Origin of the sequence: Pseudomonas sp. ME-P-057 (assembly GCF_030208975.1) — a bacterium.
Classification (GTDB): domain Bacteria; phylum Pseudomonadota; class Gammaproteobacteria; order Pseudomonadales; family Pseudomonadaceae; genus Aquipseudomonas; species Aquipseudomonas lutea.
Genome location: NZ_JARVSX010000040.1, coordinates 113,515 through 159,759, shown reverse-complemented (window position 1 = coordinate 159,759; position 46,245 = coordinate 113,515). Strand labels below are relative to the sequence as shown.

Genomic DNA, 46,245 nt, shown 5'->3' with positions numbered 1-46,245 from the left:
GATCAAACGACCGAGTTTGTCCCAGCGATAGCGCAGGGTCTGTTCGGCGGCGTCGATGCGTTCGGCGATGAAGCCGGCGGTGGTGTAACGCCAGGTGGTGCAGCGTTCGAGACCATCGGAGTGGGCGAGCAGGCGACCTTCGGCGTCGCGGCTGAAACGCTCCTCCATTTTATCCGGGTGCTTGGTCAGCACCAACTGGCCTGATGCGTAGGAATACTCGGTTTTATGTCCGGCAGCGTCGGTAAAGCAGACCATCTGCCCGCGTTCGTCGTATTCCCACGCACTTACCTTCCCGGAGCAGTCGGTGTAGCTGACGATTTGTCCGGCGTCGTTGTAGGTCAACGCTTTTGTGTTGCCGTTGGCGTCCTTGATCGACGTAGGAAGCCCGAACGGGTTGTAGGCGTACTCGGTGGTGTTCTCCAGCGGATCAACCGCTTCGACCAGATCGCCCTTGTCGTCGTAGTCGCGCCGCCACAGCCCACCCTCGCCATCGCTGATTTTGATCAGCTGACTTTTGTCGTCGTAGGCGTAGTTCATCACGCTGTGATCAGCGCGGGTGTGTTCGGTCAGATTGCTGAGGCGGTCGTAGCGATAGCGGTCGGTCGTGCCGTTGGTATGGACGTGGCGAATGATGTTCTTGGCGTCGTCCCGAAAGAACCACTCCGAGCGCCTGTCGGCATGGCGGATTCGGTAGGTGTAGCCAAGGCTGTCGTAGAAGTGCTGGGTCTCTTGGCCGAGAGCATCGGTGACGACAGTCAGGCGGATGTTTTTGTCCCAAAACAGCCGCGTGTCAAAACTGCCGTCGTCCGCCCATTCGCGCACAGCCTTGGCATCGGCCCCCGAACCTTGCCACTGCAGATTCATGCCGCGATGGGTGCGGTCGGTATAACGGGTGATCAGGTGATTTTCGTACTGATATCGCCACGCCGAACCGTTCTCGTCCTGCGCGAGTACCAGATCGCCTTCAGCGTCATATTCGTACGCACACAGCTGCCGTTTCACCTCACCGTCGCGGATTTCCCAAAGGCCCGTCAGGTGGCCGTGATCGTCAGTCTGAGTGCCGAGGCGCAGATGGACCTTGGTCAGATCGTTCTCCGAGTACGTCACCACCTCGGAAAGCACCGACTGTTCCCCATGCCGATGCTCGTAATGCAGCATCGCCCCGGCGCCATTGCGCAAAACGATGTTGGTGAGGACAAAGCGCTCACCCCGACGGACATAGGTTTCCCGGCGCTCAAACCCTCGGCACAACACCAGCGTGTCGTTGCTGACGCGGATCAGCGTGAGGTTTTCGATGGCGTTGTAGTGAGCCAGCTTGACCTTGGGCAGGGTGAACTCATGGCTGCGCCCGTCAGCGTCATGGAACAGCAAGCCATCGTCCACGCAGTCAAAGCGTGTGGTAAACGGCGTTATCCAGCGTGCGCCGATGACGTCCTGATCGTAGGCATCCAGACTCGAGCAGTAAGTCCGCGTCCACTCAACAGGAAACGGCCCCGGCAGACTGAAATCGGTGTGCGCGACCGACTCCGAACCCATCGCAAAGTTGATGCTGCGAATCGTCGAGTCGCAGACGCAGTTTTTCTTCGGGTTGGGTCGCCCCTTGGCAGCGGCTTCATGCTGGACAACCCCCAGCTTGCCTTCACCCCCACGACGCTTGGCCTGACTGACCAGCCCCGGTTTGATATTGACTGACTGACCATGTCCATTACGCGACCGCCAACTGGCAACGGCGCCAGCCAGGGTCATCAGCAACGAGCCGATGGAATGCTCAGCCGCAGGATCCGCCAAGCCGGCGATCTGGCCCCGAAGCTCTGCACCCATGGCCCGCAAAGATGCAGCCTGCCTGAGCACTTCTTCTTTCAGCGCCGTGGGCACCAGATGGTCCACAACGCTATTAACCGCGCCCTTGCCCGCCGCGATGTACACGTCCGCGGCCGCCACAAAAATGTTGCCGATCGCCGCCGCGGGGTCGTAAGCCCACTGATCGCCAGCCGCCTGGACCAACTGCTCCGCTTCCAGCAAATTAGCCTGGGCATCGAGCTCGCCGTTGACCAGCGTCTCCAGACCCTGGGCGATCTGGCACAGCATTTCTTCGCCGAGTTTACCTGCCTCATCCAGAATGCCGGGCAGCCTGGCCTGCGCCTGGGCCACGAAGTCATCCAGCGTGCCGACGATGTCGGCATTCAGATGCCCGATCAGCACTTCAACCAGCCCGTCGCCCAGCACCAGCTTTCCGGCCTGGCGCATCTCCTGACGCACCAGAAACAGCGTCGGCCGCAGGGTCATGCGTGCCGCCGCCATGGTCGGCGGGAACGGCAGCACCCCGATCAGATTGATGCCGAGACTGACCCAATCCAGCGGGTCGCGCTGTTCACTGCTCGACAGCCTGACGATGTCGTTTAGCGCATCCACCAGCGCCATGATATTGCCCACAACAGGCAACGCGCCTGCAGCGGTCTTCATCCTGTCCAGCGTCACGACGCCGCCGCTGATCTCCTGCAGCCAGGCATCGACATTCGCCGCGCCCAGCCCGACGTCTTCCAGCTGGATCTGATCAAGGGGAACGATGGCGACTTGAGGGGGACGTGTTTCGCCCGTAGCAGGCTGGGGTGCGGGGGTGGCCAAGGATGCTCTCCGTGCTCGAAAACCGATCCGGCAGGCGTGAATGCCTGCCGGGGGGCGACGGAGATATCAAGGGGTGTGCCAGAAAGAATTTATTAGCTGTAAATCAATGGCTTAGAGCAAAATTTAGGGCGTGTCAGCGAACATCAAGACGGGGTCATAAACAAAGTGAGCAGCACCTTGCACACATTCGCGCAGCTATTGACGAGTCCATGCTCAACCCGGCAAACACGCCACCTCCAAGCCAGTCTGTACCAGAGCAAAGCATCACGGTGTGCAGCTTCTTACGCACCATCCCAACGTCGCTGATATCCCGCTCCCCGGAACGGACCAGACATTCAACACACACCTGCGACATCCGGCACCTCAAAAAACAGGCATAAAAAAGCCCCGACGAATCGGGGCTTCCTGAAACCAGGAACGTCAGGCTTCAGCCAGCTGTTCTTCATATTCTTTCTGATACTCAATGGCGAGAGACTGCTTCTGCTTGTCGTCCAGCAGTTTCCCGGCCGCCTGAAAAAACTTTTGTTCTTCTTCCTTGAGATGGTGATGAACCTTCTCCGACAGCTTCTTGGCCGTCGCCAGCCATGACGGGCTGGACATCTCGGTTTCGTCGAGCTCTTCCATCATCTCGTCCATTTCATGGTGCTCCGAAATGGCATGGCGGCTGAGATCGACGCCGTTGTCGTGCTGCATCAAGGGAATATAGAAAAAGCGCTCTTCAGCGGTTTCATGGGCCTGGAGCTCGGCTTTCAGCTGCTTGTAAGCCTCGACACGCTCCTCGCTCGCACCGTGGGTCTGGATCAGGGCGTCGGCATAGCCGCGTTGCCGTTCATGGCTCTCTCTCAGCGCTTCAAAAATGTTCACGGTAATTCCTCGGTTCGGCTACGCACAGTTGTGCTCCTCCCTAGACCTGCCGCCGCTTCAGCCGTTCCGTTGTGCGCCGGGAATAAGCATAGAGCTATACGTTTCTTTCATAACCTGCAAAGGTTTTTATAATGAAAGCGAATCACTCAGCCTGGGCTTATGCCTTTCAGCGCTGAGCACCGCCGTCCCGCACCTTAAGGATCGTCATGTCCCTGCGAAACGTCATCGCGGCCGCCGCGTTAATGCTGGCCACTGTCACCGCCCACGCCGAGCAAGTCATCAACATCGGGTATCAACGGTCTTCCACGCTGTGGATCCTGCTCAAGAATGATGGCCAGCTGGAGGAGCGGCTAAAGCCTCTGGGCTTTACGGTCAGCTGGCATGAGTTCAGCAGCGGTCTGTTGAGCGCGATGAATGCCGGCAGCGTGGACTTGCATGCCGACGTTGCCGACGCGTTCGCCTTGTTCACGCAAGCGGCAAATGCGCCGCTGACCTATTACGCCCGTGAGAATCCTTCCCCGACCGCGCAGGCCATTATCGTCGCCGACAGCTCACCGATTCGCAGCGTGGCCGAACTCAAGGGCAAAACCGTCGCCGTCTCGAAAGGCTCGGGCAGCCATTTTCTGTTGATATCGGCGCTGAAAAAAGCCGGACTGACGCTCAAGGACATCACCCCGGTTTATCTGGAGGCACCAGACGGTGTGGCGGCGTTTGCCAGCGGCAAAGTCGACGCCTGGGCGATATGGGACCCGTTCCTGGCAACTCAGCAGCGTGAACACCATGTTCGGGTGCTGACCGACGGCACCGGCGGCATCGCCAATTACAACCGCTTCTATGTGGCCAATACGAGCTTCGCCAAAGCGCACCCCGAGGTCCTGCAGGTGGTGTTCGACACTCTGCATCAGGCCGGGCAATGGGTGAAAGGTCATCCGCAAGAAGCGGCGGCGAACCTGGCGCCGCTGTGGGGCAACATCCCGACGCAAACCGTTGAACTGGCCAACAGCCGGCGCAGCTACGACATCGTGCCGGTCCACGTGGATGAGTTGGCAGAACAGCAGCGCATTGCCGACTTTTATTACGAAGCCGGCATGATCCCAAAACCCCTCCATGTGTCCGACATCTCCGTCTGGACGCCGCAGGCCCATTGAATCAGGAGCGCGATATGAGTCGTCACATTCATCTGTCGGCGTTTCTGCTGACCGGGCCGGTCGTTCACAGCCATGCCGTCTGGCGCCACCCCGAAACAGTGGGCAATTACCTTGATCCCGAGTACTACGCCCGCACGGCGCGCGTGGTGGAGGAGGGGTTATTCGACTTTCTGTTCTTTGCCGATCGTCTGGCCGTCGGCGATCAGATGGGCGGCTCACGCGACCTCGCACTGCGTTATGGCGCGCAGGACGCCACGCGCCTGGACCCGTTGCCGATTCTGTCGTATCTGGTCGGCCAGACCCGCAAGCTGGGCCTGGGCGCGACCCGGTCGACCACCTACTACGAGCCGGCGCACATCGCCCGCGAGTTCGCGACTCTGGATCATCTGTCCAGAGGTCGCGCTGCCTGGAACATCGTCACGTCAATGAACGACAGCGAAGGGCGATTGTTCGGTAAAGACAAGCATCTTGAGCATGACCTGCGCTATGACCGCGCCGACGAGTTCGTCGAAGTGGCCCTCAAGTTGTGGCGCAGTTGGGCGCCGGATGCGTTGAAGCTGGACCGGGAAAGCGGTGTGCTGGCCGACCCTTCAAAGATCACCTCGGTGCAGCATCACGGCGAGTGGTTCAAAGTCGAAGGCCCCTTGAACATCCCGCGCACGCCCCAGGGCCGCCCGGTGCTGATTCAGGCGGGCTCATCGGGTCGTGGGCGGCGTTTCGGCGCGCGTTGGGCGGAGGCAATTTTCACCATTCACCCACATCTCAAGGCGATGCAGGCGTTCCGCGAGGACGTACGGAATCAAGTGGTGCAGCAAGGCCGCGCCGCCGACAGCTGCAAAGTGTTGACGGCAGTGATGCCGTTCATTGGTGGCAGCGAAGCCGAAGCCCGCGCCAAGCGCGACCGGCACAACGCCTTGGCGCGTCCGGAATTGGGGCTGGTCACCCTGGCCTCGCAGCTGAATGTGGATCTGTCGCCGTTTCCCCTGTCAGCGACGCTGGCAGAGATCGCCCGCTCGCCGTTGATTCCGCCAGCCGCAGCCGAGAAGTTGTTGATGCAGGGGCCTGACACCACCCTTGAAGCGCTGGGAAGGATTTTCGCCAGCAGTGTGCGTGTGCCGCAATTGGTCGGCACCGGCGCGCAGATTGCCGATCAGTTGGCAGAGATGTTTACTCTGGGCGGTTGCGACGGTTTTGTGATTTCACCGGCGTATCTGCCAGGGTCTTTCAGTGAGTTTGTTGAAAGCGTGATCCCGCATCTGCAACGCAAAGGGCTGTTTCGCACCGCGTATGAAGGCTCGACCTTGCGAGAGCATTTAGGGCTGGAGGCGTTGGCGCCGTGATCGCGGCACACTACTGAAGGTGAGTGCTCGCGATGGTGGAGTGTCAGCCAATCGATACGTTGCAGGTGGAATGCAATCGCGGGCAAGCGCGCTCCTACAGTGGATATCGGTGTCAGGAGACATGTGCGGCATTCACAAAATCTGTAGGCGCCGGCCTGCTGGCGAAGGCGTCGGACCATTCGATGCCGATGCAGGGAACGCAATCGCGGGCAAGCGCGCTTCTGCAATGGATATCGGTGTCAGCTCAGATGTGCGGCACTCACAAAAATCCGTAGGAGCCGGCTTGCTGGCGAAGGCGTCGGTACGGCTGGCATCAATGCCGCTGACCTCCTCAAGAATTTCACCTGCTGTACAGCCCGCCGACAGCTTTGCCCGATCATTGACGGGCTGACATTCGCGACATGCTGCGTATGATGGGGCCGACGTTTTTCGCAAAAAGGCTCGCCCCCATGATGAAGTTTTTCGCCGCACTGTTGTGCATGTTTACCGGCCTGGCCCATGCAGAGCCGGCACTGCTCACCGACCTTGCGCTGCCCTACCTGGCGGCGGCGCCCGCTGAAACCAGAAACAAGCCTCTGGTGATCTTTCTGCACGGCTATGGCAGCGACGAGCGTGATCTGCTCGACATCAAGAACGACCTCTCGCCGGACTACACCTACTTGTCAGTGCGCGCCCCTCAAGAAGTCGACGGTGGCGGTTACAAGTGGTTCACCCAGGACACCGATCAAGCCGAGTACGAAGGCGTGACCAGCGATGTCGACAAAAGCACCGATCTGCTGCGCACGTTCATCCAGCAAGCGACCGAGAAGTACCGCACTCAGCCCGACAAAGTGGTGCTGGTCGGCTTCAGCCAAGGCGCGATGATGACCTACCAGATCGGACTGCAATACCCGGAACTGGTGCATGGCATCGCGCCGCTGAGCGGCAAAATCCTCGCGGCGCTCCATTCACGGCTTAAGCCCGACGAGCGCCTGAAGCCGTTGAAGGTGTTCATCGGTCACGGGTCGGCTGATACGCGTGTTGCCTACTCAGGTGCGACCGACGCGCGGGCGGTGCTTGAGAATCTGCTGATCGTCCCGGAGTTTCATTCCTACGCCGGGGCAGGGCATACCATTACGACGACTGAGGTTGCGGATTTGAAACGCTGGCTGGAAGGTCAACTGCAAACGAAGCAGTGAGGGATTCGACGCCAGAGAGATTGGGTTGGCTATAGCCCCCGACTGGCACGAATCAACTCATAGGCCCGGCGCGTCAGTGGGTTCACCGTATTAGGGCGAATCCACAAGTGATAAGTGACGTCGGGCAATCGTGGCAAGCCGTCGGCTTCCCCCAGCACGCGCATGTCCGGGCCAAGCATTTCCATGCTGCGCGCCGTGACGCCAAGGCCGGCGCGCGTGGCGGCTTTGATGCCGATCAGGTTTGACGCCAGATAGGCCTGACGCCAGGCGATGTCGGCGCGCTCCAGTGCTTCGATGGCGTAGCGCCGATAAATGCTGGGCTCGTCCACAAGAATGAGCGGGATCGGTTCGCCGGGGACGTGCAGGTACTGCGCCGAGCAAATCCACCAGACCGGTGAAGTGCGCAGGGCAAACCCTTCAAGGGCCGAATCTTCGCGGGTGGAAATCACCATGTCGACTTTGCCGCGGTGCAAATCCTCCATCAGAAACGGGCTGCGGCCTACATCGATCTCCAGCCTGAGTTTTGGCGCTGAGCGGGCGATGTGGCTGAGGATCGGCGGCAAAATGGTGTCGGCGATGTCGTGAGGCGAGCCAATGCGCAGCACGCCGCTCAGGCTGCTTTCGTGCAGGGAACCCAGTGCCTCGTCATTGAGCGAGAGCATCTGTCGGGCATGCCGTAACAGCTGGCGGCCCGCCTCGGTAAGATGCTTCTGGCGACCCTGCTTCTGGAAAAGACTGACGCCGGCCTGCTGCTCCAGGCGCTGCATGTGCTGGGTCACTGACGACTGGGTTCGGGAAAGCTGCGCGCCAGCGCCGGCGAAGCTGTGGTGATCGACAACGGCGACGAAGGTGCGCAGCAGTTCGAGGTCAAGAGTGGCAGACATCGCAAGTTTCCCCGTTGGAAGAGAGGCTGATTGCACCGACCGCGGTCCGTGTGTGCTTCGAGAGCATGCAAATTACATCAGCGCTTGGGTTTGATGCATCAGAAATCGTTATGCATCACTCGCGCGCCTGTCGAGCAAACGCTAGAGATACCGAGCGGATTCGGGATCTAACGAACCAAGAGACGACTGAAAAAACCGGAAAGTTATAACCATATTTGATATTTGAATTTCCGCTGCAAGCGTGGCGACCCTAGGATGCAGGTCACATAGGGCGCTTTTTGAAAGCGCCGATCCGATGAACATCCAAGGGGAAATCCATGCCATACACGCGCTCGCCAGTTGCTCGCTGCCTGCCGTTGTTCGTCGCTGCGCTGACCATGCTCGGAGGCAGCGTGGCCGCTCAGGCCGACGCTACGCTGGACAAGATCCAGCAGCGACACCGCGTGGTGGTCGGTGTGTTGCTCTCCGGCGGCCCGTTTGGCTCCATCGATCCGATGACGCAGAAACCCAAGGGCCTGAACGTCGACTTGGCCGAAGACGTCGCTCGCCAGCTGGGTGCCGAGGTTGAGCTGGTGCCGGTGCTGCCGGCCAACCGCGTGCAGTTTCTGCAACAGGGCAAGGTCGACCTGTTGATCGCGAACATGGAGTGGACCGTCGAGCGCGGCGAGCAACTGGGGTTTGTGCCAACGCCGTTTTATCGCGTCGGCGGCACGGCGGCCGTACTCAAAGACAGCGCCATCACGCGCTGGGAAGACCTCAAAGACCAGCCCGTCTGCACCTCTCAGGGCAGCAGCTACATCAAGCCACTGACCGGGTTTGGGGCCGACATCAAAGCGTTCAAAAGCTCGTCGGAGTCGTTGCTTGCTCTGCGCGGCAACAACTGCGTGGCCGCGGTTCACGACGCCACGCTAATCAATCCTCTGGTGGCTGAAGGCCCGGAATGGCAGAACTACCGCGCCATCAGCCCCGAACTCAATCCTGCGCCGTCGGTGATCTGGACGCGTCCCGGCGAGACCGACACTCAGGCCAGGCTCGACTCAATCGTCAAGGGCTGGCACCGCACGGGCTGGCTGATCGACGCTGAAAAGCGCCATCACATCAGTCCGCCTTCTCCTGCGCTGGTTGAACTGCACGACAAATTTCAGGCTGCAGGGGCATGACTTTGGGCTTTAAAGGTGGGACGTGGGCATGACTCACCTGCTCGAGCTTTTGGTGCAGACAGCCGCCAGGTTCGGCTTGAACTACGGCTTCCTGCTGGACGCTTACCAACGCGCTTCATTGGTCAACGGTGCCCTGACATCCATTGCGTTGTGCGCCGTCACCATCGTCGGCAGCCTGGCAGCCGGCCTCCTGCTGGCTTCGATGCTCACCAGTGGCAGGGTCTGGATCGCAAGGCCCGCGCGGGTGTTCATCGAAGTCACGCGAAATACGCCGACGCTGGTCCAGCTGTACTGCGCGTTTTTGGTGTTGAACATGCTCCTGACCCAGGCCATTGGCACTGCCAACCCGCTGACCCCATTTGCCTGGGTGGTCATCGTGATCTCGCTGCACAAGGGCGCGTTCCATGCCGAGGCCCTGCGCGCCGGCATCGAAGCGGTGCCGGCCGTGACCCTGGAGGCCGCGAGTTCGCTGGCCTTCAACAGCCGACAGTTGCTATGGAACGTGCAGCTACCGCTGGCCTTGCGCTTCGCCTTGCCCTCGTTGATCAACAACCTGATCGACCTGGTGAAAATGACCGCCGTGGCGTCCGCAATTGCAGTGGGCGACATCACCTATGCCTCGATCATGATCTGGACTCAGAGCGACAACGTGCTGGAGCTGATGATTTTACTGCTGGCGTTTTTTGGTCTGCTCAGTTTCATCGTCAACTGCGCGGGCCGTGCCCTGGAAGCCCGCTTGAGGATGCCCGGTTATGGCCACTGATTATCCCGCCGCCGCTTCGATCTCCTGGCCTCGTCGTCATCCTGGCAAGCTTCTGTTGGCAGTAATAGTGGTGCTCTGGATGGCGTTTGGCGCGCCCGTTAATCCGGCCTTCGTCGCGTTACTGGAGTGGTCGCCAGCGCTGGCCTCAGGGTTCGGGCAAAACATCGTGATCAGTCTGCTGGCAATTGCCTTGGGCTCGGTGGCCGGGCTGATGATAGGTGCGTTGTCGGCGTCACCCTTCCGGGTCGCACGCTTGCCGGCACGCATCTGGGTGCAGGTGTTTCGCAATGCACCCTGGCTGGTGCTGATCTACTTCACCACCTACGTGTTTCCCTTTGAATTGCACATCGGCACCACCTGGATCGCGTTTCCCGACTGGGTAAAAGTCACCCTGGGCCTGGCCTTGCCCGCCAGCGCCAATGTTGCGGAAGTCTTTCGCGGCGCCATGGCGTCGATACCCGATACGCAATGGGAAGCCTCGCGCTCACTGGCCTTTACACGCGGGCAGATTGTACGGTCGATCATCTTGCCGCAGTGCTTCAAGCGCATGTTGCCGCCGTGGATGAATCTGTACGCGGTCATCACCATGGGCACCGCGCTGGCGTCACTGGTGGGTGTGCATGACCTGATCGACATCGCGCAGATCGCCAGCAATACGGTTAACCGCACCGGGTTCACGGTGCTGATTTATTTCAGCGTGCTGGGGCTGTTCTTTGCCTGGTGCTACCCGATTTCACGCCTTACTCAACGCCTGGAGCGCCGCTATGCCTTCTCCTGAAACGGACGCGGGACAACCCCTGATCAGCCTGCGCGATGTTCACCTGTCGTTCGGCAGCAACCGCGTGCTTCAGGGTATCGATCTGCAGGTGCAGCGTGGCCAGGCGGTTTCGATCATCGGCCCGTCGGGCTCGGGGAAGTCGACCATCCTGCGTTGCATCACCGGGCTACTGGCGGCCGAACGCGGCAGCATTCGCGTGGGTGACACCGATGTCCACGCGCTTAAGCACGAAGCACAGCGCATCGAACTGCGCAAACGTGTGGGCTTCGTGTTTCAGCAGTTCAATCTCTTCCCGCATCTGTCGGTGCTTGAAAACCTGGTCATTGCGCCGCGCAAGGTGCTGGGCGAAACCCATGCGAACGCCGAGAAGCACGCCCGGGCGCTGCTCGCCAAGGTACGCATGGAACACAAAGCCGATGCTTATCCCGGCCAATTGTCCGGCGGCCAGCAGCAGCGCGTCGCTATTGCCAGGGCGCTGGCCATGCGGCCGGAGCTGATCCTGTTCGATGAAGTGACGTCGGCGCTGGACCCGGAGACCGTCGGCGAGGTGCTGACGGTGATCCGTGAGCTGACCGAAGAAGGCATGACCTGCGTGCTGGTCACTCACGAAATGCGCTTTGCCGAGGACATCAGCGACGTCGTGTATTTCACCGAAAACGGCCTGATCGTTGAGCACGGCAGCCCCGAGCAGATATTCCAGCGTCCGACCCACGAGCGGACCCAAACGTTTTTGCGGCACGCCATGGGCGACGCCGGACGTCGTCCGGTCGTCAGTGGCGATCCCTTTCTGTTGAGCAATATAAGCCGTTACAGCCTGTCGGTCTGAGCCGGGCCCGTGAACCTGAACACTACAAGGAGCACCTGATGAGCATCGAGAACCGTAGCCACGTCGTCGAAGCATTTCTGCAGCAGATCCGCGAGATTCATCAGCGCGGCGTTGATCGTGACGCGCTGAACCGCATTGTGGTGCTGCTTGAGGCCTTGGCCCAGCGCCGCGATCTGTTCAACTTCGATACGTTTCCGGCGCCCGTGCCGGGGGAGGGTGACACCGCGTTCCGCTACCGGCTGAACGACGACGGCGAGAGTCCGACGCTGTACATGAACTCGCTGCTGCCCGGCAAAAGCACGCTGCCGCACAACCATGAGACCTGGGCGGTGATCGTCGCGGTCGAAGGTCAGGAGATCAATTACGTGTGGGCGCGGACTGACGATGGCAGTGACCCGGCCTACGCCCGGCTGGCACTGGAAAAGGAAGTGGTGGTACAGCCCGGCACGTCCATCAGCTTTCTGGGCGAGGATTTGCACGGCATCAAGGTCGAGGGCGAAAAGCCAACCCTGCATTTTCACCTGTACGGGCGTCCGCTGGAATCGTTAAACGGGCGCTACGGCGTGAACCCCGAAGGCAAGGTGCTCAATTACAACGCCTCGCAGATGGCCCCATCGATCAAGGCTTACGCATGATCGACCCTGCACCGCTCCTTGTCCCTCGCACGGATACAGCTGCGGTTACTCGCTTGATCACGTGCCGCACTCACAGTACGAGAACTCCATGAGCCAACACGTCACCCCGTTGCAACTGCAAGCCTGGCTGTTCGATGGACAGGAAATTGCCGTGTTCGATGTCCGCGAACACGGTCAGTACGGTGAGGCGCATCTCTTTTATGGGGTGAATCTGCCCTACAGCCGGCTAGAGCTCGACGCGCATCGACTGGCGCCTAATTCTGGTGTTCGCCTGGTTGTTTACGACCGCGACGACGGCGATGTCGCTGGCCGTGCGGCGCGACGTCTGAGCGACTTGGGCTACAGCAACGTGTATCGCCTTGAGGGCGGCACTGAGGGCTGGCAAGCGGCCGGGCTGGGGTTGTTCGCCGGCGTACACGTCCCTTCCAAGGCTTTTGGCGAGTGGGTCGAGGAAGTCCGGCATACGCCCCATATCAGCGCCACCGAACTGGCGGCATGGCAAGCCCGTGGCGAGCCGCTGGTGTTGCTGGACGGTCGTCCGTTCGATGAATACCGCAAGATGACCATTCCCGGTTCGGTCTGCTGCCCCAATGGAGAACTGGGTTATCGATTGACCGAGCTGGTGCCGGACGACAGCACGCCCATCGTGGTCAACTGCGCCGGCCGCACGCGCAGCATCATCGGGGCCCAGACGCTGATCGACCTGGGGGTGAAAAACCCGGTCTACGCCCTGGAAAACGGCACTCAGGGCTGGTACCTCGCCGACCTGCCGCTGGAACATGGCAGTGACCGCCGCTACCCGGCCGTCCCGACGGGCACCTCTCTGGAGGCTCAGCGTCAGGCCGCCGTTCAGCTTGCCCGTCGCGCCGGGGTCCAGACGGTGGATCCGGCACAGGTTCTGGCGTGGTCGGAAGATGCATCCCGCAGCCTGTTCCTGTGCGACGTGCGGACCCCGGAAGAGTTTGCGCTGGGCAGCTTGCCGGGGGCGCAACACACCCCAGGCGGGCAGTTGGTTCAAAGCACTGATCTGTACATCGGCGTGCGTCAGGCCCGCCTGGTACTGTTCGACAATGATGGCGTGCGCGCGCCGATTGTCGCTGCGTGGCTGCGTCAGCTGGGCCACGAGGCCTATGTCCTGGACGGCGGTTTGCGCAGCGGGTTACGCCTGCCGATCGACACATCCGGTGTGGTACCGGCCCTGCCTGCCGTGAATGCCGCCGAGTTGAAAGTCGCGTTAAGGGACAAGGCGGTGACGCTGATCGACCTGCGTAGCAGCATGGCGTTTCGCAAAGGCCACATCGAAGGCTCGCACTGGTCGATTCGGCCCCGGCTCGCCGCTGATCTGGCCGGGCACACCAGCCCGGTCGTGCTGGTGGCCGATCACCCGGGCGTGGCGGCGTTGGCCGCGCTTGAATTGCCCGACGAGCTGCGTCACTCGGTTCAATGGATGGATTTCAGCGACTGGCAAGCGGCAGGGTTTGCCCTCGGCGAAAGCGCGGACAGTCCCCCTGATGCACTGTGCATCGATTTTCTGTTTTTCACCCATGACCGTCATTCGGGCAACAAGGCGTCGGCCCGGCAGTATCTGGCCTGGGAGATGGGGCTGCTGGCACAGATGACCGAGCATGAGCTTGCCAGTCTCAAGCCCCTGGCAGTCCGTGCGCCGGTGGAACACGTGCGGACCCGGCTTGTGCACGCCGCGCGGGGTAAAAAGCACAACGGCCCACGCGGGGTGAACCCGCCGGTCTCGCGAATGAGCACCGTGTTGTTCGACAGCCTCGGGGCCATGCGTGAGGCGCGCAAGCGGCGCGACACTGAGCGTGTTTTGAGCTACGGCGCGCGGGGTAATCCGACAGCGTTCGAGCTGGAGGACCTCGTCACCGAGCTTGAAGGGGGTTACCGCACGCGACTGTTCGGCACCGGTCTGGCGGCAGTGGCGCAGACTTTTTTGGCGTACCTGCGTCCAGGCGATCATGTGCTGATCACCGACGGGGTGTATTCACCGGTGCGGCAGATCGCAGAAGCATTCCTGGCGCCGTTCGGCATTCAATACAGCTACTTTTCTGCAGACGGCACTGGTCTGGAGCATCAGCTGCAAACCAACACCCGAATGGTCTACACCGAAGTTCCCGGCTCGCTGCTGTATGAGCTGTGTGACCTGCCGGCCATTGCGGCGTTGTGTAAACCGAAGGGCATTTTGCTAGCAGTCGACAACACCTACGGCTCCGGTTATCAGTACCGGCCGCTGGCCCTGGGCGCCGACATTTCCATCATGGCCCTGACCAAATATGTGGGAGGGCACAGCGACGTGGTGATGGGCAGCGTGTGCACCACCGAAAGCGTCTGGCAGCGTCTGGCGCTGATGAGTGATACCTTCGGCAACACCGTCAGCCCGGACGATGCCTATCTGGTTCTGCGCGGTGCCCGCACCCTGGCCGCGCGGCTGGACGTTCATGAGCGTCAAGCCGTGCGAGTCGCCCTCTGGCTCCAGCAGCAGCCGCAGGTCAAGCGGGTGTTCCATCCGGCGCTGCCTGACCATCCGGGCCACGCCGTGTGGAAGCGCGACTTCAGCGGCAGCAATGGCCTGCTCACCTTCGAGCTGAACGACGCTGACCCTCGGCATCTTGAGCGCTTCATCGACGCCCTGGAACTGTTCGGCCTCGGCGCGTCATGGGGCGGATTCGAGAGCCTGATCATCGTCGCCAACGTGGGCGACCGGGATAACGCCTCGGACAAATCCCTGAATCCACTGCTAAGGCTGCACATTGGCCTGGAAGACGTGGATGCGTTGATTGAGGATCTGCAGAGGGGGTTTGCGGCGCTAGGGTGACTGACCGAAAGGCGGTGAATTCCATCCCGACAGGCGAGGTGGGGGGGTCCCGGATCAAGGTCTTTCCAGGGCGCACGGGTAAAAGCGCGCTCACGGAGGGTTGATCGTTCAAAGGGTTTGAATTTGGTTTTTGGGCTGCTATCAGCGCGTCAAGCCCACGGCCTGAAGATGCTTTCGGTATCGTGCTCCGTTTTCAGGGCCGTGAATTTTTCAGGAATACCAATAACGCCAACACCGGAAACACGCTCCCCACGACTACGACCCATGTCCAGCCACCATGGTCGTACAGGGCGCTGGCAATCACCGAGCCAATGGCGCCGCCCATAAAGATGCTGGTCATGTATAGCGCGTTGAGCCGGCTGCGGCTTTTGCCGTCCAGGGCGTAGACCGCGCGTTGACCCAGAACCATGTTCATCTGCACGCAGAAGTCCAGCACCACGCCGGTGACGGCCATGCCGATCACCGCGTAGGCCGGTGCGATGAGGCTTGGCAGAAAGCTCAGCGCGGCGAACAGCATCGCGCACAGGCTGGCAATGCGGGTGTGACCGGCATCGGCCAGACGTCCTGCGATGGGCGCAGCGATGGCGCCAATCGCCCCGACCAGGGCGAAGAGGGCGATCTGGCTTTGCGACAGCCCGTGGTTGCGTGCCAGTTCCAGCGGCACGGCAGTCCAGAACAGGCTGAATGTGGCGAACAGGCAGGCCTGATAAAACGCCCGCTGGCGCAGCACCGGTTGCCTGCGCAGCAACGTCCATAACGATTTGAGCAGCTGGCCGTAGGTGGCGCTGTGGGCCGGTTGATGCCGGGGAATGGTCGTCGCCAGTACCACGCTGATGATCAGCATCACCGCAGCCGCCGTGCCGAACACTGCGCGCCAGCCGAAGTGGTCAGCGATGAGGCTGGCAGCGGGCCGGGCCAGCAAAATTCCGAGTAACAGACCGCCCATGATGCTGCCGACCACGCGGCCGCGGCTTTCTTCCGGGGCGAGGTTGGCGGCGAGAGGCACCAGAATCTGCACCGCCACCGAGCTGAAACCGACCAGCAATGAGGCGATCAGGAACAGGTTGGGCGTTTGCGCAAAGGCCGCGCTGAGCAGGCTGAGCAGGGCGACGCCGGTGGTGACGATCATCAGGCGGCGGTTTTCCAGCAAATCCCCCAGCGGCACGAGGAAGAACAGGCCGAGGGCATAGCCGATCTGGGTCAGCGACACGATGAAGCTGGCGAGCGTGGGCGACAGGCCGATGTCCGGCGCGATCAGGCCAATGATCGGCTGGGCGTAATACAGGTTGGCAACGATCGCGCCGCAGCAGAAGGCGAACAGCATCGCCAGCCCCTTGGTCATCGTGGTGCCATGGCTTGCAGAAGGAATGGAGGTCATGCGGATACCCGAAGAGATCGCGCGCCTGACAGAGAGGGCTCTGGTGCGGCATGCGGAAAAGAGTGGCGCGAGGTTAACGCTTTTCCGTTGCGTTAAGAAGGGCTGGACAAGGAATAGCGCAGCGTTGATCTGCGCGGCATAAAGCCCGATGCCATGCCCGTACCCAGCCGGGCAGCCGGCGCCCATTTGTATTGATGCAAACGACGCTCCGGTCGCCCGGCCGAAACTTTTAGCCGTGGGCTTCGGTCACTTCTTACACATCCACCCCATCTACCCCCATCGGAAATAAAACTATGCCTCGGGCAATCTGGAAAGGCGCGATCAGTTTCGGTCTGGTGCATATTCCTGTGGCGCTGGTGTCGGCGACCTCGCGTCAAGGTGTCGACTTCGACTGGCTGGACAAGCGCAGCATGGATCCGGTCGGCTACAAGCGCATCAACAAGGTCTCCGGCAAGGAAATCAATAAAGAAAATATCGTCAAGGGCGTCCAGTACGAGAAGGGCCGCTACGTGGTCATCAGCGAAGAAGAGATTCGCTCGGCGCACCCCAAATCGACCCAGACCATCGATATTTTCGGTTTTGTCGACAGCGACCAGATTCCGCTCCAGCACATCGATACGCCTTACTTTCTGGCCCCCGACAAGCGCGGCGAAAAGGTCTATGCGCTGCTGCGACAGGCGTTGGTGGACACCGGCAAAGTGGCGCTGGCCCATGTGGTCATTCGCACCAGTCAGCACCTGGCCGCCGTGATGCCGCTGGAATCGGCGATCGTGCTCGTGCTGTTGCGCTGGCCCTCGGAAGTGCGCGGGCTCGACAGCCTTGAACTGCCCAAGGAAGCCACCGACGTCAAGCTCAGCAAGAGTGAACTGGACATGGCCAAGCGCCTGATCAAGGACATGAGCACCGAGTGGGCGCCGGAGGCCGAAGAGTACCGCAATACGTTTCAGGATCAGATCATGGCGTTGGTCGAAACCAAGGCGCGCGAAGGCAAAATCGAGAACGTCGAGACCGACGCGGGTGATACCGAGCGTAAGTCGGCAGATGTCATCGATTTGACCGAGTTGCTTAAACGCAGCCTGGGCAGTCGTGGCGGCGCGAGCAAAGCGCCTGCAAAAGCCAAACCGGCGAGCAAGGGCAAGGCAGCTGCCTCGGACGATGCACCCGTTGCAAAACGCCGTGCCCCTGCCCGGAAGAAGACGACCAAGGCGTCCTGATGGCAGGGCGTTTTGCAAAGCGATGTGTTGCAGAGTTCCAATGCGCAGAGGTTGATTGTCATGACGAAACCGGTGAGTGAATACACCCGCAAGCGCAACTTCGATGTCACGTCCGAGCCGGCGGAAAGCGAGGACGAAGCACGAAGCGAGAAGGGCAAGGTGCTGAGTTTCGTCATTCACAAGCACGATGCGCGCAATCTGCATTACGACTTTCGCCTTGAGCTGGACGGCACCCTGAAAAGCTGGGCGGTGCCTAGGGGGCCAAGTCTGGACCCGAAAAACAAGCGCCTGGCGGTGCATGTCGAAGACCATCCGCTGGGCTACGGCACTTTCGAGGGCAGCATTCCAGAGGGCGAATACGGCGCAGGTGATGTGATCGTCTGGGACCGGGGCATCTGGCAGCCCCATGGCGATCCGCAGGAGACCTACAAGGCCGGCAAACTCAAATTCACCCTGATTGGCGAAAAGCTCACCGGTGACTGGACGCTGGTACGCACCCGTTTGCCGGGCAATAGCGACAAAGAGCAGTGGTTGCTGATCAAGGAAAAGGACGAGGCGGTGCGGCCACAGGATGAGTACGACATCGTGGTCGACAAGCCGCAAAGCGTCGTGAGCGGCGCGACCGTGGGCGCAGAGCGGGGCACCGCCTCGGCCGGCAAGCGCAGGTCCGGTGTATCGGCCCCCGAAGCGAAGGCTGCGAAGCAAATTTCAGAAAAGGCCGCAAAGAGCGCGCCTGCCAAAAAGGGCGCTGCGTCGAAGAAAAGCCCCGTGCCCGCAAAGCTCACGCCGCAGCTGGCGACCTTGATGGACGCGCCGCCCGAAGGCGAATGGCTCTATGAAATCAAATACGACGGGTATCGCCTGCTGACACGGATCATTGATGGCGAGCTGAAATTCTTCACCCGCAACGGCAACGACTGGACCGACAGACTGCCCCTGCAAGCCAAGGCCATCGCGGCTCTGAAGCTGGACAACACGTGGCTGGACGGCGAGGTGGTGGTGCTAAACGATGCCGGTTTGCCGGATTTTCAGGCGCTGCAAAACGCGTTTGACATCGGTCGCAGCAAGGACATCGTCTATTACCTGTTCGATGTGCCCTTTCTCAACGGCGAAGACCTGCGCCAGCAGCCTGTTGAAGACCGCCGCGCGGCATTGCAAAAGGTGTTGGGGCGACAGAAAAAGGGCTTGGTGCGGTTCTCCGATGCGTTCACTGCGGGCCATCGCGACATCATCGAAAGCGCCTGCCTGCTGTCCCTCGAAGGGGTGATTGGCAAGCGTGCCGGCAGCGCGTATCAGTCCCGACGCAGTGCCGACTGGATCAAGCTCAAATGCAAGTTGCGCCAGGAGTTCGTCATCGTTGGCTTCACCCGGCCGCAAGGTGCGCGCAACGGTTTTGGTGCGTTGCTGCTGGCCGTCAACGAGGAGGGCGCCGGCTGGGTGTACGCGGGCCGTGTTGGTACCGGTTTTAACCAGCAGATGCTCGCCGATTTGCTGGAGCAGATGAAGCCCTTGGAACAGGATGCCTCGCCGCTGGCCAAGAAAGTCACCTCTGCTCAAGCCCGCGGCGTGCGCTGGATAAAGCCGACGCTGGTGGCAGAAGTCGAGTTTGGCGAGTGGACCCGCGACGGCATCATTCGCCATTCCGCGTTTGTGTCGCTGCGCACCGATAAACCGGCCAGCGAGGTGGTTCACGAGTACCCCAAGACGCCAAAAGACATCAAGGCACCGTTCAAACCTGCTGCCACCAAAGCGTCGGGCGGGACGAGCAAGACGGGGAAAAGCGAGGCGGCGAAAAGCGAGGCTGTTACAGCGCAAAAAACCACATCATCGAGCAAGCGTGCCGACAAGGACCGCATCGACGTGGCGGGCGTGATGGTCAGTCACCCGGAGCGGGTGATCGACGCCGCGAGCGGCCTGCACAAGGTCGATCTTGCGCAATATTACGCGTCGGTAGCGGACTGGATTCTGCCGCACCTTGACCATCGGCCCGTGGCGCTGCTGCGCTGCCCGGAAGGGGTCGAAGGCGAGCAGTTTTTCCAGAAGCATTCCGAGCGCATGGCGATCCCGAACATCAAGCAACTGGACCCCAAGCTCGACCCCGGGCATGCCCGCCTGATGGAGATCGACAGCGTGAAGGCGTTGGTGGGCGCGGCGCAAATGGGCACCATCGAACTGCACACCTGGGGCGCGACGTACGATCGGATCGAATTGCCGGATCACTTCGTGCTCGATCTTGACCCCGATGCCGAGCTGCCCTGGCGCAGCATGATCGAAGCGACACAACTGACGTTGTCGACCCTCGACGAGCTGGGCCTGGACGCGTACGTCAAAACCAGTGGCGGCAAGGGCATGCACATCGTCGTACCCCTTGCGCGCCGTGCGGATTGGGACACCGTCAAAGCCTTCGCCAAGGCGCTGGCGCAGTTCATGGCGCGTGAGTTGCCCGAACGGTTTACGGCGACGTCCGGACCGAAAAACCGCGTGGGCAAGATTTTCATCGATTACCTGCGCAATACCCGCGGCGCCAGCACGGTGGTGGCGTACTCGGCCAGGGCGAGGCCGGGCTTGCCCGTCTCGGTGCCGATCAGCCGTGATGAGCTGACTGAGGTGCAGTCGGCGGCCCAGTGGACGATCGCCAACCTGCAACAACGGTTGCGCAAGCTGAAAGCTGACCCGTGGGCCGGTTACAAGAATAACCAGCGACTGACCAAGCCGATGTGGAAGCGCCTTGGAGCAACGCCGCCTGCACAGAGTTAGGTCGTGTCCCCACCGGTGGAAAGACTTCGGCGCAGCTGCCCCGGCGCCATTCCGTAGGTCTCCTTGAAGACTTTGCTGAACGCCGCTTGTGACTGGTAACCCACTTGGGCGGCGATATCGCTCAACCCCCTTTGCGACCGGCTCAGCAAACCGTACGCACGCTGCATGCGCACTTGCGTCAGCAGCGTCCAGGGCGAGCTGCCGCTGAGTTTTGCAAAGGCCCGCATAAACGTCGCCCGCGACATGCTCGCCTGTTCCGCCAGCGCTTCGATGCTCCAGTCGTGAGCCGGGTCTTCAAGCATGGCCTGCCAGGCGCGCCCGAGACGCCGGTCACTCAGCAGCGCAAGGCTGCCTTCCTGCAGGGGCGATTGACGCAAGTGCTCGCGCAGCACCAAGGTAAACAACGCAGAAGTGAGCGCGTTGACCATGAATTGACCGCCCGCCTGATTGGCCTCCGCCTCACTGCGCAGCAGCGCCACCAGCGAGGGCAATGGGTCGTTCTGGCCAAGGGCCCGGGTGGAGACCTTTACGTAATCCGGCAGCGAGGCGAACAGCAGGGCCTGGCGCTGGTGGATGAAGCGTCCGCAGAGTGAATCCAGCTCCGCGCCCTCGCCAAAGCGCTGCACAGGCAACAGACCGTTGTTGGTCTGGCGCTGCGGCCGTGAAGGCGCTACGCGTGGGCCGGTGCTCAGCAGCAGATGCTGACTGCCGCGGGGCAGCATCAGGATATCCCCTGCGGTCAGGGTCAGGCGTTGCTGGTCAGGCATCTCTACCCGGCATTCTCCGGCCAGCACGATGTGATACGGCGCGATACCGGTCGGTTCCTGATCATGTTCGAGGGCCCAGTCGCCCTGAAAGTGACAGCGGAGGTCCAGGCTGCCGCGGACGTCGGCCAGAGAAATGAGCGTATCGAGGGCGTTCATATGCGACTTTCGGACAAGAAAATGAGCCAAACGAGCAAGCCGCGACAAGGTCGATGACCGAGACTGATCGTGTTCCGGCGCAGTCTAGTCGCCGCCTTCAGGAGATACCAATATGTTCAGCAATTGGCCCGATCTGGTTTCAACTATCAAGCAGTCATTTGGCGCACTGTCCAAATCCAATCCGAAAATGGTCAAGGCTTACATGGCCCTTGGCGAGGCCGCTGCGGAAAATAACGTCCTCGACGCCAAGACCCGCGAGCTGATTTCTCTGGCCGTGGCCGTCACTACCCGTTGTGACGGTTGCCTGGGTACTCACGCTCAGGCCGCCATTGCCGCCGGGGCTACACGTGAAGAGGTCGCCGCGGCGTTGGCCACGGCCATCTCGTTGAATGCGGGTGCAGCCTATGTCTATTCGCTCCATGCGCTGGAAGCCTACGACGCGCTGAAGCAGTAAGCGCCTGGTTTACAGCCGCCGGAATGTCTGTGTATGGACATTCCGGGCATGTCAGATAAGAGGCAAATGCGTAATGCCAGGTTGGCGAGCGCGTGGCTGCAGTCACTTCACGTTGAAGGCGCCATTGGGTTCGCCAGCAAGCCGGCCCCTACGGACGGAGCCGAGATGCAGCTGAAATGGGTCGCCTGCGCCAACGCTCTCCCGGCTTATTTAACGCCATCTGTCCTTTCGCCTTCCTCGGCCGGGTAAAACTCGCCTTCCAGCCCGGCCGCCAGCAAGCGCTCGCGCACGCGGGTCTCGACTTCGAGCACTTGCTCGGGGTTATCAATATCGTCGAGCACCAGCCAGACCGGCATCACGTTCTGGCCGTGGGTGCCTTCGCTCAGCATGTCGTGGGAAAACACTTGATTGGCGCGCCACAGGCACAGTTCGTCTTCGCTGTGACCGGCTTCGCGAATCGCGGTAGTCGACGTCAGCCAGACCTCGGTGTAGGGGCGCAGATCGGCGTCGGCGATTTCGTTGAGGGTAATGACGGTTTTCATGGAGGGCCTCCGATTGTTCAAGATGCAGATGTGACGCATGGCGCGGACCAGCGTTCCCGAGATCTGCGCAGATGGTCCAATCGGCTTGAACCGACGCTGCGTCACCGGGGTCGATCAATGACTGCACGCTCACGCCCGCGCATCACCCGGGCATCAGGAGACTCGCCTGTGACCGACCCCTGGCTGCTCAGCCGCAGAAGGCTGCTGAACCTGGTTGCCAGTGGCTCGGCGGCGTGGGCCTTGAGCTGCGCGTTGACTGACGCTCGCGCCAACAGCGTCGCTTATCCCCCCGAACACCCACTCACCGGTGCATCGCCGGGTCCAGCAGGAGAAGGGAACATGCTCACCAAAAATATTCCGTCCAGCGGCGAAGCGTTGCCGGTGATTGGCCTCGGCACGTATCGAGGGTTCGATGTCGAGCCCGGTAGCGAGGCATATAAACTGCTGCCCGCGGTGGTCGACCAGCTTTTCAGTGCTGGCGGTACTGTGATCGACAGCTCGCCGATGTATGGTCGCGCCGAACAGAGCACCGGCGAACTGCTGTCGATTCATCAGCCCTCGTCGCCGGCGTTTCTGGCGACCAAGGTATGGACCCGTGGACGCGACGCGGGGATTGCGCAGATGGAAGATTCGTTTCGGTTGTTGCAGACCGAGCGCATTGACCTCATGCAGATTCACAATCTGCTCGACTGGAAGACCCACTTGCCGACGTTGCGTGCGTGGAAGGAAGAGGGGCGAGTGCGCTACATCGGCCTGACGCACTACACCGCATCGGCTTATGACGAGGTTGAGGCAGCGCTCAAAGCCGAGGCCTTCGATTTCCTGCAGATCAACTACGCCCTGGATGACCGCGCTGTCGAAGCGCGCTTGCTGCCGTTATGCCGTGAGCGGGGTGTGGCGGTGATCTGCAATCGGCCGTTCGGCGGCGGCGGGCTGCTCGGACGCCTGCGCGACACGCCGTTGCCAGGCTGGGCGGGGGAGGTGCAGGCCAAAAGCTGGGCGCAACTGGCGCTGAAGTTTTTGATCTCCCATCCGGCGGTGACGTGCGTCATCCCCGGTACGGGCAATCCCAAATACATGAAGGAAAACGCCGAAGCCGCACGCGGGCCGCTGCTGACCGATGCTCAGCGTCAGCAGTTGATTGCACGAGTGGGGTAAGCGGTCTTTTGATCGCAGAATAGGAGGCCCCCTCCTGCACCCCGGCCAATACACGCGCTCCCGCTTTTGTAGGAGCGCGCTTGCCCGCGAAGGCGTTTTGTCAGCCGACATCTTTATGGATGACCCACCGCGTTCGCCAGCAAGCCGGCTCCTACAGGTCTGCGTCGACAGATACCGGTCATCCACCGGCCCCGACGGCTGTCGTGTCCGGCAACCATCGGTCATTCACCGGGTCCTGCGGCTGCGGTGACCTAAATCACCGGTTCACCAGCTTCGCCGGCAGGGCTACGACCAGAAGGCTGCTGAGGATCAGGCAGCCGGCGAAAAACCACAATGCGCCGGCGCTGCTGCCGGTCACGTCGATGGCGATGCCCATCATCGAATTACTCACCAATCCTGCGATGTTGGCCAGGGAGCAGGCCAGGGCAAAACCGGTCGCCGCCGCACGGCCCTTGAGGAATGTGGCCGGCAAGCTGAAGAACACCGGCACGGCGCCGATGATGGCCGCCGACGCGACAGCGAACAACGCAACGGTCGCCACCACGTTATGCGTGAAGAACGGGCTGGCAGCCATCGCCACTGCGCCGATCCAGAACGGCACGATGATGTGCCAGCGGCGTTCGCGACGGCGGTCCGAACTGGCGCCGATCATCAGCATGCCGATCAGTGCCGCCACGCTGGGCAGCGCGGTCAGTACACCGATGTGGAAGGTATCGACCACACCGGCGTTCTTGATGAACGTGGGCATCCAGAAGCCCATCGCGTAGGCGCTGAGCAGGATGGAAAAGTCGATGCCGCCGAGCATCCACACTTTCAGATTGAAAAAACCGTCGCGGAAGCTGTGCTTGCTGTCCTTGCCCTCGGCATCGTCCAGACGCAACTCGCCTTCCAGCAGCGCCTGCTCAGTGCTGTTCAACCATTTGGCGTCTTTTGGCGCATTCGGCAGCGCCCAGAAGGTCATCACCCCCAACAACACGCTGGGAATACCCTCGATCAGAAACAGCCACTGCCAGCCGCGCAGCCCGGCGGTCTGGTCGAAGTGGCCCATGATCCAGCCCGAGAGCGGCCCGCCGATGACGCTGGAGAGCGGCAGTCCGATCATGAACAGCGCGATGATGCGGCCACGGCGGTAGGTCGGAAACCAGGTGGTCAGGTAAAACAGCACGCCGGGCAGGAAACCCGCTTCCGCGGCGCCGAGAAAAAACCGCAACACGTAAAATTGCGTGGGCGTGCTGACGAACAGGGTGCAGGACGACAGCAAGCCCCAGGTGATCATGATCCGTGCGATCCAGATCTTCGCCCCGACCCGTTCCAGCACCAGATTGCTGGGCACTTCAAACAGGATATAGCCGACAAAGAACAGACCGGCGCCGAGGCCGAAAGCCGTCTCGCTGAAGTGCAACTGATCAAGCATCTGCAGTTTGGCGAAGCCGATGTTGATGCGGTCCAGGTAAGCGGCCAGATAGCAGAAGCACAGGAACGGAATCAGCTTCCAGGTGATCTTGCTGTAAAGCGCCTTGATCGGGTCCGCCGCAACAGTGGCGGCGGTGTTTACATTCGCAGAGGGCATGGGTATCTCCTGGCGGTTCTTCGACCGGTTAGCGCGGCGGCGGCTGATCTTGCCTGCGTTTGCGGCGTTCGCATATGGGCGCTTTTACGAAGCTGCATGCTGCAAGAAATACCGCAGCGCGCGCTCCCTCGCTTGCAGCTTGCAGCTTGCAGCTTGCAGCTCGTGGCTCGTAGCTTGTGTCGCTTACCGCTTGATGCCCGCAGCCTGTAACTGCTCCATTGCCTCTCGCTTGCCGACCACGTCCCCGTATTTGCTGTCGATGTCGAACAGGTTGGCTTCGTGGGGATCAGGGTGGCGATCGCCGACGCATTCGCGCACGACGATGGTGCGGAAACCGTGCTGCACCGCATCCACCGCCGTGGCGCGAATGCAGCCGCTGGTGGAGCATCCGGCAAGGACGACGGTGTCGATGCCTTGCGCGTGCAGCATTGATGCCAGCGAGGTGCCAAAGAACGAACTGGCGTACTGCTTGCTGATCACCACTTCTTCGGGCAGCGGCTGCACGGCCTCGCAGAACGCGGCAAGTGGGTTGCCTTCCACCATGTCTTTCATCACCGGCGCCTTCCTGACCCACATCCCGCCATCGGCGAAATGCGTCGGGTGGTAACGGATGTTGGTGTGAACCACGGGGATGCCCAGCTGCCGAGCGCAGGCCAGCAGCTCGACGCTTTCCGCCACCGCACTGACTACCCCCGGCGCATACAGCGGCGCACCGGGCTGCGTATAGCCCTGCAGGAAGTCGATCATCAGCAGGGCCGGCTTCACGCCGAAGCCGATGCGGTTACCCCATACGCCCTGATAATTGGCGTCTGCGCTTTGTGGGTCGGTCATTGCGTGGTCCTCGGTCAATGAAGTTGAAGTCGGAAATATGTCGGGCGCAAGTGCCGTAGGCGCCGGCTTGCTGGCGAATGCATCAGGACGGACAACGTGTTGAGGCGAATGACGCGTTCGCCAGCAAGCCGGCTCCTGCAGCGTGATGTCGCCTCAGGCCATCAGAGCCTTGGCTCAATCCAGAGTGGTCCCCAGAAAATCACCAAACGCGGCGAAGAACCCTGGCAGGTTGTCCCACGGGATCATGTGCCCGGCGTCAGCCACGCGAGCGATTTTGATGCCGGGCTGCAACGCGTGAATTTCGGCTTCGTCCTCTGGCTGAATCACGCCGCCACGCTCGGCCACGATGAGCAGGGCAGGGACCGGAAGGTTCGGCAGGTCCTGATGAAAATCGACCTCATGGAAATCGTTGAAAGCCCGCACGATGGCCGGCTCGTAGCAGGTATGCAGCCATTCGGCGCGCAGCTGCAGTTGCTCCGGCGTCCAGGTCGGGCAAAACGCGCGCATATCCTGCGCGCTCATGCCCTGTTGCGATTGGCGAATGGAGTCCACGTACCACGGCAGCTTGGCGGGATATTCACGACGCCCCGGACCGGACACCGGCGGATCGATTAGTACCAGGCTTTTTAGACCCTGCGGGTTGCGCACCGAGGCCCGCGTGGCGAAACGCGCGCCCATGGAGTGACCTACCAAGTGATAGCGGTCGATGCCCATGGCGGCGGCAAACGCACCGATGTCATCGGCACAAGTGTCGACGCTGTAGTCCAGCTCCGGGCCGGTGGAAGACAGGCCTCGTCCACGCGTATCCAGCACGTAGGTGTCAAAGTGTTCGCCCAGCCGTTCGGCGACGAATCCCCAGGTGATCGCCGGGCTGGTGATGCCCGGTATCAGCACCAGTGCCGGTTTGCCGGCGTGTTTTTCGCCGCCGTAGCGCAGGTAGTGCTGGCGAATCCCGTTGGCGTGGACGTTGCCACCATGGATGAACGTACTCACGCTGCCACCCCCGATTTCAGTTCCTGGCCGTACAGGTCATACCCGTAAACCCAGGCGGGATCCTCCTGCGTGCGCAGCCAGGTGTTGGCGTTGGAGACCGCCTGCACGCGAGAAGCGCGCTCCTTGCGGTTGGCTTCATAAAGCTGGAACGCGGTGCGGTAGTCCGTCAGGCCGGTTTCCTCCAGGCAGCGGGTGAGCATCGCGGCGTCTTCGATGGCCATCCCCGCGCCTTGAGCCATGTGCGGCTTCATCGGGTGGCAGGCATCACCGAGCAGCACCAGACGGCCTCGGCTCCACAACGGCAGCGGGTTGCGGTTGAGCAACGGCCACTTGGTCACGCTTTCAGTGGACTCGATGAGCGCCTGCACGGTGGGGTGGTAGCCGGCGAACGCTTCGTACATCTCGGCCTGGCTGCTGTCGACCCAGTTGCTCTGAAAGTCCCATTCGGCGTGGGGTACGCCGGTCACGTAGTAGTACTCATCGCGCTTGCCGGTGGTGTGATAAACCATCATGTGACGGTCCTCGCTCCACCACTTCACGCAGTTTTCAAAATTCAGGTTGTACTTCGTCAGCACCTCGCTGGGGATCAGAGCGCGGTGCGCGACCCAGCCGCTGTACAAAGGTTTTTCATGGCCGAGCAGTTCTTCGCGGATCTTTGAGTTGATGCCGTCTGCGCCAATCACGATGTCGGCGTCGGCGTGAGTGCCGTCCGTAAAATTAAGGCGCACACCGTTGTCGCGCTCTTCAAGCGTGGTCAGGCATTTGCTGAAATGCACGCTGCCAGGCGCCAGGGTCGACATCTGCAGCGCGTGCAGGTCACCGCGGTGCACGGTGATGTAAGCCGCACCGTATTCCTTGACCGAGAAGTCGCCCAAGGCAATGCGGGCGAGGTAATCGCCGGTCGCGCCGTCGCGGCTAAACCAGAAATCCGGGTGCGAACCCATGTCGCTCAGCGGCTCTTCGATGCCCATCCGGCGAAAGATTTTCATGATGTTCGGCCCCATGTGGATGCCGGCACCGATGCGAGAAAACTCAGGCGCCTGTTCGTAGACATCCACTTGAAAACCGGCTTTCTGCAACAGCGTCGCAGCGGCAGCGCCCCCCAGACCGGCTCCGACGATGGCGATTTTTTGCGTGGTAGGCATGGCGCGCATTCCTTCGTATTGGGTGAATTCGAGCTGACCGGGTCAACACCGAGTGTGAGGTCTTGCTGCGTTTTTAAAGTGTATACGCTGATATTTTCAAAAGTGAATCGTTTTATTCAGAAGCGGCAAGGAGGTGTCGCAATCAGGCATGTTGCGTTTTTAGTCCATTTATATGGGATATTGTGTACTTGGGTAACAATCAGGTGCGCCTCTTGCAGTCAGCAAGGGATTGAGGTCTTATAAGTTTAAATAAGCGTGTACGCTTCAAAAATGCACCGGTCTGATGCGCGATGCCTTGCGATGGTGCATCCGGGCCGATATCCCGCCGAGGAGATGTGAGATGCCGGTTAGCGATTGCGAATTGACCCAGATGTTTGAACACGTTCTGACGTTGTCCAGGGTGGACGCCACGCAAAGCGTGGCGGTGCTCAAGAGCCACTATTCCGACCCGCGCACCGTGCGCGCCGCCATGGATGCCGCGCAGCGACTGGGCGCGAAGGTGTATGCGGTCGAGTTGCCCTCGTTCAATCACCCAAAAGCCATGGGCAATGACATGACCGCTTACTGCGGCGACACGGCGCTTTCGGGCAATATCGCGGCGCAGCGGGCCCTTGAAGCGGCGGACCTGATTGTCGACACGATGATGCTGCTGCATTCCCCGGAACAGGAGCAGATCCTCAAAACCGGCACGCGGATCCTGCTGGCCGTCGAACCCCCGGAAGTGCTGGCGCGGATGCTGCCAACGGTGGCGGACAAGGAGCGTGTTCTGGCCGCCGAGCAGGTGCTGAAAGCTGCGCGCTCGATTCAGGTGAAGTCACGCGCGGGCAGCGATTTCCGCGCGCAGTTGGGGCAGTATCCCTCGGTCACCGAGTACGGTTTCGCTGACGAGCCGGGGCGCTGGGATCACTGGCCGAGCGGGTTTCTGTTCTCCTGGCCAAACGAAGAAACCGCGCAGGGCACGCTGGTCATTGACGTTGGCGATATTGTGCTGCCGTTCAAGACCTACTCCCGTGAACAGATCACGCTGGAGATTGATAAGGGGTTTATTACGTCCATCCATGGCGGCTTCGAGGCCGAGTACCTGCGTGATTACCTGAAGTACTTCAACGACCCGGAGGTTTACGGCATTTCCCACATCGGTTGGGGCCTGCAACCGCGTGCGCAGTGGACGGCGATGGGGCTGCATGACAAGAACGACGGTATGTGCATGGACGCCCGGGCGTTCTATGGCAATTTCCTGTTCTCTACCGGGCCGAATACTGAAGTCGGCGGCACCCGCAAAACCCCGTGCCACCTGGATATCCCGCTGCGCCGCTGTGATATTTATCTGGACGATCAGGCTGTGGTGCTGGCGGGGGAGGTAGTGGCGCCCGAAGCGTCCAGGGCCTGAGGTATCGGCTCCCACGCGGACGTGTGGGAGCGCGCTTGCCCACGAAGGTGTTTCGGTGACATCCACGTCACAGGCGCGCTGTGATTAAGGGCAAGCGCGCTTCTACGTCGCAGGCGGAATACTCACCCTTTGCGCCACATCGGGAAGCTGTTTAGTGGCTGAAGATTCCCCTCAATCCCCGCAACCGTTACTGTAGCCACCCCTTCCAGATCCCGCCGAACGAGCCACCCGTGTCCACTGAGCCTTCTTCCCATAACGATTCGTCGTACACGTTTTCTGAACAAGTCGGGCATCTGCTGCGCAAGGCCTACCAGCGTCATCTGGCAATCTTTCAGCAGAACGTGGGGGATTCGCAGCTGACTGCCGTGCAGTTCGTCACCCTGTGTGCGCTGCGTGATCATGGCCCTAGCTCGCAGACCGAGCTGGTCAAGGCCACCGCCGTGGATCAGGCGACCATCCGCGGCATCGTCGATCGCCTGAAGGCCCGCGACCTGATCAGCCTGGACCCGGACCCGCAAGACCGCCGCAAAGTCATCTGCAGCCTGACCGACAGCGGGTTGCGCCTGGTGCAGGAAACCGTCCCCCGCGCCGCGCACATCAGCGAGCTGACCCTGAGCAAACTCAACCCCGCCGAGCGCGTAGCGGTGCTGTTTTTGTTGCGCAAGCTGATCGATGAAGGTGATGAATAGCCGGCTCTGATCGCGCCGACCGTGATCGCGTTGAACCACCGTGCTGTTCACTCAACGCCTGGACCGGCGATGAATAACCACGTCTGAACGCATACCCCTTGTAGGAGCGCTTGCCCGCGAAAGCATTCCACCCGCGACATCACCGCGCCTGACCCACCGCATTCGCGAGCAAGCTCACTCCTACATTGACCGCGTCTTGCGATCAAGTCACGCCATCGCCTGCCACGCGACCGCCTGTTGGAGCGCGCTTGCCCGCGAAAGATTTTCGCCTGCGACATTCTCGTGTCTGACCCACCGCATTCGCGAGCAAGCTCGCTTCCACATCGGGCTGACCATCGCAATCGCGGCGGCGGAGGGACGATGGCTTTCCTCTAAAAACTCCGGCGTCCTACAGGCTTTTCTCCACTGGCATGTTTCCTGCTCCCTTTTGGTGAAGTAACCACTTCATCAAAGGCTAGCTACAGCAGGTAACACATGACGGCTGAGATACGTGCAGTGCAGCGGGTGGCGGAAAAGACTGTGACCTTCATGGTCAATGGCCAGACTTCAACCGTCACGGCGATGCCTGACACGCCGCTGTTACTGATCCTGCGCAACGACCTGCATCTTAATGGCCCCAAATACGGATGCGGTCTGGGTGAATGCGGCGCCTGTACGGTCATCATCGATGGCGTCGCCGCCCGCTCTTGCGTGTTTCCTCTGGCTGGCGCACACGGCCGGGACATCACCACGCTGGAGGGCATCGGTTCGCGCGAACGCCCGCATCCGGTGCAGCAGGCCTTCATCGATGAACAGGCCGCGCAATGCGGTTATTGCATGAACGGCATGATCATGACCGCCAAAGCCTTGCTCGACCGCAACCCGCATCCCACCGAAACGCAAATCCGCAACGAACTGTCGGCCAACCTGTGCCGCTGCGGGACGCACCTGGAAATCCTCCGCGCGGTCATGCGTGCTGCGCGTCCTCACTCCAGCCCGGATCCTGTCAAATGACCCAGACCTTGCCCACGCGCGACCAATTGCTCGCCCAAAATGGCGTGCTGCTGATCGTCGACGACATCCTGCCGCCTTCCGGCCCGGTGGCCAAAGGCGGTACGCCGACCGTGCGGCCCATGGAGCTGGGGCTGTTCATTGCCATCGACCAGAACAGCCGCGTATATGCCTTCAACGGTCACGTTGACCTCGGCACCGGCATTCGCACCGCGCTGACCCAAATCGTCGCCGAGGAGCTGGACCTGCAGATGGACCAAGTCACGATGATCCTCGGCGACACCGAGCGGGCACCGAATCAGGGTGCAACCATCGCCAGCGCCACGCTGCAGATCTCCGCCATTCCCCTGCGCAATGCCGCGGCCGAGGCCAGGCGCTTCCTGTTGCAGGAGGCCGCGCAGCGCTGGGGTGTGGACATGGATTCGCTGGTCATCGAAAGCGGCGTCATTACATCTGGCGACAGTCGCAAGATGCCGTTTGGCGAGTTGCTGGCTGGTCAACGTGTCGAGCTGCGCATTTCCGGTAACGCACCGCTCAAACGGCTCGAGGACTACAAGCTGGTGGGCCAGGGCGCCGCGCGCGTCGACATCCCGGGCAAGGCCACCGGCGAATTGACCTACGTGCATGACATGCGCCTGCCGGACATGCTGCATGGCCGTGTCGTACGCCCGCCTTACGCGGGGTACGACACCGGCGACTTTGTCGGCACCAGTTTGCTGGAGGTGGACGAGTCCTCCATTGCCCATGTTCCAGGCATCGTCCGGGTTGTGGTGATTCGGGATTTCGTCGGCATCGTCGCGATGCGTGAGGAGCAGGCAGCCAAGGCTGCGCGCGAGCTGAAGATCACCTGGAAGCCCTGGCAGCACCAGTTGCCGGAAATGAGCAACATCGAGCAGGCCATTCGCGACAACCCTAGCATTCAGCGGGTCGTGCTGGACCAGGGCAAAGTCGAGGATGCGCTTGCCCATGCCAGCGAGCGGATGACGCGGACCTACTTGTGGCCTTACCAGATCCACGGCTCCATCGGACCGTCATGCGGGCTGGCGGACTACAACGAAGAAAGCCTCCGCGTCTGGTCCGGCACGCAAAACCCGCACATGCTGCGCGCGGATTTGGCCTGGCTACTGGAATACCCCGAAGAGAGGATCGAGATTATCCGCATGGAGGCGGCGGGTTGTTATGGGCGTAACTGCGCCGATGATGTCTGCGCCGATGCCGTGTTGCTCTCCCGCGCAGTCGGCCGGCCGGTGCGGGTGCAACTGACCCGTGAGCAGGAACACGCCTGGGAGCCCAAAGGCACCGCGCAATTGATGGAGGTCGATGGCGGGCTCAACGCCGATGGCGGGATTGCCGGTTATGACTTCAGCACCCGCTACCCGTCGAACAATTCCCCCACGCTGGCCTTGCTGCTGACCGGTCGCGTGGAGCCGGTGGCGACGATGTTTGAAATGGGCGATCGCACGTCGATCCCGCCTTATGACATCGAGCACATGCGCGTCACCATTCACGACATGGCGCCCATCGTCCGGGCCTCATGGATGCGGGGTGTGTCGGCATTGCCCAACACGTTTGCTCATGAATCCTACATCGACGAGTTGGCTTTCGCGGCGGGCGTTGACCCGGTTGAGTACCGTCTGCGTTACCTGCATGACGAGCGCGCCGCCGAGCTGGTGCGTGCCACTGCTGCCCGGGCCGAGTGGAGCCCGCGCACTCAACCCATGCAGATGCCGGAAGAAGACGGCGTGCTGCGCGGGCGCGGGTTTGCCTACGCGCGTTACATCCACAGCAAGTTCCCCGGCTTCGGCGCTGCATGGGCGGCGTGGGTCGCCGATGTCGCCATCGACAAGCACACCGGCGACGTGTCGGTGACGCGCGTGGTGATAGGTCACGACGCCGGCATGATGATCAATCCTGCCGGCGTTCAGCACCAGATTCATGGCAACGTCATCCAGTCCACCAGCCGGGTGCTCAAGGAGCGGGTGACGTTCGAGGAGTCCACGGTGGCGAGCAAAGAGTGGGGCGGCTACCCAATTCTGACCTTCCCCGAAGTGCCGAAAGTCGACGTGATGATGATGCCGCGTCAGGCAGAGCCTCCCATGGGCGCGGGGGAATCGGCCTCGGTGCCGAGTGCTGCGGCGATTGCCAACGCGGTGTACGACGCAACCGGTATCCGTTTCCGCGAACTGCCCATTACCGCAGAGCGCATCCTCGCCGCGCTGAACAACGCCGGCAATCAGGCCAACAGCCAACCCCCGCAATCGCCGAAAGCCAAGCGCTCGAAGTGGCTGTTCGGTTCGTTGTTTGCAGCCTTGGGGGCGGTGTTGGGCATGGCGGCGACGGCGTTGCCCTGGCGTGCGGAAATCGCGCCTATCACCCCGCCCGCCGCGGGCACCTGGTCATTGGCAACCCTCGAACGCGGACGGCAGCTCGCGGCGGTCGGTGACTGTGCGGTCTGCCACACCGCCCCGAATGGCGCCGACAATGCCGGCGGGCTGGCGATGCACACGCCGTTCGGCACGCTGTACACCAGCAATATTACCCCGGACCCTGAAACAGGCATCGGCAACTGGTCCTATCCGGCATTCGAGCGGGCGATGCGTGACGGCATCAGTCGCGGTGGCAAACATCTCTATCCGGCGTTTCCCTACACCGCTTTCAGAAACATCGAGGACGCCGACATGCAGGCGTTGTACGCCTATTTGATGTCGCAGACGCCGGTGAAGCAGCTTCAGCCTGCCAATGACCTGCGCTTTCCGTTCAACGTACGGCCGCTGATGGCCGGCTGGAACGCGCTTTACCTGCGCACAGGCGAGGTGCAGCCGCAGCCGCAACAGAGCGCGCAATGGAACCGCGGCCAGTACCTGGTCAACGGTCTGGGGCATTGCGCGGCCTGTCATTCGCCGCGGGATTGGCTAGGGGCGGAGAAGGGCGGGACGTCATTTCTGGCGGGTGGCACCGTTGATGGCTGGGAGGCGCCGGCGCTCAACAGCCTGTCGAAAGCGCCGACGCCGTGGACCGAGGACCAACTGTTTAACTATCTGAGCACCGGGTATTCCGACGCGCACGGCGTGGCGGCGGGTCCGATGGGGCCGGTGGTAACTGAACTGGCGAAACTGCCGCAGAGTGACGTCCGGGCAATTGCGGTATACCTGGCAGCGCTGAATGAACCTGCACCTGCGGGCGCTGATGCTCGTCCGGCTGCGGCTGCGGCTGCGGCTGCGACTTTGAATTTGGCATCGGCATCGGTTGATAACGCAGGCGTCTCGGCGCAGTCACTGAGCAATGGCCGGCGAGTGTTTGAAGGCTCCTGTCAGGGTTGTCATGCCGATGGTCTGGGGCCAAAGCTGTTTGGCGTCAGCCCTTCGCTGGCGAGCAATACCAACGTTCATAGCGCATTGCCGGACAACCTGATCAAGATCATTCAGCAAGGCATCGACAAACCGGCCACGGCCGATCTGGGCTACATGCCGGGCTTCAAGGATAGCCTGTCCGACATCCAGATCAGCGACCTGGCGGCGTATCTGCGCAGCCGGTTCGCCCCGAATGAACCGCAGTGGACCGGGTTGAACGACAAAGTGGCGTATCTCAAAGCCAATCCCGGAACCCATTGATCCCCGACGCCCGAAGCCGCCGGCGAGCGGCGGGCTCGCGAGTTACAGAGGTTGCCCGGATCGACTGTAGGAGCGCGCTTGCCCGCGAAAAACAGGTTATGCGTACGACGCAGATTTCAGACATTGCCTGGATTAACTGTAGGAGCCGGCTTGCTGGCGAACCGGTTTTGGGGTCTTGCGCAAGCGCGGACGATTGTCGCTCGGCCTAACCCGGCAGCACCATGACTCCACGCACCACCATGTCCTGTATGAACGCCAGCCAGTCGGTGCGCTCATCTGGCGCGGCCATGTCCTGCCCAAGGAAGGAGGAGAGGGTGTGGAGGTTGGAGTTATAGAAGTAGCAGAGCGAGGCGATCATCAGATACACGTGCTTGATGTCCACGTCCTGACGAAACAGACCCTGCTGTTGCCCGGCGTCGATGATCGGTCTGAGCACACCCACGGCCTCGCCGGACAAGCGCCGGAGTTCGCCGGACTGGCGCGCGTGCTTACCCTTGTGCAGGTTCTCGATGCTGAGGATGGCAACGAATTCCGGGTGGCTGACGTAGTAATCCCACACGAAAGCCACCAACTGCCGCAGCGTTTGCACCGGCGTCGAGGGGTCCAGCTGCAAGGTGCTTTCGGCTCGGTTGAACTGCTCGTAAGTGTGCTCAAGCACTTTGACGAACAATTTCTCCTTGCTGCCGAAGTAGTAATAGATCATCCGGTCGTTGGACTCGGCCTCGGCGGAAATCTTCTCGATGCGCCCGCCCGAGTAGCCATCCCGGGTGAACACGGCGATGGCCGCCTGGAGTATCCGCGCACGGGTCTGGTCGGCTTGTTGCGCGCGCACGCCGGTGCTTTTGCTCATGGGGTCACAGGATCCGGTACAGCAGACGCTCGACCCGCACCCGGCTGACCCGACGCAGGAACGTGCGCACGCCCACCGGGTATTCGCTCAACGTGTCTAGCTCGTCGAACTTGCCGACCCGATGGGTATTGCGCATCAGCAGCGCAATTTCTTCGGCGCGCGGTTTCAGCCATTCGCCCTTGGGGTCATCAATCAGCACGGCGTTTTCCAGATCAAGCTGGAATGCCCGTGGATTGAGGTTGTTGCCGGTCAGCAAGGTGTAGCGATCGTCTGACCACAGGCCCTTCAGGTGGTAGGTGTTGTCGCCGTCCTTCCACAAATGAATGTTCAACTGATGTTTGGCGATTGCCGTCTGATGCTTCTGCATGAAGCGGCGCAGACTGATCTCGTACAGGTACGGCAGCGCAGAAATCACCTTGAACGGTTCATCCGGCGGAATGAAGAAGTCGTTGGCGGCCTTGTCGCCAATGATGATATCGACCTTCACGCCGCGCTTGAGCGCGCGGTTGATCTCGCGCTTCACCACCAGTGGCATGTTGAAATACGGGGTGCAGAGCGTCAGTTGCTCGTCGGTTTCTGCGATCAGGTCGCACAGGGTTTTGCTCAGCGGATTCTTGTTACCGATGCCCAGCAGCGGGATGACCCTGAATTCGCCGTTGTCGCGCACGCCCTCATTGATGTCATAGCTGGCACGCTTGAGGTGTTGGCGAAACTGCCGGATTTCCCCGCGCAGGCTGCGCGAACTCGGCGGGGAGGGCAGGTCAAGGCGATGCACCGCCTCGGACGGCAGAATGTCCTTCTGCACCAGACGCTGGAACGAGTCCGCCAGGGCTTTGTTTTCAATCAAGTGATAGCGATCAAGCCGATATTTGGCGAGCTTGTGCAGGTAGACATTGTTGATGCTGGCGCCGCTGTAAACCACGCAGTCATCGATGACACTGCCCTTGAGGTGCAGCACGCCGAACAACTCCCGGGTTTGCACCGGCACGCCGTAAACAGGCACCTCCTGATCGTGCTCCAGGTTTTGCGCCTGATACCACGCCGAGTTTCCCGCCTGCTTGCCGGCGCCGATCAGCCCGCGCTGGGCGCGGAACCAGTCGACCAGCACCACGACGTCCAGCTCGGGGCGGGCGGCCTTGGCAGCGTAAAGCGCATCGAGGATTTCCTGGCCGGCTTCGTCCTGCTGCAAGTACAGCGCGACGATGTAAATGCGCCGGGTGGCCGCGGCAATCTTCGCCAGCAACGTCTGCCGGTAGTCGGCGGCGCTCGGCAAAAGGGTGATGGCCGTGCCGGAGGATTCAAAACCACGCAGCGCCGCAAGGGTAGAACGTCGGAAGGGAGCCCGCATAAGCCTCTCGATGGGTCGGATCAACAGCGCACGAGCTTACACCAGAGTGCGCCCTCTGGTGGTGATGGCAGCGGTATCGATGAGTTGTTCAGCTGATTATCAGCGACGCATTACACTTTCAGGATCAGCTTGCCGCTGTTCTCGCCCTTGAACAGCATCTGCAGCGTCTCGGGAAACGTCTCGAGGCCTTCGACAATGTGCTCTTTGCTTTTCAGCTTGCCCTGGGCCAGCCAGCCGGCCATTTCCATCCCCGCTTTAGCGAAGTTTTCAACATGGTCCATCACCACGAAGCCTTCCATGCGCGCTCGGTTGACCAGCAGCGACAGGTAGTTGGCCGGGCCTTTGACGGCTTCCTTGTTGTTGTACTGGCTGATGGCACCGCAGATGACCACGCGCGCCTTGAGGGCCAGGCGCGTCAGCACGGCATCCAGAATGTCGCCGCCCACGTTGTCGAAATACACGTCCACGCCTTTCGGGCACTCGCGTTTCAGCGCCGCATGAATGTCCTCGTTTTTGTAGTCGATGGCGCCATCGAAGCCAAACTCATCGATCAACGTCTGGCACTTCTCCTTGCCACCCGCGATGCCGATGACCCGGCAGCCTTTGATTTTGGCGATCTGCCCGGCGATGCTGCCGACCGCACCCGCCGCGCCGGAGATCACCACGGTGTCACCGGCCTTGGGCTGACCGACTTCCAGCAAGGCGAAATACGCCGACATGCCGGTCATGCCCAGAGCGGCCAGATACACCGGCAGTGGCACGAGCTTGGGATCAACCTTGTTGAAGCCCTTGGGCTCGCCGACGAAATAATCCTGCACCCCGAGCACGCCCTGCACGTAATCGCCGACCGCGAATTTGGAGTGCTGCGACTCGATCACTTTGCCCGCACCCAGGGCGCGCATCACCGCACCCAGCTCAACGGGAGCGATGTAGGACTTGCCTTCGTTCATCCAGCCGCGCATGGCCGGGTCCAGCGACAGGTATTCACTCTTCACTTTGATTTGCCCGGGCGCCAGTTCGGCAACGGGCACCGTCTGGAAGGTGAAATCTTCACGGCTCGCGGCACCGACCGGGCGACGCGCGAGTAGGAATTGGCGGTTGTCTTGAGCAGTCATGGCGGGGTCTCGAATAGAAGGTGGTGGCGTTAACGGCGGTTGGAAGCGGTTAACGACGGCAAAAGCGGACCGGTGCAGTGATAGACCGGAAAGGTCCGGACATCAAGGTTTGCCACTGTAACGAATGCCGGTCGATCCACGCTGATGATGGCAGGTGCTGCTCCTCATCACCGTTGCCAATGGCTGAGCAACCGGGCTTCTGATAGTGCTGACGTTGGTCGTGCCGTGAACGCTAAGCTGCGGCGCATTCCCGGCGTGTGCCGAGCCTTCTGTCAATAAGTACAAAAAGGGACGATTCCATGAGCATGACGTTTGCCGGTCAAGTGGCATTGGTGACGGGCGCAGCAGCGGGGATTGGGCGCGCTACCGCGCTTGCGTTTGCCGCCCACGGCCTGAAAGTACTGGTGGTGGACATGGACAGCGCGGGCGGCGAGGGCACGGCTGGATTGATTCGTCAGGCGGGAGGCGAGGCGCTGTTTCTGCCGTGCGATGTGACAAAGGACGCCCAGGTGCAGCAGATGATGGCGCAAGCGGTGGACGCCTACGGCCGCGTCGACTACGCCTTCAACAATGCCGGCATCGAAATCGAGAAGGGCCGGCTGGCCGAAGGCAGCGAGGCGGAATTCGACGCCATCATGGGCGTTAACGTCAAAGGCGTCTGGCTGTGCATGAAGTACCAGTTGCCGCTGATGCTGGCGCAAGGTGGTGGGGCGATCGTTAACACAGCGTCGGTCGCAGGGCTCGGCGCCGCGCCGAAGATGAGTATTTACAGCGCTTCCAAGCACGCCGTCATTGGTCTGACCAAATCGGCGGCCATCGAGTACGCCAAGAAACGCATCCGGGTCAACGCCGTGTGCCCGGCGGTGATCGACACCGACATGTTCCGCCGCGCCCACGAGGCCGACCCGCGCAAGGCCGAATTCGCCGCGACGATGCACCCGGTCGGGCGGATCGGCACGGTCGAAGAAATAGCCGCCGCGGTGCTCTACCTGTGCAGCGACGGCGCGGCATTCACCACCGGGCATTCGTTGGCCGTGGACGGCGGGGTCACGGCGTTCTGATGCGCGAAGCCTTGCGCTGCCCGGCGGGCCGACTGACACCACGCCCCGGTTCGCCAGCAAGCCGGCTCCTACAGTTGATTCAGGCAATTTTGAAATGTGTGGCGTACGCACATCTGTAGGAGCCGGCTTGCTGGCGAAGGTGGTGGGTCAGATTTGGCGATGTTACGGGCTGAGATTTTTCGCGGGCAAGCGCGCTCCTACAATTGATCCGGGCAATCTGGGAATCTGCGACATACGCCAATCCGGGCGATCTCTGAATTTGCGGCGTACGCAAATTTGCTGGAGCCGGCTTGCTGGCGAACGCGGTGGGTCAGGTTTGGCGATGTCATGGGCTGAGATTTTTCGCGGGCAAGCGCGCTCCTACAATTGATCCGGGCAATCTGGGAATCTGCGACATACGCAAATCCGGGCAACCTCTGAAATGTGCGGCGTACGCGCATCTGTAGGAGCGCGCTTGCCCGCGAAGGTGGTTCAGGCAACATCAGTGGCGTTGTCACACCCCGGTTCGCCAGCAAGCCGGCTCCTACAGTTGATCCAGGCAACCTTTGAAATTTGCGGCGTACGCAGATCTGTAGGAGCCGGCTTGCTGGCGAACGCGGTGGGTCAGGTTCGTCGATGTCACGGGCTGATATTTTTCGCGAGCAAGCGCGCTACAGAATCGGCATCGGCATCGGCATGAGCAACGGCGTGCGCCCCGGACTATCTCCGGCGAAGCTCAGACTTGTCGTCGACTTCTCCTTGCAAGGTATTCAGCTAAGCTGCACGAGCTGTCTACCCTCAGGGAATTTCGATGGATCATTTGTGGTTCGCCTATCCGTTGATCAGCGCCTCGGTGCTGCTGGTCATCGACCTCACGCTCTGGCAGTGGCTGCACCCGCGCTGGCTGCGGCGCAAAATGCTCTGCCGGCTGGCGCTGTTTATTTTGTTTAGCATGGCGCTGCTCGACGGCGGGCTGAGCCCGTTGTATCAGGTGCCCGCCGACTGGTCGGTCCCTCGCCATGTCCTGGCCACGATTCTGACCATCGCCTGGTGGCTGTTTGGTGCGAGAACGCTGACGGTGCTTGCCGTGGTCGTCATGGAACCGCGCATCGGGGGCAAAGGTCACCTTCTGCAAGATGTGATGGGCGCGATCATTTTCATCATCGCCGCGGTGGCTGCCGCCAGCTACGTGCTGGACCTGCCCGTCAAAGGGCTGCTGGCCACCTCCGGCGCGGTGGCGATCATCCTCGGCCTTGCCGTGCAGAGTACGCTGGGCGACGTGTTCTCCGGCATCGTGCTCAACGCGACCAAGCCTTTTCGGGTCGACGACTGGATTCGCGTCGACGACATCGAAGGCAAAGTGATTGAGATCGACTGGCGCTCCACCCATCTGCTCACCTCGGAAGGCAGCATGGCGGTGATTCCCAACGCCATGGCCGCCAAGACCCGTATCGTCAATTACAGCCGCCCGGACCACTTTCATTCGGTCACGCTGTCCATCGAACTGTCGACCCGCCTTCGCCCCAGCCTGGTCCTGGATTCCCTCGAAAAAGCCTTGCTCGGTTGCCGCGAACTGTTGGCGCAACCCAAGCCATCGGCGGTGGTGGTCAAGTCCGGTCTGCGCATCGTCGAGTACGAAGTCACCGGCTACGTCAAATCCCGCGACCGACGCGCCGCCGTGCGCAACCAGCTGTTTGATCTGATCCATCGTCAACTGGCCTCCACCGATACCCGCCAGGACCAGCAGCGCCCTGCGACGCGCCAGTCTGCCGTGCTCAACACCGTCAACGCCCTGCGCATGCTCAGCGACGCCGACCGTGCCCAACTGCAAGAGCATATGCACCTGAACGCCTATGCAGCGAAGGACATTGTGCTTGCCGAGGGCGTGGTGCCCGAGGCGCTGTACATCATCGAATCCGGGATCATCTCTGTGTCTCTCCAACGGTCGGACGGCTGGCTGGAAATCGGCCGCATGGGCCCGGGCGAGTTGATCGGCGAGACCGGTTTCGTCGACGCAAGCCCGACGCTGGGGCGTTTTTGTGCGTATACCGACTGCATGATCTACCGCATCGACAAGGCCGATCTGGAACCGTGGCTGGCCGAGCACCCTGAGCTGCTGGGTGCGTTGGCCGGGCTGGCGAAATTTCGCGCCAAGGCGCGTGCGGCGCTGCTGGAGACCAAGCCTGTGGTGGCGGATGCCAGCGGTTTCATGAGCTGGCTGCGCAAGAATGTGAGGCGGTTTGAGGTTACGCGGGGGCCGGGAGCTGATGACAGGAAGGGCTGATGAGTCTCGTGGTTGAAGGCTAGTAACCTGGACGGGGTAACCTGCAAAACAAACCACGACCCATTGGAAGGCCACGCCATGATCGATCTAAGCACCTGGAACCTGACCCTCCCGGTCGGCACGCCTGCCCGCGTCATCGAGACTCCGCGCCTGGTGGACGGTTACTCGGATTCGTACTTTCGCTCCGGCAATACGCTGTGTTTCTGGGCGCCGGTGACGGGCGGGACTACGTCCAAATCGGAGTTTCCGCGTAGCGAACTTCGCGAAACCTACAAGGGCGGGGAACTGCGCAACTGGACCTACCCTGAAGCCGATCACCGGATGACCGCCAGCTTGTCGGTCAATCAGGTGCCGTCGGAAGGCAGGGTGGTGATCGGGCAGATCCACATCTACAAGGGCAAGGGTCCGCTGCTGAAGGTCGAGTATGTCTATGACAAGGCCAAAAAGACCGGCAGCGTGATCGCCAACTACCGCCTCAAGCCGGGCAGCGCGGACACCAAGGTGGTGATTGCCGAGGACGTCGCACTGAGCGAGCGGTTCACTTATGAGGTTCGCTTGAGCTCGGCGGGTTACCTGCATGTGATCGCGCAAGGCAACCGATGGGGCAAGCAGCTCAGTAAAAGCTGGCAGGGCAAGCAGCTGTATTTCAAGGCGGGGGTCTACACCCTGGATAACACCGGCTACAAGAACGAAGGCGGGCAGGTGACGTTCAACACGCTGGAGGCCAGGCACAGCAAGGGTTGACGAGGCACGGCAGAGTGTCCTGCTGGACGAGCGCCAACCCGAATGCACGACTGATTCGGGCCAGCACCTGGCTTTAACGTGATCCTCCCTTGCCGGGGTCACGCACATGAGCTGTCAAATACCAGAGCACCAGTGCCGCTGCGCTGGTCGATGCACCCAAGAGGCAGACCGCGACCCATCCCCAGCGTGCATACACTTGGGTCGCTGCCACCGCGCCGACCGCGCTTCCGACCGAGTAGAAGCACATGTAAGCGCCGACAAGACGGCTTTGGGCGTCAGGGCGCGCGGCGAAGATCAGGCTTTGGCTGGTGACGTGGACGGCTTGCACGGCGAAGTCGAGCAGTATCACGCCGCAGACCAGCGCGATCAGCGAAGTCTGGGCAAAGCCAATGGGTACCCAAGAAAGAGTCAGTACGCACAAAGCAAGGCCGGTGACGCGCTGCCCTAAACCCTGATCGGCCCACCGACCGGCCCTTCTGGCTGCCAGTGCGCCGGCCATTCCAGCCAGGCCGAAAAGCCCGATTGCAGTATGCGACAGCGATAAAGGCGGGGCGCTCAGGGGCAAGACCATTGCCGTCCACAATACTGAAAATGCGGCGAAGATCAGCAACGCCAACAGACCCCGTATCCGCAGGACGGGTTCGCTCACCAGCAGCTTGAAAAGCGACCGGATGAGAGCGGCATATGAGTCCCGAGAAGGCGGCGAAGCGGTGTTTGGGATGGTCTTCCACAGCACTGCGCCAAGGATGAGCATCAGGCCTGAAGACAGAAAGTAAACGGCGCGCCAGCCCGCCAGATCAGCGATCAGTCCGGACGCGAAGCGTGCCAGCAGGATCCCCAACACAATGCCACTGGTGACCGTGCCGACGGCTCGACCCCGTTGGGAGGGCGTTGCCAGCGACGCTGCATAGGCCACCACCACCTGGACCACCACGGCCATCAAGCCCACGACGATCAGGGTGCCCAGTAGCGCCAGCCAGGTAGGCGAAGCGCCGACGCCTGCGAGCGCCAGTGCTGACAGCAGGATCTGACCGAGGATTAGCCGTTTACGATTGACCCGGTCACCCAGCGGGACAATCAGCAGCAAACCCGCTGCATAGCCCGCCTGCGTCGCGGTTACTACGATTCCGATCATGGCTGGCGCCACCCCCAGGCTCTGCGCCATCGAATCGAGCAAAGGCTGAGCGAAATACACGTTGGCAACAGCCAAGGCGCAGGTGACAGCGAACAGCACGGTCAGAGCGGATGAAAGCCCGGTGTGATCATCATCTGCGGGAGTCGTTTGCAAACGTATCTGCGCCGGGTCGAAGCTGGACGACTGACGGGTCAACTGTTCGGTCTCGGCTGTCATAAAGGCTTCCATGTCAGTAAGCTGGTTTCAATTAGCAACTGGATCGGATTCTTGATAATCCAGTCTCTAATTGCAACCAGTATCTCGCCGGCTCTTGAAACAGATCCGGCCAATCAACATCGGAATAACGAGAAATGGCAGAAGAAGCGTCTCCACCCAGCAATGAATGTCCCGTAGCCAGAACGCTGGAGGCCATCGGCGATCGCTGGTCGCTGATGATCATCCGCGAAGCGTTTGACGATGTGCGCCGGTTCAGCGAATTTCAGAAAAACCTGGGCGTTGCCAGGAACATTCTGACGTCGCGGCTCAAAGCACTGGTGGCGACAGGAGTGTTCGACGTCGCACCCGCGTCAGATGGCAGCGCCTACAAGGAGTACGTGCTGACGGATAAAGGGCGGGCCATTTTCCCCGTCGTGATCAGCATGAGGCAGTGGGGCGAACGCTACCTGTTTGCGCCGCAAGAGGCGCGCTCAGTGTTAGTGGACAATGCATCTGGTCAGCCGTTGAAGCCACTTGTCGTGCTTTCTTCGAGCGGCCAACCCCTCGGTGCAGCTGATTGTCACCGAGTGCGGGTGTCAGTTGCGGATGCTTGAGACGGAGGGTACGCGACGCGCAGAGCCATGGTCCGAGTACCTGCGGCAGTCTTGATTAAACGGGCCGCAATAGTGAACCGGGCCTGTAGGCCGCCTGCCTGCTCTGTGGCGATAGCTGCTACCCGCATTGCCGCGCATTCGATCCAACACTCAGAGGAGTTGCCGTACACCGAGCCCCGACATTGGCTGCAGTGGTAATGGCTGACTACTTTCGGCAGGGCAAGTAGCTCGTAAACGACTGATGCGCATATGTAGCTTCTCTGATGCACCTCTTTCATATGCTCATCCTTACCGGTCGAAAGTCACCAGCTTGACCCTCTCGATCTAGTCCGTCGACTGACCGCTTCTGGCCGGATGCGGCCGGTCATAAACCGTTGCTTCTGGTAGACACCATCAGTATTGAGCAACGCAGACAGCACCTTTAGTCTGTTCAGCCGACGGCCTGAAATTCCGTTGGCGGGAAACGGGCAGTCTGAACTCTATTCTGTGATGTGCTTGAGCTCGACGACGTTGATTAGATTGAGTTGCCTGGGGCGCGTGAGCAGCCCCTTGTTGTGCTCTTGATTTCGCCGGCCAGTAGACTGACAGAGGCGCCTGATCGTCGGCAGCTGACACCAGTCCGTCGCCAAGAAGGGCAGCGGCTCGCCGTTGTTCTCTTTTGCATCTTTACTGCTGGGTCAGGCGTTGAACAGAAGTGCCTCCCACCCAGTCCACTGCAGAGGTTAACGAGATGAAAATCGATTTTACGGGCCGTAATAATTTGGTCACCGGCTCTACCAGCGGCATCGGCTTCGCTGCCGCCAAGGGCTTTCTTGAGGCCGGCGGCCAGGTGGTGATCAACGGCCGGAGTCAGGGCAGTGTCGACGCTGCGTTGCATCGACTGGGCCCGTTGGCAGAGAAGGCCACGGGTTTTGCCGGCGACTTGAGTGACGAGACCGCCTGCCAGCAGTTGCTGGCGCAACACCCTCACTTTGACGTCGTCATCAACAACATGGGCATCTTCAATCCGCAGGATTTCTTCGAGATCCCCGACAGTGAATGGCAGCGGTTCTTCGACACCAACGTGATGTCCGGCGTACGGATTTCGCGGGGTTACGCGCCGGGTATGGTGGAGCGCAAATGGGGGCGCATCGTCTTCATCTCTTCCGAGTCCGCGATCAACATTCCGTCCGAGATGATCCATTACGGCTTCAGCAAAACGGCGCAACTGGCGATTTCCCGAGGTCTTGCCAAAAGGCTGGCGGGCACCGGCGTGACGGTGAACTCGGTGCTCCCCGGGCCGACGCTGTCGGAAGGCGTCGCCGAGATGCTGAAGCCTGAAGTTGTAACCTCGGGGAAAAGCGTGGAGCAAGTGGCGGCGGATTTTGTCGTAGCCCATCGCGGTTCGTCGATCATCCGCCGCGCCTCCCATGTGGATGAGATCGCTAACATGATCATTTACGTCAGCTCCGAGCAGGCGTCCTCAACTACCGGCGCGGCGCTGCGGGTGGATGGCGGGGTGGTCGACAGCATTTATTGAGGCCTATCCGGCCTGCATGATCCAGGCACCCCGGCAACCCCGACAGCAGCACAGCCAGCCCCGATTATTGGACCTCCTCTTAGGGTGCGGTGAGCTGTCAGCAACGGCAACATCCGCCGAGCCTGGCTGGGAGACCACCCGTCCTGGGTCGTCTAGGGCGCCGAGCACGGGAACATCCCGAAACGGCAATGGAAAATGCGCTTGACCTTGCTCTGATGGGAAGGTCTAGCGTGACGGCTTCGTATCTGCCCTCATCCAGGATGCCCCCTCATGAAAAAGATTGCCGCCCTTATCAGCGTCATTGCCCTGCTTGCCGTCACAGCCGTCAGGGCTGACCAGACGGAGGACATCAAACAGATGCATGAGGCCTATCGGCAATCAATGGGCGCCATGAAAGACGACATGCATCACGGGATGATGAGTGACGACCCGGACGTTGCGTTCGCGGCAGGCATGCTGCCTCACCACGAAGGCGCGGTTGAGATGGCGGAGATCGAGCTCAAATACGGCAAGGATCCGCAGATGCTGGAGCTGGCGCGCCAGATTGTGGCGGCGCAGGCCGCGGAAATCGCGCAAATGAAGAACTGGCTGAAGGCTCATCCTGCCCAGTAAAGCGGCAAAGTCCCGAGCCCTTGATCGGGAGCGCTGATATCCCAAGGAAAGGTTCTTAGTGGCCCGGCTACCCGCTGAACGTTGGGCCGCTATAGTCGGGCTAGATAGCTGCT

At 61.2% G+C, this 46,245-nt stretch carries 37 protein-coding genes; 23 read left to right on the top strand and 14 right to left on the bottom strand.

Going from position 1 to position 46,245, the window contains the following annotated elements; translation table 11 throughout:
* Positions 1–2,625: DUF6531 domain-containing protein (locus QRN48_RS22245; RefSeq protein ID WP_285353341.1), on the bottom strand; the 2,625-nt coding region annotated here is incomplete at its 3' end.
* 420 nt (positions 2,626–3,045) lie between these two features.
* Positions 3,046–3,489, bottom strand: a complete 444-nt coding sequence (locus QRN48_RS22240; RefSeq protein WP_285353339.1) for a hemerythrin domain-containing protein — start codon at positions 3,487–3,489, stop codon at positions 3,046–3,048.
* 206 nt (positions 3,490–3,695) lie between these two features.
* Here QRN48_RS22240 and QRN48_RS22235 point away from each other — a divergent pair, with 206 nt between their 5' ends.
* The 3 genes from QRN48_RS22235 (at position 3,696) to QRN48_RS22225 (ending at position 7,155) form a co-directional block, all read left to right on the top strand.
* Positions 3,696–4,637, top strand: a complete 942-nt coding sequence (locus QRN48_RS22235; protein ID WP_285353337.1) for an aliphatic sulfonate ABC transporter substrate-binding protein — start codon at positions 3,696–3,698, stop codon at positions 4,635–4,637.
* Between the two features lie 14 nt (positions 4,638–4,651).
* The gene (locus tag QRN48_RS22230; protein ID WP_285353335.1) at positions 4,652–5,977 is read left to right on the top strand and encodes an LLM class flavin-dependent oxidoreductase; all 1,326 of its coding nucleotides are present in this window, start codon (positions 4,652–4,654) and stop codon (positions 5,975–5,977) included.
* A gap of 449 nt (positions 5,978–6,426) precedes the next feature.
* Positions 6,427–7,155: an alpha/beta hydrolase gene (locus QRN48_RS22225; RefSeq protein ID WP_285353333.1), complete on the top strand. Its 729-nt coding sequence runs from the start codon at positions 6,427–6,429 to the stop codon at positions 7,153–7,155.
* A gap of 29 nt (positions 7,156–7,184) precedes the next feature.
* Here QRN48_RS22225 and QRN48_RS22220 read toward each other — a convergent pair whose 3' ends face one another.
* A complete protein-coding gene (locus QRN48_RS22220) occupies positions 7,185–8,039 on the bottom strand; it encodes a LysR substrate-binding domain-containing protein (protein ID WP_285353331.1) in 855 nt (284 codons plus the stop codon).
* 317 nt (positions 8,040–8,356) lie between these two features.
* On the opposite strand from QRN48_RS22220, the gene QRN48_RS22215 reads away from it, so the two are divergent.
* The 6 genes from QRN48_RS22215 (at position 8,357) to metC (ending at position 15,031) form a co-directional block, all read left to right on the top strand.
* Positions 8,357–9,199: a transporter substrate-binding domain-containing protein gene (locus QRN48_RS22215; protein WP_191945034.1), complete on the top strand. Its 843-nt coding sequence runs from the start codon at positions 8,357–8,359 to the stop codon at positions 9,197–9,199.
* Positions 9,200–9,227: 28 nt separating this feature from the next.
* The gene (locus QRN48_RS22210; RefSeq protein ID WP_191945035.1) at positions 9,228–9,962 is read left to right on the top strand and encodes an amino acid ABC transporter permease; all 735 of its coding nucleotides are present in this window, start codon (positions 9,228–9,230) and stop codon (positions 9,960–9,962) included.
* Entirely contained in the window at positions 9,952–10,740 is a 789-nt protein-coding gene (locus QRN48_RS22205) for an amino acid ABC transporter permease (protein ID WP_285353328.1), read from the top strand. The genes QRN48_RS22210 and QRN48_RS22205 overlap by 11 nt, the downstream gene beginning before the upstream one ends.
* Positions 10,727–11,566, top strand: a complete 840-nt coding sequence (locus tag QRN48_RS22200; protein ID WP_191945037.1) for an amino acid ABC transporter ATP-binding protein — start codon at positions 10,727–10,729, stop codon at positions 11,564–11,566. Before QRN48_RS22205 ends, QRN48_RS22200 begins: the two co-directional genes overlap by 14 nt.
* 38 nt (positions 11,567–11,604) lie before the next feature.
* Complete coding sequence (locus QRN48_RS22195) at positions 11,605–12,201, top strand: cysteine dioxygenase family protein (protein WP_191945038.1); 597 nt, start codon at positions 11,605–11,607, stop codon at positions 12,199–12,201.
* A gap of 88 nt (positions 12,202–12,289) precedes the next feature.
* On the top strand, positions 12,290–15,031 hold the full coding sequence (gene metC / locus QRN48_RS22190) for a cystathionine beta-lyase (protein WP_285353324.1): 2,742 nt from the start codon (positions 12,290–12,292) through the stop codon (positions 15,029–15,031).
* A 193-nt stretch (positions 15,032–15,224) separates the two neighbouring features.
* Here metC and QRN48_RS22185 read toward each other — a convergent pair whose 3' ends face one another.
* Positions 15,225–16,409 (bottom strand): MFS transporter, encoded by a 1,185-nt coding sequence (locus tag QRN48_RS22185; RefSeq protein ID WP_285353323.1) that lies wholly within the window; start codon positions 16,407–16,409, stop codon positions 15,225–15,227.
* 293 nt (positions 16,410–16,702) lie between these two features.
* On the opposite strand from QRN48_RS22185, the gene ku reads away from it, so the two are divergent.
* Entirely contained in the window at positions 16,703–17,623 is a 921-nt protein-coding gene (gene ku / locus QRN48_RS22180) for a non-homologous end joining protein Ku (RefSeq protein ID WP_285353320.1), read from the top strand.
* A 60-nt stretch (positions 17,624–17,683) separates the two neighbouring features.
* Positions 17,684–20,380 carry a DNA ligase D gene (ligD, locus tag QRN48_RS22175; protein WP_285353318.1) on the top strand — a complete coding sequence of 899 codons (2,697 nt, stop codon included), beginning with the start codon at positions 17,684–17,686 and terminating at the stop codon, positions 20,378–20,380.
* Here the strand turns inward: ligD and QRN48_RS22170 are convergent.
* Positions 20,377–21,303: an AraC family transcriptional regulator gene (locus tag QRN48_RS22170; RefSeq protein ID WP_285353315.1), complete on the bottom strand. Its 927-nt coding sequence runs from the start codon at positions 21,301–21,303 to the stop codon at positions 20,377–20,379. The two genes, ligD and QRN48_RS22170, sit on opposite strands and share 4 nt — an antisense overlap.
* Before the next feature lie 112 nt (positions 21,304–21,415).
* Between QRN48_RS22170 and QRN48_RS22165 the strand changes: the two genes are divergently transcribed.
* Positions 21,416–21,757, top strand: coding sequence for a carboxymuconolactone decarboxylase family protein (locus QRN48_RS22165; RefSeq protein ID WP_037008925.1), 342 nt, complete (start codon positions 21,416–21,418; stop codon positions 21,755–21,757).
* 206 nt (positions 21,758–21,963) lie between these two features.
* Here the strand turns inward: QRN48_RS22165 and QRN48_RS22160 are convergent, their stop codons facing one another.
* Positions 21,964–22,299, bottom strand: a complete 336-nt coding sequence (locus QRN48_RS22160) for a hypothetical protein (protein ID WP_191945043.1) — start codon at positions 22,297–22,299, stop codon at positions 21,964–21,966.
* A gap of 339 nt (positions 22,300–22,638) precedes the next feature.
* Between QRN48_RS22160 and QRN48_RS22155 the strand changes: the two genes are divergently transcribed.
* Positions 22,639–23,457 (top strand): aldo/keto reductase, encoded by an 819-nt coding sequence (locus QRN48_RS22155; protein ID WP_285353349.1) that lies wholly within the window; start codon positions 22,639–22,641, stop codon positions 23,455–23,457.
* A gap of 256 nt (positions 23,458–23,713) precedes the next feature.
* Here QRN48_RS22155 and QRN48_RS22150 read toward each other — a convergent pair whose 3' ends face one another.
* The 4 genes from QRN48_RS22150 to QRN48_RS22135 all read right to left on the bottom strand — a co-directional run bounded on the left by QRN48_RS22150 (position 23,714) and on the right by QRN48_RS22135 (position 27,996).
* Positions 23,714–25,027, bottom strand: coding sequence for an MFS transporter (locus QRN48_RS22150; RefSeq protein WP_191945045.1), 1,314 nt, complete (start codon positions 25,025–25,027; stop codon positions 23,714–23,716).
* A gap of 183 nt (positions 25,028–25,210) precedes the next feature.
* Positions 25,211–25,858, bottom strand: a complete 648-nt coding sequence (locus tag QRN48_RS22145; RefSeq protein WP_285353309.1) for an N-carbamoylsarcosine amidohydrolase — start codon at positions 25,856–25,858, stop codon at positions 25,211–25,213.
* A 174-nt stretch (positions 25,859–26,032) separates the two neighbouring features.
* Entirely contained in the window at positions 26,033–26,851 is an 819-nt protein-coding gene (locus tag QRN48_RS22140; protein WP_285353307.1) for an alpha/beta fold hydrolase, read from the bottom strand.
* The gene (locus QRN48_RS22135; RefSeq protein WP_191945048.1) at positions 26,848–27,996 is read right to left on the bottom strand and encodes an FAD-dependent monooxygenase; all 1,149 of its coding nucleotides are present in this window, start codon (positions 27,994–27,996) and stop codon (positions 26,848–26,850) included. The genes QRN48_RS22140 and QRN48_RS22135 overlap by 4 nt, the downstream gene beginning before the upstream one ends.
* 340 nt (positions 27,997–28,336) lie before the next feature.
* On the opposite strand from QRN48_RS22135, the gene QRN48_RS22130 reads away from it, so the two are divergent.
* The 4 genes from QRN48_RS22130 (at position 28,337) to QRN48_RS22115 (ending at position 34,676) form a co-directional block, all read left to right on the top strand.
* On the top strand, positions 28,337–29,386 hold the full coding sequence (locus QRN48_RS22130) for a 2,5-dihydroxypyridine 5,6-dioxygenase (RefSeq protein WP_285353304.1): 1,050 nt from the start codon (positions 28,337–28,339) through the stop codon (positions 29,384–29,386).
* 230 nt (positions 29,387–29,616) lie between these two features.
* Positions 29,617–30,075 (top strand): MarR family winged helix-turn-helix transcriptional regulator, encoded by a 459-nt coding sequence (locus tag QRN48_RS22125; protein ID WP_285353302.1) that lies wholly within the window; start codon positions 29,617–29,619, stop codon positions 30,073–30,075.
* Between the two features lie 474 nt (positions 30,076–30,549).
* Positions 30,550–31,068 carry a (2Fe-2S)-binding protein gene (locus QRN48_RS22120; protein ID WP_191945050.1) on the top strand — a complete coding sequence of 173 codons (519 nt, stop codon included), beginning with the start codon at positions 30,550–30,552 and terminating at the stop codon, positions 31,066–31,068.
* On the top strand, positions 31,065–34,676 hold the full coding sequence (locus QRN48_RS22115; RefSeq protein WP_285353300.1) for a molybdopterin cofactor-binding domain-containing protein: 3,612 nt from the start codon (positions 31,065–31,067) through the stop codon (positions 34,674–34,676). The genes QRN48_RS22120 and QRN48_RS22115 overlap by 4 nt, the downstream gene beginning before the upstream one ends.
* Before the next feature lie 205 nt (positions 34,677–34,881).
* On the opposite strand, the gene QRN48_RS22110 is transcribed toward QRN48_RS22115, so the two are convergent.
* The 3 genes from QRN48_RS22110 to QRN48_RS22100 all read right to left on the bottom strand — a co-directional run bounded on the left by QRN48_RS22110 (position 34,882) and on the right by QRN48_RS22100 (position 37,989).
* Positions 34,882–35,526, bottom strand: coding sequence for a TetR/AcrR family transcriptional regulator (locus QRN48_RS22110; protein ID WP_191945052.1), 645 nt, complete (start codon positions 35,524–35,526; stop codon positions 34,882–34,884).
* A gap of 4 nt (positions 35,527–35,530) precedes the next feature.
* On the bottom strand, positions 35,531–36,874 hold the full coding sequence (pssA, locus tag QRN48_RS22105; RefSeq protein ID WP_285353298.1) for a CDP-diacylglycerol--serine O-phosphatidyltransferase: 1,344 nt from the start codon (positions 36,872–36,874) through the stop codon (positions 35,531–35,533).
* A 110-nt stretch (positions 36,875–36,984) separates the two neighbouring features.
* Positions 36,985–37,989, bottom strand: a complete 1,005-nt coding sequence (locus QRN48_RS22100) for an NADP-dependent oxidoreductase (RefSeq protein WP_191945054.1) — start codon at positions 37,987–37,989, stop codon at positions 36,985–36,987.
* Between the two features lie 299 nt (positions 37,990–38,288).
* Here QRN48_RS22100 and QRN48_RS22095 point away from each other — a divergent pair, with 299 nt between their 5' ends.
* The 3 genes from QRN48_RS22095 to QRN48_RS22085 all read left to right on the top strand — a co-directional run bounded on the left by QRN48_RS22095 (position 38,289) and on the right by QRN48_RS22085 (position 42,057).
* Complete coding sequence (locus tag QRN48_RS22095) at positions 38,289–39,050, top strand: SDR family oxidoreductase (RefSeq protein WP_037008958.1); 762 nt, start codon at positions 38,289–38,291, stop codon at positions 39,048–39,050.
* Positions 39,051–39,840: 790 nt separating this feature from the next.
* Positions 39,841–41,313, top strand: a complete 1,473-nt coding sequence (locus QRN48_RS22090; RefSeq protein ID WP_285353295.1) for a mechanosensitive ion channel domain-containing protein — start codon at positions 39,841–39,843, stop codon at positions 41,311–41,313.
* A gap of 78 nt (positions 41,314–41,391) precedes the next feature.
* Positions 41,392–42,057, top strand: coding sequence for a polysaccharide lyase family 7 protein (locus QRN48_RS22085; protein ID WP_285353293.1), 666 nt, complete (start codon positions 41,392–41,394; stop codon positions 42,055–42,057).
* 73 nt (positions 42,058–42,130) lie between these two features.
* Here QRN48_RS22085 and QRN48_RS22080 read toward each other — a convergent pair whose 3' ends face one another.
* On the bottom strand, positions 42,131–43,408 hold the full coding sequence (locus tag QRN48_RS22080; RefSeq protein WP_285353291.1) for an MFS transporter: 1,278 nt from the start codon (positions 43,406–43,408) through the stop codon (positions 42,131–42,133).
* A gap of 134 nt (positions 43,409–43,542) precedes the next feature.
* On the opposite strand from QRN48_RS22080, the gene QRN48_RS22075 reads away from it, so the two are divergent.
* The 3 genes from QRN48_RS22075 (at position 43,543) to copM (ending at position 46,132) form a co-directional block, all read left to right on the top strand.
* The gene (locus QRN48_RS22075) at positions 43,543–44,001 is read left to right on the top strand and encodes a winged helix-turn-helix transcriptional regulator (protein ID WP_285353289.1); all 459 of its coding nucleotides are present in this window, start codon (positions 43,543–43,545) and stop codon (positions 43,999–44,001) included.
* A gap of 730 nt (positions 44,002–44,731) precedes the next feature.
* On the top strand, positions 44,732–45,520 hold the full coding sequence (locus QRN48_RS22070) for an SDR family NAD(P)-dependent oxidoreductase (protein WP_285353287.1): 789 nt from the start codon (positions 44,732–44,734) through the stop codon (positions 45,518–45,520).
* Between the two features lie 270 nt (positions 45,521–45,790).
* On the top strand, positions 45,791–46,132 hold the full coding sequence (gene copM / locus QRN48_RS22065; protein ID WP_285353285.1) for a CopM family metallochaperone: 342 nt from the start codon (positions 45,791–45,793) through the stop codon (positions 46,130–46,132).
* Positions 46,133–46,245: the final 113 nt, after the last annotated feature.

What these genes read in the sequence shown, in the direction of transcription:
- QRN48_RS22235 (WP_285353337.1), top strand. Translation starts at nt 3,696, where the DNA reads ATGTCCCTGCGAAACGTCATCGCGGCCGCCGCGTTAATGCTGGCCACT.
- QRN48_RS22230 (WP_285353335.1), top strand. Translation starts at nt 4,652, where the DNA reads ATGAGTCGTCACATTCATCTGTCGGCGTTTCTGCTGACCGGGCCGGTC.
- QRN48_RS22225 (WP_285353333.1), top strand. Translation starts at nt 6,427, where the DNA reads ATGATGAAGTTTTTCGCCGCACTGTTGTGCATGTTTACCGGCCTGGCC.
- QRN48_RS22220 (WP_285353331.1), bottom strand. Translation starts at nt 8,039, where the DNA reads ATGTCTGCCACTCTTGACCTCGAACTGCTGCGCACCTTCGTCGCCGTT.
- QRN48_RS22215 (WP_191945034.1), top strand. Translation starts at nt 8,357, where the DNA reads ATGCCATACACGCGCTCGCCAGTTGCTCGCTGCCTGCCGTTGTTCGTC.
- QRN48_RS22210 (WP_191945035.1), top strand. Translation starts at nt 9,228, where the DNA reads ATGACTCACCTGCTCGAGCTTTTGGTGCAGACAGCCGCCAGGTTCGGC.
- QRN48_RS22205 (WP_285353328.1), top strand. Translation starts at nt 9,952, where the DNA reads ATGGCCACTGATTATCCCGCCGCCGCTTCGATCTCCTGGCCTCGTCGT.
- QRN48_RS22200 (WP_191945037.1), top strand. Translation starts at nt 10,727, where the DNA reads ATGCCTTCTCCTGAAACGGACGCGGGACAACCCCTGATCAGCCTGCGC.
- QRN48_RS22195 (WP_191945038.1), top strand. Translation starts at nt 11,605, where the DNA reads ATGAGCATCGAGAACCGTAGCCACGTCGTCGAAGCATTTCTGCAGCAG.
- metC (WP_285353324.1), top strand. Translation starts at nt 12,290, where the DNA reads ATGAGCCAACACGTCACCCCGTTGCAACTGCAAGCCTGGCTGTTCGAT.
- QRN48_RS22185 (WP_285353323.1), bottom strand. Translation starts at nt 16,409, where the DNA reads ATGACCTCCATTCCTTCTGCAAGCCATGGCACCACGATGACCAAGGGG.
- ku (WP_285353320.1), top strand. Translation starts at nt 16,703, where the DNA reads ATGCCTCGGGCAATCTGGAAAGGCGCGATCAGTTTCGGTCTGGTGCAT.
- ligD (WP_285353318.1), top strand. Translation starts at nt 17,684, where the DNA reads ATGACGAAACCGGTGAGTGAATACACCCGCAAGCGCAACTTCGATGTC.
- QRN48_RS22170 (WP_285353315.1), bottom strand. Translation starts at nt 21,303, where the DNA reads ATGAACGCCCTCGATACGCTCATTTCTCTGGCCGACGTCCGCGGCAGC.
- QRN48_RS22165 (WP_037008925.1), top strand. Translation starts at nt 21,416, where the DNA reads ATGTTCAGCAATTGGCCCGATCTGGTTTCAACTATCAAGCAGTCATTT.
- QRN48_RS22160 (WP_191945043.1), bottom strand. Translation starts at nt 22,299, where the DNA reads ATGAAAACCGTCATTACCCTCAACGAAATCGCCGACGCCGATCTGCGC.
- QRN48_RS22155 (WP_285353349.1), top strand. Translation starts at nt 22,639, where the DNA reads ATGCTCACCAAAAATATTCCGTCCAGCGGCGAAGCGTTGCCGGTGATT.
- QRN48_RS22150 (WP_191945045.1), bottom strand. Translation starts at nt 25,027, where the DNA reads ATGCCCTCTGCGAATGTAAACACCGCCGCCACTGTTGCGGCGGACCCG.
- QRN48_RS22145 (WP_285353309.1), bottom strand. Translation starts at nt 25,858, where the DNA reads ATGACCGACCCACAAAGCGCAGACGCCAATTATCAGGGCGTATGGGGT.
- QRN48_RS22135 (WP_191945048.1), bottom strand. Translation starts at nt 27,996, where the DNA reads ATGCCTACCACGCAAAAAATCGCCATCGTCGGAGCCGGTCTGGGGGGC.
- QRN48_RS22130 (WP_285353304.1), top strand. Translation starts at nt 28,337, where the DNA reads ATGCCGGTTAGCGATTGCGAATTGACCCAGATGTTTGAACACGTTCTG.
- QRN48_RS22120 (WP_191945050.1), top strand. Translation starts at nt 30,550, where the DNA reads ATGACGGCTGAGATACGTGCAGTGCAGCGGGTGGCGGAAAAGACTGTG.
- QRN48_RS22115 (WP_285353300.1), top strand. Translation starts at nt 31,065, where the DNA reads ATGACCCAGACCTTGCCCACGCGCGACCAATTGCTCGCCCAAAATGGC.
- QRN48_RS22110 (WP_191945052.1), bottom strand. Translation starts at nt 35,526, where the DNA reads ATGAGCAAAAGCACCGGCGTGCGCGCGCAACAAGCCGACCAGACCCGT.
- pssA (WP_285353298.1), bottom strand. Translation starts at nt 36,874, where the DNA reads ATGCGGGCTCCCTTCCGACGTTCTACCCTTGCGGCGCTGCGTGGTTTT.
- QRN48_RS22100 (WP_191945054.1), bottom strand. Translation starts at nt 37,989, where the DNA reads ATGACTGCTCAAGACAACCGCCAATTCCTACTCGCGCGTCGCCCGGTC.
- QRN48_RS22095 (WP_037008958.1), top strand. Translation starts at nt 38,289, where the DNA reads ATGAGCATGACGTTTGCCGGTCAAGTGGCATTGGTGACGGGCGCAGCA.
- QRN48_RS22090 (WP_285353295.1), top strand. Translation starts at nt 39,841, where the DNA reads ATGGATCATTTGTGGTTCGCCTATCCGTTGATCAGCGCCTCGGTGCTG.
- QRN48_RS22085 (WP_285353293.1), top strand. Translation starts at nt 41,392, where the DNA reads ATGATCGATCTAAGCACCTGGAACCTGACCCTCCCGGTCGGCACGCCT.
- QRN48_RS22080 (WP_285353291.1), bottom strand. Translation starts at nt 43,408, where the DNA reads ATGACAGCCGAGACCGAACAGTTGACCCGTCAGTCGTCCAGCTTCGAC.
- QRN48_RS22075 (WP_285353289.1), top strand. Translation starts at nt 43,543, where the DNA reads ATGGCAGAAGAAGCGTCTCCACCCAGCAATGAATGTCCCGTAGCCAGA.
- QRN48_RS22070 (WP_285353287.1), top strand. Translation starts at nt 44,732, where the DNA reads ATGAAAATCGATTTTACGGGCCGTAATAATTTGGTCACCGGCTCTACC.
- copM (WP_285353285.1), top strand. Translation starts at nt 45,791, where the DNA reads ATGAAAAAGATTGCCGCCCTTATCAGCGTCATTGCCCTGCTTGCCGTC.